This window comes from Acidovorax sp. GW101-11A03 (assembly GCF_059424825.1).
In genome coordinates this window covers 1-57671 of the sequence record NZ_JBWKZU010000021.1, presented here as the reverse complement: position 1 = coordinate 57671, position 57671 = coordinate 1, and the positions used below count along the sequence as shown (strand labels likewise).

45 protein-coding genes and 2 tRNA genes (1 of these 47 running past the window's edge) are annotated in these 57671 nt (G+C 65.5%); 14 read left to right on the top strand and 33 right to left on the bottom strand.

Annotation, left to right across the window (positions count from 1 at the left end):
- The 5 genes from AC07Z7_RS11100 to AC07Z7_RS11080 all read right to left on the bottom strand — a co-directional run.
- Positions 1-3363: the 5' portion of a nitrate reductase subunit alpha gene (locus tag AC07Z7_RS11100; protein ID WP_494766257.1), read on the bottom strand. It extends 510 nt beyond the left edge of the window; only the first 3363 of its 3873 coding nucleotides appear in the window; it begins with the start codon at positions 3361-3363; its stop codon lies off the left edge, out of view.
- Positions 3364-3397: 34 nt separating this feature from the next.
- Complete coding sequence (locus tag AC07Z7_RS11095) at positions 3398-4807, bottom strand: NarK family nitrate/nitrite MFS transporter (protein WP_494766256.1); 1410 nt, start codon at positions 4805-4807, stop codon at positions 3398-3400.
- Positions 4808-4828: 21 nt separating this feature from the next.
- Positions 4829-6127, bottom strand: coding sequence for an MFS transporter (locus AC07Z7_RS11090; RefSeq protein ID WP_094289282.1), 1299 nt, complete (start codon positions 6125-6127; stop codon positions 4829-4831).
- Between the two features lie 326 nt (positions 6128-6453).
- Positions 6454-7203, bottom strand: coding sequence for a response regulator (locus tag AC07Z7_RS11085; protein WP_205734122.1), 750 nt, complete (start codon positions 7201-7203; stop codon positions 6454-6456).
- A 21-nt stretch (positions 7204-7224) separates the two neighbouring features.
- Complete coding sequence (locus AC07Z7_RS11080; protein ID WP_494766255.1) at positions 7225-9150, bottom strand: type IV pili methyl-accepting chemotaxis transducer N-terminal domain-containing protein; 1926 nt, start codon at positions 9148-9150, stop codon at positions 7225-7227.
- Between the two features lie 72 nt (positions 9151-9222).
- Here AC07Z7_RS11080 and AC07Z7_RS11075 point away from each other — a divergent pair, with 72 nt between their 5' ends.
- Complete coding sequence (locus AC07Z7_RS11075; protein WP_494766254.1) at positions 9223-10149, top strand: ChaN family lipoprotein; 927 nt, start codon at positions 9223-9225, stop codon at positions 10147-10149.
- 15 nt (positions 10150-10164) lie between these two features.
- Here AC07Z7_RS11075 and AC07Z7_RS11070 read toward each other — a convergent pair whose 3' ends face one another.
- Positions 10165-12510, bottom strand: coding sequence for a putative bifunctional diguanylate cyclase/phosphodiesterase (locus AC07Z7_RS11070; RefSeq protein WP_494766253.1), 2346 nt, complete (start codon positions 12508-12510; stop codon positions 10165-10167).
- A 67-nt stretch (positions 12511-12577) separates the two neighbouring features.
- On the opposite strand from AC07Z7_RS11070, the gene purU reads away from it, so the two are divergent.
- From purU to AC07Z7_RS11055, 3 genes are all read left to right on the top strand, one after another.
- Positions 12578-13429, top strand: a complete 852-nt coding sequence (gene purU / locus AC07Z7_RS11065) for a formyltetrahydrofolate deformylase (protein WP_094289286.1) — start codon at positions 12578-12580, stop codon at positions 13427-13429.
- 20 nt (positions 13430-13449) lie between these two features.
- Complete coding sequence (locus AC07Z7_RS11060) at positions 13450-14355, top strand: LysR substrate-binding domain-containing protein (RefSeq protein ID WP_094289288.1); 906 nt, start codon at positions 13450-13452, stop codon at positions 14353-14355.
- Between the two features lie 270 nt (positions 14356-14625).
- Complete coding sequence (locus AC07Z7_RS11055; RefSeq protein ID WP_494766252.1) at positions 14626-16131, top strand: FAD-linked oxidase C-terminal domain-containing protein; 1506 nt, start codon at positions 14626-14628, stop codon at positions 16129-16131.
- A 111-nt stretch (positions 16132-16242) separates the two neighbouring features.
- On the opposite strand, the gene AC07Z7_RS11050 is transcribed toward AC07Z7_RS11055, so the two are convergent.
- The 4 genes from AC07Z7_RS11050 to AC07Z7_RS11035 all read right to left on the bottom strand — a co-directional run bounded on the left by AC07Z7_RS11050 (position 16243) and on the right by AC07Z7_RS11035 (position 20021).
- Positions 16243-16536 (bottom strand): hypothetical protein, encoded by a 294-nt coding sequence (locus AC07Z7_RS11050; RefSeq protein ID WP_094289292.1) that lies wholly within the window; start codon positions 16534-16536, stop codon positions 16243-16245.
- Entirely contained in the window at positions 16536-17372 is an 837-nt protein-coding gene (locus AC07Z7_RS11045) for a hypothetical protein (protein ID WP_494766251.1), read from the bottom strand. Before AC07Z7_RS11045 ends, AC07Z7_RS11050 begins: the two co-directional genes overlap by 1 nt.
- Before the next feature lie 180 nt (positions 17373-17552).
- Complete coding sequence (locus AC07Z7_RS11040; RefSeq protein WP_494766250.1) at positions 17553-18848, bottom strand: DUF445 domain-containing protein; 1296 nt, start codon at positions 18846-18848, stop codon at positions 17553-17555.
- A gap of 33 nt (positions 18849-18881) precedes the next feature.
- Positions 18882-20021, bottom strand: coding sequence for an aminotransferase class V-fold PLP-dependent enzyme (locus AC07Z7_RS11035; RefSeq protein ID WP_494766249.1), 1140 nt, complete (start codon positions 20019-20021; stop codon positions 18882-18884).
- A gap of 89 nt (positions 20022-20110) precedes the next feature.
- Between AC07Z7_RS11035 and AC07Z7_RS11030 the strand changes: the two genes are divergently transcribed.
- Both AC07Z7_RS11030 and AC07Z7_RS11025 read left to right on the top strand, forming a co-directional pair.
- Positions 20111-20917 (top strand): AraC family transcriptional regulator, encoded by an 807-nt coding sequence (locus AC07Z7_RS11030; RefSeq protein WP_494766248.1) that lies wholly within the window; start codon positions 20111-20113, stop codon positions 20915-20917.
- A gap of 83 nt (positions 20918-21000) precedes the next feature.
- Positions 21001-21627: a LysE family translocator gene (locus tag AC07Z7_RS11025; RefSeq protein WP_494766247.1), complete on the top strand. Its 627-nt coding sequence runs from the start codon at positions 21001-21003 to the stop codon at positions 21625-21627.
- 28 nt (positions 21628-21655) lie between these two features.
- Here AC07Z7_RS11025 and AC07Z7_RS11020 read toward each other — a convergent pair whose 3' ends face one another.
- Both AC07Z7_RS11020 and AC07Z7_RS11015 read right to left on the bottom strand, forming a co-directional pair.
- The gene (locus AC07Z7_RS11020) at positions 21656-24928 is read right to left on the bottom strand and encodes an acetyl-CoA carboxylase family protein (RefSeq protein ID WP_494766272.1); all 3273 of its coding nucleotides are present in this window, start codon (positions 24926-24928) and stop codon (positions 21656-21658) included.
- Between the two features lie 87 nt (positions 24929-25015).
- Entirely contained in the window at positions 25016-26626 is a 1611-nt protein-coding gene (locus AC07Z7_RS11015; RefSeq protein ID WP_494766246.1) for an AMP-binding protein, read from the bottom strand.
- Between the two features lie 144 nt (positions 26627-26770).
- Here AC07Z7_RS11015 and AC07Z7_RS11010 point away from each other — a divergent pair, with 144 nt between their 5' ends.
- The 3 genes from AC07Z7_RS11010 (at position 26771) to ltaE (ending at position 29980) form a co-directional block, all read left to right on the top strand.
- Entirely contained in the window at positions 26771-27421 is a 651-nt protein-coding gene (locus AC07Z7_RS11010) for a TetR/AcrR family transcriptional regulator (RefSeq protein ID WP_494766245.1), read from the top strand.
- 51 nt (positions 27422-27472) lie between these two features.
- A complete protein-coding gene (locus tag AC07Z7_RS11005) occupies positions 27473-28720 on the top strand; it encodes a branched-chain amino acid ABC transporter substrate-binding protein (protein WP_494766244.1) in 1248 nt (415 codons plus the stop codon).
- A 189-nt stretch (positions 28721-28909) separates the two neighbouring features.
- Positions 28910-29980 (top strand): low-specificity L-threonine aldolase, encoded by a 1071-nt coding sequence (ltaE, locus tag AC07Z7_RS11000; RefSeq protein ID WP_494766243.1) that lies wholly within the window; start codon positions 28910-28912, stop codon positions 29978-29980.
- Positions 29981-29986: 6 nt separating this feature from the next.
- On the opposite strand, the gene AC07Z7_RS10995 is transcribed toward ltaE, so the two are convergent.
- Positions 29987-30706: a YggS family pyridoxal phosphate-dependent enzyme gene (locus tag AC07Z7_RS10995; protein ID WP_494766242.1), complete on the bottom strand. Its 720-nt coding sequence runs from the start codon at positions 30704-30706 to the stop codon at positions 29987-29989.
- 37 nt (positions 30707-30743) lie between these two features.
- On the opposite strand from AC07Z7_RS10995, the gene AC07Z7_RS10990 reads away from it, so the two are divergent.
- From AC07Z7_RS10990 to AC07Z7_RS10975, 4 genes are all read left to right on the top strand, one after another.
- Positions 30744-31787, top strand: coding sequence for a type IV pilus twitching motility protein PilT (locus tag AC07Z7_RS10990; protein ID WP_094289314.1), 1044 nt, complete (start codon positions 30744-30746; stop codon positions 31785-31787).
- A 57-nt stretch (positions 31788-31844) separates the two neighbouring features.
- Entirely contained in the window at positions 31845-32480 is a 636-nt protein-coding gene (locus AC07Z7_RS10985; RefSeq protein WP_063459228.1) for a cyclic nucleotide-binding domain-containing protein, read from the top strand.
- Between the two features lie 76 nt (positions 32481-32556).
- Positions 32557-33693, top strand: a complete 1137-nt coding sequence (locus tag AC07Z7_RS10980; RefSeq protein WP_094289316.1) for a PilT/PilU family type 4a pilus ATPase — start codon at positions 32557-32559, stop codon at positions 33691-33693.
- A 114-nt stretch (positions 33694-33807) separates the two neighbouring features.
- The gene (locus tag AC07Z7_RS10975; protein ID WP_494766241.1) at positions 33808-34722 is read left to right on the top strand and encodes an NAD(P)-dependent oxidoreductase; all 915 of its coding nucleotides are present in this window, start codon (positions 33808-33810) and stop codon (positions 34720-34722) included.
- Between the two features lie 206 nt (positions 34723-34928).
- Here AC07Z7_RS10975 and AC07Z7_RS10970 read toward each other — a convergent pair whose 3' ends face one another.
- From AC07Z7_RS10970 to AC07Z7_RS10960, 3 genes are all read right to left on the bottom strand, one after another.
- Entirely contained in the window at positions 34929-35594 is a 666-nt protein-coding gene (locus AC07Z7_RS10970; RefSeq protein ID WP_063459225.1) for a BON domain-containing protein, read from the bottom strand.
- Complete coding sequence (locus AC07Z7_RS10965) at positions 35594-36193, bottom strand: SIS domain-containing protein (protein ID WP_094289322.1); 600 nt, start codon at positions 36191-36193, stop codon at positions 35594-35596. Before AC07Z7_RS10965 ends, AC07Z7_RS10970 begins: the two co-directional genes overlap by 1 nt.
- 108 nt (positions 36194-36301) lie before the next feature.
- The gene (locus tag AC07Z7_RS10960) at positions 36302-36733 is read right to left on the bottom strand and encodes a YraN family protein (RefSeq protein ID WP_094289324.1); all 432 of its coding nucleotides are present in this window, start codon (positions 36731-36733) and stop codon (positions 36302-36304) included.
- Here AC07Z7_RS10960 and rsmI point away from each other — a divergent pair.
- Entirely contained in the window at positions 36733-37686 is a 954-nt protein-coding gene (gene rsmI, locus AC07Z7_RS10955; protein WP_494766240.1) for a 16S rRNA (cytidine(1402)-2'-O)-methyltransferase, read from the top strand. The two genes, AC07Z7_RS10960 and rsmI, sit on opposite strands and share 1 nt — an antisense overlap.
- A gap of 156 nt (positions 37687-37842) precedes the next feature.
- Here the strand turns inward: rsmI and AC07Z7_RS10950 are convergent, their stop codons facing one another.
- The 17 genes from AC07Z7_RS10950 to AC07Z7_RS10870 form a co-directional block, all read right to left on the bottom strand.
- Positions 37843-39096: an Hsp70 family protein gene (locus AC07Z7_RS10950; RefSeq protein ID WP_494766239.1), complete on the bottom strand. Its 1254-nt coding sequence runs from the start codon at positions 39094-39096 to the stop codon at positions 37843-37845.
- A gap of 197 nt (positions 39097-39293) precedes the next feature.
- Positions 39294-39369 (bottom strand) — tRNA-Phe (locus AC07Z7_RS10945).
- Positions 39370-39421: 52 nt separating this feature from the next.
- Complete coding sequence (locus tag AC07Z7_RS10940) at positions 39422-40105, bottom strand: response regulator (protein ID WP_094289365.1); 684 nt, start codon at positions 40103-40105, stop codon at positions 39422-39424.
- 45 nt (positions 40106-40150) lie between these two features.
- Positions 40151-42445 (bottom strand): sensor histidine kinase, encoded by a 2295-nt coding sequence (locus AC07Z7_RS10935; RefSeq protein ID WP_494766238.1) that lies wholly within the window; start codon positions 42443-42445, stop codon positions 40151-40153.
- Entirely contained in the window at positions 42442-43041 is a 600-nt protein-coding gene (locus tag AC07Z7_RS10930) for a DUF4390 domain-containing protein (protein ID WP_494766271.1), read from the bottom strand. Before AC07Z7_RS10930 ends, AC07Z7_RS10935 begins: the two co-directional genes overlap by 4 nt.
- A 25-nt stretch (positions 43042-43066) precedes the next feature.
- Positions 43067-44512, bottom strand: a complete 1446-nt coding sequence (gene rsmB, locus AC07Z7_RS10925) for a 16S rRNA (cytosine(967)-C(5))-methyltransferase RsmB (protein ID WP_494766237.1) — start codon at positions 44510-44512, stop codon at positions 43067-43069.
- Positions 44513-44544: 32 nt separating this feature from the next.
- On the bottom strand, positions 44545-45141 hold the full coding sequence (locus tag AC07Z7_RS10920) for a LemA family protein (RefSeq protein WP_494766236.1): 597 nt from the start codon (positions 45139-45141) through the stop codon (positions 44545-44547).
- Between the two features lie 154 nt (positions 45142-45295).
- Positions 45296-49531: a DNA-directed RNA polymerase subunit beta' gene (rpoC, locus tag AC07Z7_RS10915; RefSeq protein ID WP_094289373.1), complete on the bottom strand. Its 4236-nt coding sequence runs from the start codon at positions 49529-49531 to the stop codon at positions 45296-45298.
- 21 nt (positions 49532-49552) lie between these two features.
- The gene (rpoB, locus tag AC07Z7_RS10910) at positions 49553-53665 is read right to left on the bottom strand and encodes a DNA-directed RNA polymerase subunit beta (RefSeq protein ID WP_094289375.1); all 4113 of its coding nucleotides are present in this window, start codon (positions 53663-53665) and stop codon (positions 49553-49555) included.
- A 267-nt stretch (positions 53666-53932) separates the two neighbouring features.
- The gene (rplL, locus tag AC07Z7_RS10905) at positions 53933-54310 is read right to left on the bottom strand and encodes a 50S ribosomal protein L7/L12 (RefSeq protein WP_005797571.1); all 378 of its coding nucleotides are present in this window, start codon (positions 54308-54310) and stop codon (positions 53933-53935) included.
- 40 nt (positions 54311-54350) lie between these two features.
- The gene (gene rplJ / locus AC07Z7_RS10900; protein ID WP_063459214.1) at positions 54351-54875 is read right to left on the bottom strand and encodes a 50S ribosomal protein L10; all 525 of its coding nucleotides are present in this window, start codon (positions 54873-54875) and stop codon (positions 54351-54353) included.
- Between the two features lie 239 nt (positions 54876-55114).
- Positions 55115-55810 carry a 50S ribosomal protein L1 gene (gene rplA, locus AC07Z7_RS10895; RefSeq protein ID WP_094289377.1) on the bottom strand — a complete coding sequence of 232 codons (696 nt, stop codon included), beginning with the start codon at positions 55808-55810 and terminating at the stop codon, positions 55115-55117.
- A gap of 1 nt (position 55811) precedes the next feature.
- Complete coding sequence (rplK, locus tag AC07Z7_RS10890; RefSeq protein WP_094289379.1) at positions 55812-56243, bottom strand: 50S ribosomal protein L11; 432 nt, start codon at positions 56241-56243, stop codon at positions 55812-55814.
- A gap of 159 nt (positions 56244-56402) precedes the next feature.
- Positions 56403-56999, bottom strand: coding sequence for a transcription termination/antitermination protein NusG (nusG, locus tag AC07Z7_RS10885; protein WP_094289381.1), 597 nt, complete (start codon positions 56997-56999; stop codon positions 56403-56405).
- Entirely contained in the window at positions 56996-57382 is a 387-nt protein-coding gene (gene secE / locus AC07Z7_RS10880) for a preprotein translocase subunit SecE (protein WP_137748877.1), read from the bottom strand. Before secE ends, nusG begins: the two co-directional genes overlap by 4 nt.
- A 91-nt stretch (positions 57383-57473) precedes the next feature.
- Positions 57474-57549 (bottom strand) — tRNA-Trp (locus AC07Z7_RS10875).
- Positions 57550-57563: 14 nt separating this feature from the next.
- On the bottom strand, positions 57564-57671 hold a 108-nt coding region (locus tag AC07Z7_RS10870; RefSeq protein WP_494766270.1), incomplete at its 5' end, for an EF-Tu C-terminal domain-related protein.

Here is a 57671-nt window from a genome sequence, read left to right as displayed (position 1 = left end):
CTTGCCTTCGACTTCTTCCAGTGTCTTGAGGTGGACGGGGGGGCGGTAGCTCACAAAGCCTTCGCCGAAGTCGCGCATCCAGGGGTGGTCCTGGTAGAACTGCTGGCGGCCGGTGAGGGTGCGCCATGGAATCAGCTCGTGCACGTTGGTGTAGCCCGCGTTGTAGCTGACCTTCTCGCTTTCCAGGCCCGACCAGGTGGGCGAGCTGATGATCTTGCGCGGCTGTGCCTGGATGTCGCGGAAGCGAATCTTCTCGTCCTCGCGGTGCAGCGCCAGGTGCACGTGGTCGCGCCCGGTCTGCTTGCCCAGGGCTTCCCAGGCCTTGCAGGCCACATGGCCGTTGGTTTCGGGGGCCAGCATCATCACGACTTCGGTGGCGTCGATGTCGCTCACGATGCGGGGCATGCCCTGCGTCACGCCCTCTTCCTTCACGCGGCCGTTCAAATCGCCCAGCTGGCCCACTTCAGTCTGCGTGTTCCAGCCAATGCCCTTGCCGCCGTTGCCCGCCTTGTCCATCAACGGGCCCAGGGCCGTGAAGCGCTTGTACAGGTTGGGGTAGTCGCGCTCGACCACGGTGATCTGCGGCGCGGTCTTGCCGGGGATGAGTTCGCACTCGCCCTTCTTCCAGTCGCGCACGCCATAGGGCTGGGCCATTTCGCCCGCCGTGTCGTGCATGATGGGCGTGAGCACCACGTCCTTTTCCACGCCCAGGTGGCCCACGCTGACCTCGCTCACGGCCTTGGCGAAACCCTTGTAGATCTCCCAGTCGCTCTTGGCCTGCCAGGCAGGGTCTACCGCCGTGGACAGCGGGTGGATGAAGGGGTGCATGTCGCTGGTGTTGAGGTCGTTCTTCTCGTACCAGGTGGCGGTGGGCAACACGATGTCGGAGTACAGGCAGGTCGTGCTCATACGGAAGTCCAGCGTGACCAGCAGGTCCAGCTTGCCTTCGGGGGCCTTGGCGTGCCACTGCACTTCCTCGGGCTTGGCTGAGGTGCCGGCGCCGGGCCGCCCCAAGCCGGCTGCCCCCTGGGGGGAGGCGCGCAGCGCTTCGGGGGGCAACTCTTCGCCCAGGTCCTTGCCCTGCACGCCGTGGGTGGTGCCCAGCAGGTGCTTGAGGAAGTACTCATGCCCCTTGCCCGACGAGCCCAGGATGTTGGAGCGCCACACGAACATGTTGCGCGGCCAGTTGTCGGGGTGGTCCGGGTCCTCGCAGCTCATCTGCAGGCTTCCGTTCTTCAGCGACTGCACCACGTAGTCCTTGGCGTCCATGCCCTTTGCCGCTGCGTCCTTGGCCACCTGCAGCGGGCTGGTCTTGAGCTGGGGCGCTGAAGGCAGCCAGCCCATGCGCTCGGCGCGCACGTTGTAGTCAATCTGCGCGCCGTGGTAGGCCTTCTTGTCGGCCAGGGGCGAGAGGATTTCCTCCATGCCCAGCTTTTCGTAGCGCCACTGGTCGGTGTGGGCGTAGAAGAAACTCGTGCTGTTCATCTGGCGGGGTGGGCGAATCCAGTCCAGCGCAAACGCCAGGGCCGTCCAGCCAGTTTGGGGGCGCAGCTTTTCCTGGCCCACGTAGTGCGCCCAGCCGCCGCCGCTTTGTCCAATGCAGCCGCACAGCATCAGCATGTTGATGATGCCCCGGTAGTTCATGTCACTGTGATACCAGTGGTTCATGGCCGCACCGATGATGACCATGGACTTGCCATGGGTCTTGTGCGCGTTGTCGGCAAACTGGCGCGCCACGGTGATGACCTGGTCGCGCGGCACGCCGGTGATCTTCTCTTGCCATGCGGGGGTGTAGGGGCGGTCGCTGTCGTAGGTCACGCCCTGCTCTTCGCCAGGCAGGCCCCGGTCAATGCCGTAGTTGGCGGCCAGCAGGTCGAACACCGTAGCCACCATCACACGGCCCTGGGCCTCGTGGCCGGACAGCTCCAGATGGGACACCGGCACGCGGCGCACCATCACGTCACTGCCCTGCTCATTGGCCGTGAAATTCGGCGCATGTACGCCGCCGAAATACGGGAAGGCGACATCGGCCACGTCATGGGCCTGCGCGCCATCCTCGATCACCGACAGCTTGAGCTTGACGGTATTGGCGGTGCGTGCGTCCTTGTTTTCCAGGTTCCACAGGCCCTGGTCGGTGCGACCGTCTGATCCCCAGCGGAAGCCGATGGAGCCATTGGGCAGCGTGACCTGGCCCAGCTCGTCGTAGCCCACGGTCTTCCAGTCGGGGTTGTTCGACTGGTCGAGCTTGCTGGGGAAGTCGCTGGCGCGCACATAGCGGTCGGGCACCATCACCGTGCGGCCATCGGGCAGCGTCTTTTCCTTGAGCACCACCAGCAGGGGAAGGTCGGTGTAGCGGCGTGCGTAGTCATCAAAGTACGCCGAGCGGCCCTTGCCACCGTCCTTGAAGTAGAACTCCTTGAGGATCACATGGCCCATGGCCATGGCCACGGCAGCATCGGTGCCCTGCTTGGGATGCATCCACAGATCGCCCAGCTTGGCCACTTCGGAGTAGTCGGGCGTGATGGACACCACCTTGGTGCCCTTGTAGCGCACCTCGGTCAGGAAGTGCGCGTCGGGTGTGCGCGTCTGGGGCACGTTGGAACCCCAGGCAATGATGTACGAGCTGTTGTACCAGTCGGCCGACTCGGGCACGTCGGTCTGCTCGCCCCAGGTCTGCGGGCTGCTGGGGGGCAGGTCGCAGTACCAGTCGTAAAAACTCATGCACACGCCGCCGATAAGGCTCAGGTAACGCGAACCCGCTGCATACGAAATCATCGACATCGCCGGGATGGGCGAGAAGCCGATGATGCGGTCCGGGCCGTGCTTCTTGATCGTGTACACATTGGCGGCAGCGATCATCTGGTTCACCTCGTCCCAGGTGCTGCGCACAAAGCCGCCCAGGCCGCGCTGCTTCTGCCATTCGCTGCGCGAGGCATCGTTCTCGACGATGCTGGCCCAGGCATCGACCGGGCTCTTGGCCAGGGCGATGGCGGCGCGCCAGTGCTTGAGCAGGCGGCCACGCACCATGGGGTACTTCACGCGGTTGGCGCTGTACAGGTACCAGCTGTAGCTGGCACCGCGCGCGCAACCCCGGGGCTCGTGGTTGGGCAGGTCGGGCCGGGTGCGGGGGTAGTCGGTCTGCTGGGTTTCCCAGGTGACGATGCCGCCCTTGACGTAGATCTTCCAGCTGCAGCTGCCGGTGCAGTTCACGCCGTGCGTGCTGCGCACGATCTTGTCGTGCGCCCAGCGGTCGCGGTAGGCGTCTTCCCAGGTGCGGTCTTCACCGTTGGTCTGGCCATGGCCCTGGGCAAAGGTCTCGCGGGGCTGCGAGAAGTACGAAAGGCGGTCGAGGAAATGGCTCATCGGGGGCTCCTTGTTCTGTTCTGTTAAGTGGTCATCAGCAAGGCATGGCGGCGTTCTTGCGCGCGTAGTGCCACCAGGTGATGACGATGCACACGAGGTAGAAGGCAAAGAACGTCCACAGCGCGGCATGGGGGCTGCCGGTCAGCGCGATAGAGCTGCCGTAGCTCTTGGGAATGAAGAACCCGCCGTAGGCCGCCATGGCGGCCGTGAAGCCCAGCGTGGCGGCGCCCAGGGTGTTGCCTTCCTTGTTGGCCTGGGCCACAGCGGCCGTGTTGCGGGGGTCCACGCCGCGCATGGCTTCGGTCAGGAAGATCACGGGGATCATGCGGAAGGTGGAGCCGTTGCCGATGCCGGTGGTCATGAACAACACCAGGAAGCACACAAAGAAGCCGGCGAACTGGCCCTCATTGCCACCGGATGGCAGGAACACCGTGACACCCATCACGGCCACGGCCATGACGATGAAGTTCCACAGCGTGACGCGGGCACCGCCGAGCTTGTCGGCCAGCCAGCCGCCAAAGGGCCGGATCACCGCACCCACCAGCGGGCCGAGCCAGGCATAGGCCAGCGGGTTGATGCCGGGGAACTGGCTCTTGATGAGCAGCGGAAAACCTGCCGCGTACCCAATAAACGAGCCGAAGGTGCCCAGGTACAGCACACACATCAGCCAGTTGTGCTTGCGGCGGAAGATGGCGGCCTGGGCGGCAAACGAGGCCTTGGCGTCAGCAATGTCGTTCATGCCGAACCACGCAGCCAGGGCGGTGATGGCAATCCAGGGCACCCAGATGAACGCGGCGTTCTGCGTCCACACCTGCGCGGTCTGGCCGTTCTTCACGATGGTCTGGGCATCACCCCCAAAAACTCCAAAGATGCCGGCCGTGACGACCAGGGGGCTCAGGAACTGAACCACCGACACGCCCAGGTTGCCCAGGCCCGCATTCACACCCAGCGCCGAGCCCTTGCGCTCCTTCGGAAAGAAGAAGCTGATGTTGGCCATGCTGGAGCTGAAGTTGCCGCCGCCCAGGCCGCACAGCAACGCCAGGATGAGCATGGTGGGGTAGGCCGTGGTGTTGTCCTGCACCGCAAAGCCGATGCCGATGGCGGGGATCAGCAGGCTCGCGGTGGAGATCGCCGTCCAGCGGCGGCCGCCGACCAGCGGCACCATGAACGAATAAAAGATGCGCAGCGTGGCGCCCGAAAGTGCGGGCGCTGCGGCCAGCCAGAACAGCTGGTTGGTCGAGTACTTGAAGCCGAGGCCGGGCAGGCTCACGGCGACCACGCTCCAGACCTGCCAGATGGCAAAGGCCAGGAACAGCGCGGGCACCGAGATCCAGAGGTTGAGCTTGGCGACGGCTTCGCCCTCGCGCTCCCAGAAAGTCTTGTCCTCCGGCGTCCAGAGGGTGAGCAGGCGCCCCTGGCGCCCGCTGGTGGTGGTGGCAGACATGGTGAGGTCCTTGGAGAAAAATCAGCGGGCACCGGCAGCCAATGGCGCGGCGGCTTCCTGCGAGCCCATGACGGGCGTGCGGCGTACTTCGGTGAAGTACATCCAGATGAGCGAGACCCACACCACGCCATACATCAGCATGAAAGCGCTGGAGCGGATGCCGGTGAGGTCCATGAGGGCACCGAACAAGATGGGCAGGACGAAGCCGCCCATGCCACCGGCCAGGCCCACGATGCCGCTGATGGTCCCGATGTTGTGGGGGTAGTCGTCGCTGATGTACTTGAAGACGCTGGCCTTGCCGAAGGCCCAGCAGATGCCCAGCAGGAACATGAGGCCGGTGAAGACGTAGACGTTCAGGCCGATGTGGAAGGTCTGCGGGCCGTTGACGGTGAGGATGGTGAAGTCGGTCTGCGGGTAGCTCAGCAGGAACAGGCAGATCCAGCTCACCCACATCACCCACCAGGTCACGCTGTGGGCGCCGTACTTGTCACTCAACATGCCCCCGATGGCGCGCAGCACGCCGCCTGGCAGCGAGAAGCAGGCAGCCAACAATGCGGCCACACGGATGTCCAGGCCGTATTCGCCCACGTAGTACTGCACCATCCACAGCGACAGTGCCACATAGCCGCCAAACACAATGCTGTAGTACTGGCAGTACTTGAGCACCTTGGGGTCCTTGAGCGCCTTGAGCTGGTCGGTGAACTTGACGTTGCTGGGCACCAGGTGGGCCGGGTCGCTGTAGCTGAACAGCCAGAACAGCACCAGCGTGCCCAGCATGATGGCGGCGTACACCTGCGGCACCATGGTCCAGCCAAAGGCCACGAGGATCACCGGCGCCACGAACTTGTTGACGGCGGCGCCGGAGTTGCCCGCGCCGTACACGCCCATGGCCGTGCCCTGCCGATGCTTGGGAAACCAGCGCGCAACATACGGCGTGCCCACCGAGAACGAGCCGCCCGCCAGGCCCACGAACAGGCCGATGGTGAGGAAGTGCCAGTATTCGGTGGCGTAGCCCATCATCCAGATGGCGGGTACGGTGGTGGCCATCACGGCCGCCATCACGATGCGGCCGCCAAACTTGTCCGTCCAGATGCCCAGCGGCACCCGCACCAGCGAGCCGGTGAGCACGGGCATGGACATGAGCAGCCCGAACTGCGTGGAGTTCAGGTTGAGCATCTTCTTGATGGGGATGCCGATGACGCCAAACATCATCCAGACCATGAAGCAGACGGTGAAGGCGAAGGTGCTGACGATGAGCACCGACCAGGCCTGGCGGGTGCGCTGTGGGCTGTCGCCCGGGGGCAATGTGGTGTGTGCCATTGCGCGGTTCCTCTTCTTCTCTTGGGTATGGCGCTATGGTCGGTTTTCAGCCCCGCACTGAACATCCTTCACAAGCACAGCCCGGCCACGGCAGAAGGAGTAGTCCCCCGGTGCGGCAGGGGGCGGGGGCATCGTTCGAAAGGAGTAGGCGGGGACGCCGCAGCGGACCCACCCCGGGCACGAACGCGGGCCGACACACCGGCGGGCGGTGTGAAATACAAGAAAAAATGAGGCCTACCGCGCTATGGACAAGCCTCTTTAGCTATATATTTAATAGCATAAGAGCACCACAGCATGCGTTGCGCTGCGGTGCAGCGCGGCCCGCCCTACTCCGCGCGCTGGCGGTCGGAGGCGTAGACCGCCGCCTGCACGCGCGAGCTGAGGCCCAGCTTGCGCAGGATGTGCTGCACATGGATCTTCACCGTGGTCTCGGCGATGTCCAACGTGCGGGCGATTTCCTTGTTGCTGGCGCCGCGTGCAATCTCGCGCAGCACGTCTTCCTCGCGTGGGGACAGCTGCGCGACGGCGGCTGATGCATCGGGCGGCGCCACCTGCGGCGGCACAGGCATGGCAGGTGGCACCTCGGGCGCGCCCTGCGATTGGAACGCGGCCACCAGCTTGCCCATGAGCTCGGGGCTGACCACGGGCTCGCCCCGCGCTGCGCGGCGGATGGCCTCGGCCAGCAGGTCGCCTTCGATGGTCTTGAGCAGATAGCCCTGCGCGCCATTACGCAGCGCGGCGGCCAGGTCCTGCCCGTCTTCACTCACGGTGAGCATCAGCACGCGCGAGGCGGGCGCCACCTCGCGCAGGCCCCGGATCGCGTCCACGCCCATCACACCGGGCAGGTGGTTGTCGAGTAAGATCACCTGGGGCAACAGCTGCGGCGCCAGGCGCAGGGCCTCGGCGGCATCGCCCGCCTCGCCCACCACCAGCAGGCCCGGGTCCTGCCCCAGCAGGGCGATCAGGCCCCGGCGGAACAGGGTGTGGTCGTCCACCACCAGCAGCGTCACCGGGGGCTGCGGCGCAAGGGCCTGCGGGGGCGTGGCCAGGGGCGTGGGGGCGGTAGAAAAGGGCATGGGCGGCAGATTCAGAAAAAACTAGAGCGCGGGAGCAGCCACGGGGGTGGTGCCAACCGGGGTGGGGGGCGGCGAGTTGCCCGTGACCGCCCCCGTGGGCAGCTCGATGCATACGCGTGTGCCCTGGCCCGGGGCGGATTCGACCTGCAGCACGGCACCCACGCGGTGGGCGCGCTCGCGCATGATGCCCAGGCCCACGTGCAGCGAGTCGGGCGGCACGGCGGCGATGTCAAAGCCCTGGCCGTTGTCCTGCACCTCAAAGCGCCAGCGGGGGTGGCGGTGCACGAGCAGGTCCACCCGCGTGGCGGCGGCGTGCTTGCGCACGTTCGACAGCGCCTCCTGCACCATGTGCAACACCTGGATCTGCACGTCCTGCGCCAGCGGCAGGCCATGGCCCACCATGCCCAGCGTGGTGACGATGCCGGTCTGGTGCTCGAACTTGGACAGCGTGGCACGCAGCGCCGATTCGATGTCTTCCTCGCTGGTGCGGGTGCGGAAGTGCACCAGCAGCTCGCGCACATCGGCATAACACTCGCGCACGCCCACGTCCAGCTCGCTGATGCTGCGGTCGCGCTTGGCCTCGTCGCCGCGCGACACGGCGTCGCGCAGCAGCTGGGTCTGGATCTTGAGGAAGGCCAGCGACTGGGCAATGGAGTCGTGCAGCTCGCGCGCGAGCAGGCTGCGCTCCTCGGCCACCGCCGCCTCGCGCTCCAGCGCGGTGGCGCGCAGGCCCTCCATGGCGCTGGCCAGGTGGCGGGTCATGGCTTCAAGCAGGTCGCGCAGCTCGTCGGTCATTTCCACCGGCGAGCGGAAGAACAGGTTCACCTCGCCCAGCAGGCGCTGCTGCATCTGCACGGGAATGGTGACCATGGTCTCGAACCCCGCATCGCGGCAATGCGGCAAGGCCACCGCCGTGGACGGCGTGATGGGGATGACCCGCGTGCGCGCCTGCTCCTGCGGCTGGCCACACAGGCAACTGCCGGTGTGCAGGCAATGCTCGCCCTCGGCCATGGCCTGGGGCAGGCCGTCGCCTGCAAGCAGCACATAGCGCTCGTTGGCCTCGTTGGACCAGCGCACGGCGGCGGCGTCGGCACCCGCCACGCGGCGGATCTGCTGCACAAACCCCTGCGCCAGCAGCTCCAGGCTGCCCGCCGTGCTGGCCAGCGCGCTCACCTCGTACAGCGCGGCCAGGCGCTGGTTCTGCACCGCGATGCTGGCGGTCTTCTCCTGCACCTTGTGCTCCAGGTCATCGTGCGATGCCTGCAGCGCGTGGGCCATCAGGTTGAAGCCCGCCGAGAGCTGGCCGAACTCGTCGTCGGTGTCCACCGGCAGGCGTGTGCCCAGCTCGCCCTGGCGCAGCCGGGCCTGGGCCTGCTGCAGGCGCGCCACAGGGTTGATGACCAGCAGGTAGCTCACGGCCATGAAGGTGACGGCCGCCACGATGGCCAGCGCCATCATGAACAGCTGGAACAGGTGCAGCGCAGCCGTCCAGCCTGCAATCTGGATCTCGATGGCGTCCACAAAACCGTCCACCTGCTGCACAAACGCATCGGCCTGGGCCAGCGTATGCGCCCGGTCGGGCGGCTGCGGGGCCACCCAGCCGCTGCGTGCCTGGGCCCACTGGTTGCGGATGGAATCAAAGCGGGCGCGGGTCTCGTCGCTCCACGGCACAAACAGCGGGCGTGAGGGGTCTCCCGTGCGCAGCAGCTCCAGGCTGGCGTCGAACAGGCGGGCGCGCTCCTGCACGGCCTCGGCGGGTTCGGTCTGCAGCACCAGCACCATGCGCAGCATGTTCATGCGCAAGCGGCCCGCCTCGTTCACGGCGGCGGCGCCGCCTTCGAGCTTCCAGGTCACCCACAGCGTGAGGCTGATGGACGCCAGCGCCACCAGCAAGAAGCCCGCGCCCAGGGCCAGGAGCTTGGTGGTGAGCGTGGGCTGGGTCCGCATCGGCGCAGTGTAGGCAGGGGGTGCTCGGCGTTTCTTGACCTGCGTCAAGCGCGGCCCGCGTAGCATCACCGCATGCAAAGACCCCTCCCTTCTTTCTTGCGCACCCGGCTCACCCGAGGTGCACGCGCCGCCGCCCTGGGCAGCGCCCTGCTGGTGCTGGCGGGTTGTGCGGGCACCCTGCCGCCCGCCGCCACGCGGGCCACCCCCTGGCCCGAGCGCCTGCACACGCTGCTGCCCGCCGATGTGCTGCTGCTGGGCGAGCAGCATGACGCGCCCGACCACCAGCGCCTGCAGCGCGAGGCCGTGCTGTGGCTGGCGGCACGCGGCCAGTTGGCGGCCCTGGTGATGGAGATGGCCGAGAGCGGGCACAGCACCCAATCTCTGCCGCCGGGCGCCACCGAAGCCCAGGTGCAAGCCGCCCTGCAATGGAACGACGCCGCCTGGCCCTGGAAGGCCTATGGCCCGGTGGTGATGGCCGCCGTGGCGGCGGGGGTGCCCGTGCTGGGCGGCAACCTGCCCCGCGCCCAGATGCGCGCGGCCATGCAGGAGCCCGCCTGGGACCAGCACCTGCCCCCTGCCGCGCTGGCGCGCCAGATCACCGCCCTGCGCGACGGCCATTGCGGCCTGCTGCCCGAGTCACAGCTCGCGCCCATGGCGCGCATCCAGATCGCCCGCGACGCGAGCATGGCCCGCACCGCCCAGCAGGCGCTGCGCCCCGGCCAGACCGTGCTGCTGGTGGCCGGCGGCGGCCATGTGCTGCGCAGCCTGGGCGTGCCCACACACTGGCCTGAAAACTTGAGGTCAAAAGTGGCCATTGCGCGCGTCCAGAAAGCCCAATCAGCTATCAAAACAGAAGCATCAAAAGCTGCAGGCACTGTCGCCAATGCCCCGGCTGACGCCGACGCTGATGTGGTGATCGACACCCCGGCCCTGCCACCCCGCGATGCCTGCGCCGAGCTGCGCGAGCAGTGGCGCACGGCACCACGCGGCCAGCGCTGAGCGCCCGCCCCAGACCTACGGCACCGCAGGTGCAGATGTGGGCAGCGCGGGCTGCGGTGGCTGGGGCGGCTGTGCCCGCAGCAGCGCGGCAAAGCCCTCGGCGGGCAGCGGGCGGCTGCACAGATAGCCCTGGTAGGTGTCACAGCCCCGTTCGCGCAAGAAGGCCAGTTGCCCCTCGGTCTCCACCCCTTCGGCCAGCACCGACAGGCCCATGCTGTGCCCCATGGCGATGATGGCGGCGCTGATGGCCATGTCGTCCTCGCTCTGCGGGATGTCGCGGATGAAGCCCTGATCGATCTTGAGCACGTCGATGGGAAAACGCTTGAGCTGCGCCAGCGACGAGTAGCCCGTGCCGAAGTCATCCACCGCGATGCGCACCCCCAGCTCGCGCAGGCGCACCAGCATCTGGCGGGCCTCCTCGGTGCGCTCGGCCAGCGCGGTTTCGGTGATCTCCAGCTCCAGCAGCCGGGCCGGGAAGCCCGAGTCCGCCAGCGCAGCCGACGCGCAGCCCGCCAGGTCGGTGAGGTGGAACTGGCGCGGCGACACGTTCACGGCCAGCATCAGCTCGGGCAGGCCCGCATCGCGCCACGCCTGGCCCTGGCGGCAGACCTCGCGCAGCACCCATTCGCCCAGCGGGCCGATCACGCCCGAGGTCTCGGCCACGGGGATGAAACGCGCGGGCGAGATCAGCCCCTCCTGCGGGTCGTTCCAGCGCACCAGCGCCTCGGCGCCCAGGATGCGGCCGGTGGCAATGTCCACCTGCGGCTGGTAGTGCATCTGCAGATGGCCCTGCATCAGCGCCAGGCGCAGGCGCGACTCCAGCTCCAGCCGCTCGCGTGCAGCCTGGGTCATGGTCTCATGGAAGAAGCACCAGGCACCCCGCCCCCGGGCCTTGGCGCCATACACGGCCGCATGGGCGCCCTGCAGCAGCAGCTCGGTGGTGCTCGCATGGTCGGGGAACATGCAGATGCCCACACTCACCCCGGCCACCACCTCCAGCCCGTCGGGCGAACGCCAGGGCTCGGCCACGGCCTGGATCAGGTGCCGGGCCATGGCAGCCGCGCCGTCGGCATGGCGCAGGTGGCGCGCCACCACGGCCAGCTCGTCGCCCGCCATGCGGCCCAGCACATCGCCCGGGCGCAGGGCCGACTGCACCTGCCGTGCGATGTGCTTGAGCACTTCGTCGCCGATGGTGTGGCCGTAGCTGTCGTTCACGTCCTTGAAGCGGTCCAGGTTGAGCAGCAGCACGGCAATGTTCTCACCGCTGGCGCGCGCCTCCTGCACGGTCAGCTCCAGCTGGTGCCCGAACCAGGTGCGATTGGACAAGCCGGTGAGCGCGTCGTTGTGCGCCAGAAACTCCAGGCGCCGTTGCTGGGCCTTTTCTTCGGAGATGTCGGTGAACATGCACACGTAGTGCGTGATCTCTCCCGCCGGGTCGCGCACGGCCGACAGCGACATGTGCTCGGGGAAGATCTCGCCGTTCTTGCGGCGGTTCCAGATCTCCCCCTGCCAGTGGCCGGTGTCGAGCAGCGCAGCCCACATGGCCTCGTAAAAAGCCTGGTCGTGGCGGCCCGACTTGAAGACACGCGGGGTCTTACCCAGCAGCTCTTCCTCGGTGTACCCGAGCAGCCGCGTGAAGGCGGCGTTCACGGACAGGATACGGCTGTGGGCATCGGTCACCACCACGCCCTCCATGGTGTTGTCCACCACGGTGGCGGCCAGCCGCTGGCGCGCCTCGCTGCGCTGCAGCGCGGCGCGCGCGGCCTTGATCTCGTCCAGATCCTGCACCACACACACCAGGTGGGCGGGCTCGTCGCTGTCCATCGGCACCCGGGTCACGGTGCACAACACGGGCACCGTGCGGCCGGTGTCCAGGCGCTGGCACTGGCGCTCGCCCACGTAGTGGTCGATCTCGCCCGCCATCAGGCGCTCCAGCTGGCGCATGGCCCAGTCGCGGTCCTGGGCCACCATCACGTCGCGGAAATTGAGGCTGAGCACCTGCATCAGCGTGCCCCCCAGCATCTCGACCAGGCGGTGGTTGGCCCACAGAAACTGCCCGTCCGGCGCCACGCGCGCGATGCCTGCGGGCGCGTGGCGCACGATCTGCGTCAGCTCGCGCGCCATGGCCATGCGCACCTTCTCGGCGCGGCGCATGCGCCGCAGCAGCCACCAGGCCAGGCCGCTGGTCAGCGCCACATAGCCCCAGCCCTTCCAGGTCTGGAAGCGGGTCAGCAGCTCGGGGTCGGTGACCCAGTGGGCCAGCAAGGCGTCGCCCACGAACACCCAGGCCACACCCAGCACCAGGTACAGCAGCATGCCCCGCCAGGGGACCAGTGGTGGGGCATGCCCCTCTTCGCCCATCGAACTCCTTGGCTTGTGTCTACACGGTTCCACGGCGCCGGGCCCTTGCTGCGACAATTGCACAGCTATGACGACCAACGCCTACATCCTTACCCTGTCCTGCCCCGACCGCCTGGGGCTGGTGCACGCTGTCTCCGGCTTTCTGCTGGAGCACGGCGGCAACATCGAAGAAGCCGCACAGTACAACGACCACGCCACCGGCCTGTTCTTCATGCGGGTGCAGTTCGCCTGCGACCAGCACGACCACGCCACCCTCAAGTCCCGCCTGACGGCCTTTGCCGAGCCCTACCAGATGCGCTGGACGCTGCACGCCACGGCAGCCCCCATGAAAACCGTGCTCATGGTCAGCAAGGAAGGCCATTGCCTCAACGACCTGCTGTTCCGCTGGAAATCGGGCCTGCTGCCCATCGACATCCGCGCGATCATCAGCAACCACCGCGACTTTTACCAGCTCGCGGCCAGCTACAACGTGCCGTTCCACCACATCCCGCTCACCGGCGCGACCAAGGCCCAGGCCGAGGCAAAACAGTTCGAGATTATCGAGGCCGAAGGGGCCGAACTGGTGGTGTTGGCCCGTTACATGCAGATACTTTCTCTTGACCTATGTCAAAAGTTGGCCGGTCGGGCGATCAACATCCACCACAGCTTCCTGCCCAGCTTCAAGGGCGCCAAGCCCTACTACCAGGCGCATGACCGGGGCGTGAAGCTGATTGGCGCCACGGCCCACTACGTGACGGCCGACCTGGACGAAGGCCCGATCATCGAGCAGGACGTGGCCCGTGCCGACCACACCGACACGGTGGAAGACCTCACGGCCCGCGGCCGCGACACCGAAAGCCAGGTGCTGGCCCGCGCCGTGAAGTGGCACAGCGAGCACCGGGTGATCCTGAACGGCCACAAGACGGTCATCTTTCGTTAGCACTCACTCTGCGCAGCCCCATGGCCACGGCACTCCCGTCGTCCTTCCTCAGCAGTGCCGCCCGGCGCATCCCGCCCATCCAGTGCCTACTGACGTTTGAGGCGCTGGCCCGCCTGCGCAGCGTGACGCAGACGGCCGACGAGTTGTGCGTGACGCCCAGCGCCGTGAGCCACCGCGTCAAGCAGCTCGAACAGATCCTGGGCGTGCAGCTGTTTGGCCGGGCGGATTTTTCGCTCACCACCGAAGGCAGCGCCTACCTCGCCCATGTGCGCGAGGGGCTCACCGCGCTGCAGCGCTTTCCGGGCCAGGCGGCCGCACCCGGGCGGCGGCGGCTCAAGCTGGCCGTCACGCCCACGTTTGCACGCACCATCCTCATCCCGCGCCTGCGCCAGTTCACCGAGGCTTATCCGGAGATCGACCTGGCGCTGCAGGTGTCCATCCCGCTCTTGGACGTGGTGGCCGAAGACGCCGACCTGATGGTGCGCTTTGGCCCCGGCCACTATGCCGATGTGGAGCATGTGGAGCTGGCGCGCGACGTGGTCACGCCCCTGGCATCCCCCGCGTTCGTGCGCGAGCACGGCCCGTTCGACCGCCCCGAGGACCTGGAGGGTGTGCAGCTGCTGCGCAGCCCGCTGGAGCCCTGGCGCACCTGGTTTGCCCCCACGGGCCTGGACTGGGCCGAGCCCAGCGAGGGCTCGCAGTTCAACGACATCGGCCTGATGTGCGACGCCGCCGCTGCGGGCATGGGTGTGGCGCTGGTGCGCCTGAAGCTCGGCGCGCCCTGGCTGGAAAACGGCACGCTGGTGCGCCTGTTTGCCCACGACGCGCCCAGCCCCCACGCGCACTACCTGTGCTGGCGCACCGGCACCATGGACCGGTGGGAATGCGCCGCGTTCGCCGAGTGGCTGCGCAAGACCATGGCGTAACAGAAGCATCCCCCTGAGTCGCCTTTGGCGCCTTCCCCCTTCTCTCTGCTGCGCCGGGAAGGAGGACGCAGCCCTTGCTGCGGGGCGGCCCTTGCTCGGCGGCCCTCGCCCGAGCCGCGCCCTCCTCCACTAAGTTCGGGCGAAATTTGCCTCCAGCGCTTGCCCAACAAGCGCTAGCAGCTATCAATTGGTGAGCATTCAGGTGTTTTTCACAATCCCCTGCAGAAAAGCTCAAGCCCGGGCGCCCGGCCATCCCCTACAGTGGCGGCCATGAACACCGCCTCTTCCGCCCCTGCAGGCCCCACCCCCGCCGAGCGCGCCGCGCGCCAGGCCGAAGTTGTCCAGGCCCTGGGCCAGGCCGTGCCGGCACATGCCCTGCTCTGGCACAGCGAAGACACCACGCCGTATGAATGCGACGGCCTCACCGCCTACCGCCAGCGCCCGCTGGTGGTGTGCCTGCCCGAGACCTATGAAGAAGTGCAGGCCGTGCTGCGCGCCTGCCATCGGCTGCAGGTGCCCGTGGTGGCACGGGGCGCGGGCACGGGCCTGTCGGGCGGCGCCATGCCGCACGCGATGGGCGTCACGCTGTCGCTGGCCAAGTTCAACCGCATCCTGAGCCTGAGCCCCGAAAGCCGCACGGCCGTGGTGCAAAGTGGCGTGCGCAACCTCGCCATCAGCGAGGCGGCGGCCCCTTACAACCTGTACTACGCCCCCGACCCCAGCAGCCAGATCGCCTGCACCATCGGTGGCAACGTGGCCGAAAACTCGGGCGGCGTGCACTGCCTCAAATACGGCCTCACCGTGCACAACGTGCTCAAGGTCAAAGGCTTCACGGTGGAAGGCGAGCCCGTGGAGTTTGGCAGCGAGGCGCTGGACAGCCCCGGCTACGACCTGCTGGCCGCCGTGATCGGCAGCGAGGGCATGCTGGCCGTGATCACCGAAGTGACGGTGCGCCTGATCCCCAAGCCCCAGCTCGCGCGCTGCATCATGGCCAGCTTTGACGACGTGCGCAAAGCGGGCGACGCCGTGGCCGCCGTCATCGCCGCGGGCATCATCCCCGCCGGCCTGGAGATGATGGACAAGCCCATGACCGCCGCCGTGGAAGACTTTGTGCACGCAGGCTACGACCTGACCGCCGAGGCCATCTTGCTGTGCGAAAGCGACGGCACGCCCGAAGAGGTGGAAGAAGAAATCGGCCGCATGAGCGAGGTGCTGCGCGCGGCCGGTGCTACCGCCATCAGCGTGAGCCGCGACGAGGCCGAACGCCTGCGCTTCTGGAGCGGCCGCAAAAACGCCTTCCCCGCCAGCGGCCGCATCAGCCCCGACTACATGTGCATGGACTCCACCATCCCGCGCAAGCGCCTGGCCGACATCCTGCTCGCCATCCAGGAGATGGAAAAGAAATACCAGCTGCGCTGCGCCAACGTGTTCCACGCGGGCGACGGGAACCTGCACCCGCTGATCCTGTTTGATGCAAACGATGCCGACCAGCTGCACCGCTGCGAGCTGTTTGGCGCGGACATCCTGGAGACCAGCGTGGCCATGGGCGGCACGGTGACGGGCGAGCATGGCGTGGGCGTGGAGAAGCTCAACAGCATGTGCGTGCAGTTCACGGCCGAGGAGAACGCGCAGATGTTCGGGCTGAAGCACGCGTTTGACCCGGCGGGGCTCTTGAACCCGGGGAAGGTGATTCCGACGTTGAACCGGTGTGCGGAGTACGGGAAGATGCTGGTGCGGGGGGGGCAGATCAAACATCCTGATCTACCGAGATTTTGAGGGCCAACGATCTCTACTAGCCGCATTCTGGGCCCGGCTGCGGCACTTCCACAGCGCAATGTTCTTCCGAAATCCTGACCGCGCGGCGCGCTATGACCATCGGGGCCAAACTTACCCCACAGAAAATCGCGCCGGAATCAAGAACCAGAGCGACGAGACCAAAAAAGCCACCAGCAACAACCTATCAAGAAGCGAGTTTCTTCGCAGATAGAAACCCAGGCCCCAAAAAACTCCGGCCAACGCCAATGCCTGCGCCAGCAGCAGCGCTGAAAAAGCCCCAACGATGAAGCGCCCCCCAGCCCAGAGGGGCGCATGGACAGACAATAGATACATATTGACGGCAGCAAGGGTAGCTGCCGCCGCTGCGTAGAAAATCCACCGCGCGCAGTGCAGCGGGGAGGCCACTATCGGAGCCCTCTGGAATAAAGGTATGCCGCTAGCTCCCGCCGCCGACGCTTGCCCTCCTCGGTGTTGGGAGCGTAGTAAAAATGGCCTGACGCTTCGACCATCTGCTTTCCCAAACTCGGTGTAGACAGCAACAACTTTTCACGGCTCATACCTGCATACAACGGATCACCTTGAGCTGTCAGGTCCACGACGATGACGTTTTTGATTGCCGGTGTTGTTTTCACTTGCTGCAGAAACTTCCCACCAATAGGAGAGCCGATCAGGACCAGATGATTGACAACGGTACCCCCAGTTCCGTAATTAATCGCGACCTGCGCCGCCACAAGAGACCCGTAGGAGTAGCCGATGAGGTTGAACTGAGTGCCGCTTTGTGGAAATTTATCGAGCGGCACTTGAATGACAGATTTTCCGGCACGAAAAACATCCACGCCGATGGCGGCATCTGCAAGGGTGCCACCAGACCACTTCCTTGGATCCACGGAAATCAGTTGGACATTTTTCTCTGCAAACGCCCTCACCATGTCCAAGATATAGCCTCCGTCCATTCCAGCGCCCCCAAAAAAAAGATTTCCCGTAATCTTTTCGCCAGGAACGAAGAACCTCGACAGTGAGGCGGCTCCCGCCACTGGAGGGCTCAAATCACGACTTTTCAGAAGGCTTTGGTTTTCTTTGAAGTTCCAGGCATCGAATCCGGCAGCCCCCGGCTCAAGCCCCATCGGGCCAGGGGTCGAACCACGTGGCATGTAGTCTCGCAACAAACACGCGGGTTCGCCCGAGAACGACTCATCCACTAATTTGGTCCCCATCGGACCCGGCACTACGTATTGCGTCAAGGCAGCTCCTAAGTCGAATGGGTCGCTAGCCTAAATTCACCGACGAACATTGGCACGGGTTTTTTGCAACCGAAAGTAGCCTCTACGAGGGGTAACGGCTCACCCACGCTAGTGCCCCTCCTTTGTACCGGGTGAACAATGTTTGCCTTGGGCAAGCAGCGCACCATGACACGGCAACGCTCAACCACCCACCACCGCCCGCCAAATCTCCCCCGCGTGCGAAACCGCAAACAACACCAGCCCGATCAACCCACCCACCACCGTCCCATTGATCCGGATGTACTGCAGGTCCTTGCCGATGTTCAGCTCAATCAGCTGTGTCATCTCCTCGGTATCCCAGCGCCGCACCGTGTCCTCAATGTGCTGCGCAATGAACGCCGACACATCCGGCGCCAGGCCCTCTGCCCATCGCTCCAGCCGGTCATTGAAGGACTGCCGCAGCGCCGCATCCCCCGCCAGCGACTCCCCCAGCCACAACCCCAGCTTGCCCACCTGCCGCGCCAGCACCGAATCGGCATTCGCCAGATCACGCTGCAAGACGCCACGCAGGTCCAGCCACAAGGTCTGCACATAGCCGCCCACCGTGGCGTCGGTCTGCAACCAGGTGCGGATCTCCTCGCCCTTGCGCTCCCATTCCGGGTCGCTGCGCAGGCGCTCGACAAAGCGCTGCACAGCGGTATCAAACTGCGCGCGCAAGGCGTGCTGCGGGTTGGCGGCCACATCGGCCATCAGGCTCTCCAGCGCACGCGCCAGCAAGGCCGAGCCTTTGTCTCCCAGCCAGTCGCTGGGCAGCAATTTCTCGGTGCGCGGGTGGTCCTTCTTGAGCCAGGCCACGATGGACTGCGCGACCCAGGTGCGGGTCTGGTCGTTCTGCAGCAGCTCGATGAGCTTGGCCAGCACATCGTCCAGCAGCGCCTGGTGGCGGCCGTTATGCGTGAGGGTGTCGAGCACGGCCGCTAGCGCACGCGACATGTCAACCTGCCCGATCAAGGCACGCGCGGCCTTGTGGATGAAACGCTCCACCTGCGCGTCCTGCACCGTCTCCAGCGCGGCCGATGCCAGGCGCGTGGCCTGGTGCCCCAGCAGCGCGGCATTGCCGGGCGCAGTGAGCCACTGCGCCAGCCGCTCGGCCGGGTCGTGCCTGCGGATCAACGACACGAGCGAGGGCACGTCCAGGAACTTGTCGCGCACAAAGGTGGCCAGGTTGCGGCCGATGCGCGCCTGGTTGCGCGCAATGACCGCTGTGTGCGGAATGGGCAGGCCCAGCGGGCGCCGGAACAGCGCCACCACCGCAAACCAGTCCGCCAGCGCACCCACCATGGCGGCCTCGGCCATGGCTTTCACGCAGTTGAGCAGCAGGCCGCGTTCGACCACGCTGGTGGCGATGAATACCGCTGTCACCAGCAGCAACAGTCCCTGCGCCTGCCGTTTGGCACGCCGCAGGGCGACGGTTGCGCCATCAGTCTCTGGCGTCATCCGGGCCAGCCCGCCGACCAAGACCCCAATGCGTCAGGCAGCCGCCGCAATCTGTTCCAGCGCTTTCGACAGATGGCCCACGCTGCGGTCCACGTTGTGCCACTTCTCCAGGCCAAACAGGCCAATGCGGAAGGTCTTGAAGTCCGGCCCCTCATCGCACTGCAGCGGCACGCCCGCAGCGGTCTGCAAGCCCACTTCCAGAAACTTCTTGCCGTTCTGGATGCCCGGGTCAGTGGTGTAGCTCACCACCACGCCAGGCGCCTTCCAGCCCTCGGCGGCCACACTGGGGAAGCCGCGCGATTCGAGCAGCGCGCGCACCTTGGCGCCCAGTTCGATCTGCTCTTCACGCACCTTGGCAAAGCCGTAGGCGCGCGTCTCGGCCATCACCTCGGACAGACGCACCAGCGCGTCGGTGGGCATGGTGGTGTGGTAGGCGTGCTGGCCCTTTTCGTAGCCCTCGGCAATCTGCATCCACTTCTTGAGGTCGCACGAGAAGCTGCTGCTCGTGGTGCCCTCAATGGCCTCGCGCGCACGCTCGCTCAGCATCACCATGGCGCAGCAGGGCGAGCCGCTCCAGCCCTTTTGCGGCGCACTGATGAGCACGTCCACGCCGGTGGCCCGCATGTCCACCCACATCGCGCCCGAAGCGATGCAGTCAAGCACGAACAGCGCGCCCACCTCATGGGCAGCGGCCGTCAACGTGCGGATGTAGTCGTCCGACAGGATGATGCCGCTGGCCGTCTCCACATGCGGCGCGAACACCACCTTGGGTTTTTCGGCGCGGATGGTGGCCGCCACCTCGTCGGCCGGGCACGGCGTCCAGGGCGCCTGCGGGCCATCGCCCTGGCGGCGCGCCTTGCACACCACCGCACCGCCGCCCAGACCGGTGTCGGCATCAAAGATCTGGCTCCAGCGGTAGCTGAACCAGCCGTTGCGCACGATGAGCACCTTCTGCTTGTTGGCGAACTGGCGCGCCACGGCCTCCATGCCGAAGGTGCCGCTGCCGGGCACCAGCACAGCGGTGTGGGCGTGGTAAACCTCTTTGAGCGTGCCCAGAATGTCCTGCATCACGCCGGTAAAGCGCTTGGACATGTGATTGAGCGCGCGGTCGGTGTAAACCACCGAAAATTCGAGCAGGCCATCGGGGTCGATATCGGGCAAAAGGCCGGGCATAGGGGAGTCTCCGCGTGTGAAACTGAGGGGGGAAAAGGGACGATCAGGTCAGCTTATCATGGCCCCGCGCCACCCCAAGGCCGCGCGCCATGCAGCAAAAACCCTTCCGATTCCTGCCCACCGCACTGCCTGGCATCGAAGCGATGCAGGCCGACTCCCGCCTCGTCTTCGGCAGGCACATGCACTTGCAGTTCGGCCTGGGCGTGATCGAGCGGGGTGCGCAGAAATCGGCCAGCGGCCGGGGCATTGTGGAATCGGGCCCAGGCGACACCATCACGGTCAACCCCGGCGAAGTCCACGATGGCATGCCGCTGGACGAGCGTGGACGCGCCTGGCGCATGCTCTACCTGGAGCCCTCCCTGGTAGCGCCGTTGGCGGCCGATGTGCATCCGGGCCCGCTCGGCTCCGCCTTCGAATTCCATGCTCCGACGATGCGCGATGCGCGGCTGGCGGCCCAGGTACTGGCGCTGTTCGACGCGGCCACCCACCGCCCCAACCACTCGGCCGCAGCGCTGCATGTGGAGGAATGCTTATTGCAGGTGCTGGGCGGCCTGCTGCGGCCGAGGGGCCACCAACAATCCGCCGCGACCATCACCAGGGCTCGCACGATGATGGACGACGATCCCACCGCGCCCTGGAGCCTCGCGCAACTGGCCGATGCAGCAAGTTTGAGCCGCTACCAGCTCGTGCGCCAATTTGCCCAGGCCACGGGCCTCACGCCACACGCCTACCTGCTGCAGCGCCGACTGCAGCTTTCGCGCCATCTGATGGGTGCGGGTATGCCCCTCGCCGATGTCGCCGCAGCCAGTGGCTTTGCCGACCAAAGCCACCTGACGCGCCTCTTCACGCGCAGTTTTGGCATCACACCCGGGGCCTACGTTCGCGCACGCGGCTGACAGCCAGGTCCCTGCAATTTCGTTCAAGACCGTTGTGCGGGGGTTGGCGGATGCTGCGGGCATCGCCACTTCACACCGCCGCCGTGCGGCCTCTCGCCATGGGCATCGAATTTCTCATCACCTCTCTCATCGTGGTCGTCTCGCCGGGGCCAGGAGCCCTGCTGACCGTGGCGGCCGGGCTCTCGGGCGGCGCTCGGGCTGCCGCCGTGACGGCGCTGGGCTGCACGCTCGGCATCGTGCCGCACCTGCTGGCGGCGATCACCGGGCTGGCCGCACTTCTCAACGCCAGCGCCACGGCATTCGAAGTCCTGCGCTACGCGGGGGTCGCCTACCTGGTCTACATGGGCTGGGCCACGTGGCGCTCGCCCGCCACACTGGAGGTCCGCACTGACGCACCCGCACGCACAGCCGGTGGGCGTATCGCGGAAGCCATGCTGATCAACCTGCTCAACCCCAAGCTGTCGCTGTTCTTCCTCACCTTTCTGCCGCAGTTCATCGCACCGGGCGAAACGCAGCCCGCGTGGCGCATGGTCCAGCTCTCGCTGGTCTTCATGGCCATGACCTTTGTGGTGTTCTTGGGCTATGGCGTCTTTGCCGCCCGGTTTCGTGACCAGGTGCTGCAGCGCCCCGGCGCGCTGGTGTGGCTGCGCCGCGGCTTTGCGGCCGCGTTTGTCGGGCTCGGCGCAAAGCTCGCCCTGATGCACCGATAGGCACCGCCGTGCCAGGTGCCGTGCGGCTTCACCAGGTATCGATGCAACGTGGGCCCAGCGGCGCCACCTGCACCGACGCCAGCCCGCGCGCCAGCCAGGCCCGCGTGTCGGCCGGGTCGATCACCGCGTCGATCTCCAGCGTGGCGGCCATGTGCATGGCCTCGCCGTTGGCGTAGGACTTGGCCAGCAGCTTGGCAAACAGCGCGTCGCGCTCTGCGCCCTCGGGCAGCGCCTCCAGCTCCTTGCGAAAGCCCAGGCGCACGGCGCCTTCGAGCCCCATGGCGCCGAACTCGCCTGTGGGCCACGCCACGGTGAACACGGGCGCATGGAAGCCCCCGGCCGTCATGCCCATGGCGCCCAGGCCGTAACCCTTTCGCAGCACCACGCTGAAGGTGGGTACGCGCAGGCTGGCGGCGGTGACGAACAGACGGCTCACATGGCGCACCTGGGCCGTGGCTTCGACCTCGGGGCCGACCATGAAGCCGGGCGTGTCCACCAGGCTCACGATGGGCAGGCCATGCGCGTTGCACAGCTGCATGAAGCGCGCGCCCTTGTCGGCCGCATCGGCGTCGATGGCGCCACCCAGGTGTTGCGGGTTGTTGGCCAGCAGGCCCACGGGGCGGCCTTCGATGCGCGCCAGCGCCGTGTGGATGCCCACACCGAAGCCGGTGCGCAGCGGCAGCAGGCTACCCTCGTCCACCAGGCCCGCCATCGCCGAGCGGGCGTCGTACACGCGCAGGCGGTTCTCGGGCACCACGGCGCGCAACAGGCGCTGGTCGGGTGCAGACCACTGCGATGTGCGGCCCTGGAAGAACGACAGATAGTGGCGCGCGGCCTGCACCGCCCCGGCCTCGTCATCCACCAACACGTCAATCACGCCGTTGGCATGCTGCACACGGCTCGGGCCGATCTGCTCGGGCTTGAAGACGCCCAGCCCACCCCCTTCGATCATGGCCGGGCCGCCCATGCCGATGTTGCTGGCGCGCGTGGCGATGATCACGTCGCTGCAGCCCAGCAGCGCGGCGTTGCCCGCAAAGCAGCGCCCGGCGGCGATGCCGATCACCGGCACCTGGCCCGACAGCGCCGCGTAGCTGGCGAAGGTGTGCACATGCAGCCCCGCCACCACGGGCATGTCGGTGTCGCCCGGGCGCCCGCCGCCGCCCTCGGCGAACAACACCACCGGCAGCTTCTGCGCCAGCGCGATGCCGAGCATGCGGTCGGTCTTGGCGTGGTTGCGTGCGCCCTGGGTGCCCGCGAGCACGGTGGCGTCGTAGGACATGACCACGGCGCGGGATTTCTCGTCGCCAAACAGTGCGCCATTGATGCCGCCAATGCCCGTGACCATGCCGTCGGCGGGTGTGTTGGCAATCAGGTCCTCCTTGCTGCGGCGTCGGGCCTGCGCGGCGATGGCGAGGGCACCATATTCGATGAAGCTGCCGTCGTCGCACAGGTCGGCGATGTTCTCGCGCGCGGAGCGGCCGCCTTGGGCGTGGCGCTTGGCCATGGCGTCGGGGCGCGCCGCGTCGAGCGTGAAGGCGTGGCGGTCGATCACGCGTTGCAGGTCGGCGCGGATATGGTCGGGGTCGTGCGCAGCGCTGCCCTGCACTTCGACATCGGCCGCCTCATCCACCGCGTCCAGCACCAGCAGCGGCTGCCCCTGCGCGACGTAGCCACCGGCCACGGCCAGCAGCGCGCCGACGCGGCCCGCGTGTGGGGCCAGCAGCACATGCTCCATCTTCATGGCTTCAAGCACGGCCAGCTCGGCGCCGGCGGCGACCACGTCGCCCTCGGCCACGCTCAGCTGCACCAGGCGGGCGGGCATGGGGGCCAGCACGGCGCCGTCAGGGGTGTCAGAGGCGATATGCGGGTCTTTTTGCCCTGTAGCGCTAGTCGAATATGCCTTGATAGCCATATTTTTGATAGCAATCAGAAGGTCTGGCAGCACCGACTCCAGCCAGCGCGTGTGCACCTGCTGGCTCTCCATTTCGGGCCGTGTTGCCAGCGCCTGCAGCAGCGCGAGGTTGGTGGCCACACCATCGATGCGGCACACGGCCAGCGCGCGCTGCGAGCGGCGCAGCGCGTCGGCAAAGCGCGGGCTGCGCGTGTGCACGATGAGCTTGGCCAGCAGCGTGTCGTAGTGCGGCGACGGCGTGGCGCCCGCTGCGCCGTGCGTGTCCACGCGCACGCCCGGGCCTGCGGGCAGGTCAAAGCGGCTGAGCGTGCCGCTGCCGGGGGTGGCGTTGCCCAGTGTGTCCAGGGTTTCAGCGTTGATGCGCCACTGCACGGCAAAGCCCAACACGGCAGGCGGTGCGGCAGGGTCGAGGCCAATGTCCTGCAACGTGCGGCCTGCGGCCAGCGCGATCTGCGCCTGCACCAGGTCCACGCCGGTGACCTCTTCGGTGATGGTGTGCTCCACCTGCAGGCGCGGGTTGCATTCGATGAACACAAACGGCAAGTCGCTGGAGGCCAGGTCCACCAGAAACTCGAACGTGCCCAGGCCCTCGTAGGCCACGGCCCGCGCCATCGACAAGGCAGCGGTGGTGATGCGCTCGCGCAGCGGCGCGGGCAGCGAGGGGCTGGGCGCGATCTCCACCACCTTCTGAAAGCGCCTCTGCAGCGTGCACTCGCGCTCGCCCAGCGCGATCACCTCACGCCCGTCGCCCAGCACCTGCACTTCGATGTGGCGGGCGTTGCCCATCAGACGCTCGACGTACACGCCGTCCACACCAAAGGCGGCCTGCGCCTCGCTGCGGCAGCGCGCGTAGGCAGCGGGCAAGTCATCGGCCGACGCCACCGCGCGCATGCCGCGCCCACCGCCGCCGCCGATGGCCTTGATCACGATGCCGGCATGGGCGTGCTGCGCGAAGAATGCCTGGGCCTCCTCCAGAGACACGGCCGCCTGCGTGCCAGGCATGAGCGGCACGCCCTGCTGCTGCGCCAGTGCGCGGGCCTGCGCCTTGTCGCCGAACAGCGCCAGTTGCGCAGGCGTGGGGCCGATGAAGCGCAGCCCCGCTTCGTCGCACGCGCGGGCAAAGTCGGCACGCTCGCTCAGGAATCCATAGCCCGGGTGCACGGCATCGCAGCCCTGCGCCTGGGCAATGGCAATGAGGCGTGCGCCGTCCAGGTACGCCGCCGGGCCGGTGGCGCCCAGTGCCACGGCCGCACTGGCTGCGTGCACATGGGGGCTGGCGGCGTCATCGTCGGCATACACGGCCACGCTGGCAATGCCGAGGTCGTGCAGGGCGCGCACAGTGCGCAGTGCGATTTCGCCCCGATTGGCAACCAGCACTTTGGTGAACAGAACAGAAGATGGCATGGGGCAGTCGCTCTATTTTTTATAGCTGCCAGCGCATATTCAACTATCGCCAGCAGCCAATTCTTCACTCATTCAAGCAATATCACGCAGCAGGCGGCGCAACACCTTGCCCGCGCCCGTGGCGGGCAGTGCGTCGATGAAACGCACCTCGCGCGGGGCTTTGTAGGGCGCCATGTTCTCGCGGCACCAGGCCACCAGGCCGGCGGCGTCCACCTCCTGGCCGGACTTCTTGACGATGAAGGCGCGCACCACCTCACCCTTTTCCGCATCGGGCACGCCAATCACGGCGGCCTGGGCCACGGCGGGGTGCTTGATGAGCAGGGTCTCGACCTCTTCGGGGAACACGCTGTAGCCCGACACCTTGATCATTTCCTTGAAGCGGCCGATGAAGGTGACATAGCCGTCCGCATCGATCTTGCCCATGTCGCCGGTGTAGACCCAGCCATCCCGCAGCGTCTTGGCCGTGGCCTCGGGCTTGTTCCAGTAGCCCTTGAAGTTGCCGGGGCCGTGGATGGTGATCTCGCCGACCTCGCCAACAGGCAGCGCCGCGCCGGTGTCGGGGTCGACGATGCGCAGGGTGTTGCCCGGCACGGGCTTGCCCTGGGTGCCCCAGCGAATGGCGTCCACCGGCATGGCGGTGTCCACGGTGTGGGTTTCGGACAAGCCATAGGCCGCCTCGTGCGAGATGCAGTTGGGTGCGAACTGCTGCCACTGCTGGGCCAGCGCCTCGGTGAAGGTGATGCCAAAGCTGGTGACCGGGTTGCGGCGCAGCGCACTCCAGTCCATGTCGCGTGCACCGGGCACCTGCATCAGGGCGCCATTCATGGGCGCGATGCTGTACCACCAGGTCACGCGGTGGCGCTCCAGCGCCTGGGCCACGCCCAGCGGGTCAAAACGGTACAGCAGCACGGCCGTGGCGCCGGTGTAGACCGGCAGGTTCACGCCCATCACCATGCCGGCGATGTGGTACAGCGGCGCCACCGCCAGCAGCGTTTCGTGCGGTGTCATGCCATTGCAGTCCGCCGATGCAGCGGTCTTAAACGTGGCGTTGCCGTAGCTCAGCATCGCGCCCTTCGGCAACCCGGTAGTGCCCGAGGTGTAGGTCATGAGCGAGATGTCATCCATCGACAGCGCCACGGGCGCAGGCCGCGCACCGGTGCGGGTGGCGGCCAGGAAGTCTTCGCAGCCCGCAGGCACCGGCGCCATGGCGGCGCGCATGGCCAGCAGCTCGGCGGGTACGTCGATGCTGGGCGTGCCCTCGGGCAGCAGTTCGGCATAGCGCACCACAAACACCTGCTGCAGCGCGGTCTTGGCGCGCACCTTGTCCACCACGGGCAGCAGCACATCGGCCGCGACGATCACGCGCGCCTGCAGGTCGGTGAGTTGGTATTCCAGCTCATGCTCCTTGTTCAGCGGCCCGCAAGGGCAGACGATGGCGCCGATCTTCTGGATGCCGTAGTGCGCCATCACATACTGAGGGCAGTTGTTCATGTACAGGGCGACGGGTTCGCTCTTCTGCACCCCTAGCGCCTGCAGGCGCGCGGCAAATGCATCACTGGCCGCATCAAGCTGCGCCCAGGTGAGGGGCTGGCCGTACCAGAGGTAGGCGATGTGGTCGGGCGTTTCGCGCGCGTGGCGGCGCAGGTGTTCGTGCAGCGGCAGCTGCGGTGCGGCAGAAGGCATGGCGTTGTCTCCGAGGTGTCTGGAATCGCTGGTTCTTGGGGTTTTTGCTAGGTGCTCGCACTCGCCAGCGTCTTGCCAATATATACCGCTCGGTAGAACAATGCTACCCATGGGTATAACTCCAACGTCGCGCAAAGGACACTGATGAACCAGCAGCCCCCCGTGCAGGCCAGCGGCCGCCAGAAGGCCGCCACGGCCGGGTCGGACGAGAAGCGCGAGCGCATATTGCGCGCAGCCGAGGCGCTGTTTGATGCGCAGGGCTACGCCAACACCACCATCGAGCAGATCGTGCAGCAGCTGGGCGTGACCAAGCCCTTTGTGTACTACTACTTCCGCAACAAGCAGGAGATCTTCGAGACGCTCTCGTGGGCGCCTGCCGTGGCGTGTTTCACTGCGATGGACTTTGCGGCGGACGATGACCGGCCTGCGCATGTGAAGGTGACGGAGGGCATCGAGCGGCTGATCCGCGCCACGCTGGAGCACCACCCCTCGGCCTTCTTCCCCTACCGCGAGCCGCAGGTGTACCGGCCCGAGTACCTGGCGGCGCAAAAGGACCTGGCGAACCACTTCTACGACCGGCTGTGCGCGCTGCTCGAACAGGGCCGCGACGACGGCATGTTCGAGTTCAACGACACCAAGATCACCGCCCTGGCCGCCTGCAGCCTGCCCGGCTTTCTCTACAACTGGTACCGCCCTGACGGCCGCCTGTCGCAAGACGAGGTGGCGCAGGAGCTGGCGCAGCTGGCCTGGCGCGTGCTGGGGCTGCGGCGCATCCGCAAGCGCAACCCGGCCTGACGCGCATCGCAGCCCCTACACCCAGCACAACAACCACCGGAGACAAAACCCATGAAAACCGTGTTTCTCACCCCCCTGGCCGCTGCGGCGGCGTTGCTGATCGGCACGGCCGCCAGCGCGCAGGAAACCTTCAAGGTCGCCTACATCGACCCACTGTCCGGCCCGTTTGCCAATGTGGGCGAGCTGATGCTCACCCACACGCAATACGCCATCGAGGACATCAACGCCAAGGGCGGCGTGCTCAAGGGCACCAAGCTGCAGCTGCTGCAGTTCGACAGCAAGCTCTCGGCGCAGGAGAGCCAGAGCGCGCTGCAAGCCGCCATCGACCAGGGCGCCAAGGCCATCGTGACCGGCGGCTCGGGCTCTTCGGTGGTCACGGCGCTGGTGCAGGCGGCCGCGCGCCACAACCAGCGCAACCCGGGCAAGGAGATCCTGGTGCTGAACCACTCCTCCATCGACCCCGAGCTGACGGGCAAGGCCTGCAACTTCTGGCACTTCCAGTTCGAGGCCAACACGGCCATGAAGATGAAGGCCATCGCCAACTACATCAAGAAGCAGCCGGACATCAAGAAGGTGTACCTGCTGAACCAGGACTACGCGCATGGCAAGCAGTGGGCGCACTATGGCCGCGAGATGGTGGGCCTGGCGCGGCCCGACATCCAGTTTGTGGGCGAGGCACTGCACCCCATCGGCCGCGTGAAGGACTTTGCGCCCTACCTCGCCAAGGTCAGGAGCACGGAGGCCGACTCGGTCATCACCGGCAACTGGGGGCAGGACATGACACTGCTGCTGAAGGCGGCAGGCGACGCGGGCTACAACCTGCGCTACTTCAACCACAGCGCGGGCTCCATCCCCGGCACGGTGCTGGCGGTGTCGCAGGCCAAGCAGGGCCAGCTGACCTGGGTGGCCGAATGGCACCCCGGACAGGCCGACACCCCCAAGGTGGACGCGCTGGCCAAGACCTACAAGGCCAAGACGGGCAAGGACTTTCTCGCGCCGCGCATTGAGATGACGCCGCGCTTCCTCGCCGCCGCCATCAACAAGGCCCAGTCCACCGACCCGGTGAAGGTGGCCCGCGCGCTGGAAGACCTGACCATCGATTCGGTGGTGGGCCCGGTGCGCATGCGCGGCGAAGACCACCAGCTGCTGCTGCCCCAGGTGGTCAACACCATCGCGCCGGTGGACGGCAAGGCCGTGAAGGTGGGCTGGGAAGGCACGAACTATGGCTTCCGCACCGATGCCGCCTACACCGGCAATGAGCTGGCGCAGGGCACGGACTGCAAGATGATCAGACCGTAGCCCCCCTGAGTCGCCTTTGGCGCCATCCCCCTCAGGGGGACGACGCCCTCGCTGCGGGGCGGCCCTTGCTCGGCGTCCCTGACCTAGGCAGCACCCATTTCGTCGGCCGAGAGCATTGCAGCCGCAGGGTATGCCAACGCGACTAATATCGTCGGCCATTCATTGACCCGACCCACAAGGACCGCGCCCATGCCCGACTTTCGCAGCGACACCGTCACCCAGCCCACGCCCGCCATGCGCGAGGCCATGTTCAAGGCCCCGCTGGGCGACGATGTGTTTGCCGACGACCCTTCGGTGAACGCACTGCAGGACCATGCGGCCGAGCTGCTGGGTTTTGAGGCCGCGCTGTTCGCCCCCTCCGGCACGCAGACCAACCTGATCGCGCTGTGGGGCCACTGCCAGCGCGGCGACGAAGCCATCGTTGGCCAGAGCTGGCACACCTACCGCTGGGAGGCGGGCGGCATGGCCGTGCTGGGCTCCATCCAGCCTCAGCCCGTGGAAACGCAGCCCGACGGCACCTTGCGGCTGGCCGACATCGCCGCCGCCATCAAGCCCGACGACCCGCACTTTGCGCGCACCCGCCTGGTGGTGCTGGAGAACACGACCGGCGGCCAGGTGCTGCCGCCCGCCTACATCGCCGAGGTGGCGCAACTGGCGCGCAGCCGGGGGCTGTCCATGCACCTGGACGGCGCACGCATGTTCAACGCGGCCACGGCCAATGCCGCGCGCAACGGCACCGACGTGTACGACGAAGCGCGCTCGCTGTGCAGCCACTTTGATTCCGCATCGCTGTGCCTGAGCAAGGGCCTGGGCGCACCCGTGGGCTCGCTGGTGCTGGGCTCGCGCGACTTCATCCGCCAGGCTCGCCGCACCCGCAAGATTTTGGGCGGTGGCATGCGGCAGGCGGGTGTGCTGGCGGCTGCTGGCCACTACGCGCTGCAGCACCATGTTCGGCGCCTGGCGGAAGACCACGCCCGCCTGGACCGGCTGGCGCAAGGGCTGGCTGAAGCCAACCGCAGCCACCCTGTGCTGCAGGGCAAGCTCACCGTGCTGCCGTGGCAGACCAACATCCTCTTCACCGACCTGCACGCAGAGGTGGCCCCAGCCTTCACCGCCTGGCTGGCGCAGCACGGCGTGCGCGTCACCAGCAGCCTGTATGGCGGCGCCACCCGGCTGCGCTGGGTGACGCACCTGGATGTGAGCGAGGCGGACGTGACGGCAGCGCTGGATTGCGTGGCGCGCTTCACGCTGCCGGGCTGAGCCCGCTCAGGCGGCGGGGTAGGTCCGTCCACCAAACACGCCGGTGCCCACGCGCACCAGCGTGCTGCCCGCCTGGATGGCAGCCTCCAGATCGGCCGTCATGCCCAGGGACAGGGTGTCGAACTGTGCCAGGCCCGGCTCCTTCAGTGCGGAAATTGAGTCAAAAAGTGCTTTTGCGCGCATGTGGATTGCCAGTTGCGCTTCAAATTCAGGAGCATGGTCGGGAATAGCCATGAGCCCCCGAACCACCAGCCGTGGCAGTTTTGCGACAGCCCGCACCAGCTCCAGTGCATCGGCGGGCACCACGCCCGATTTGGTGGGGCCGCCGTCGATGTTGACCTGGATACATATATGTAACGGGGGCAGTGGCTCCGGGCGCTGGGCCGACAGGCGTTCGGCGATCTTGAGCCGGTCCACCGTGTGCACCCAGTCGAAGTGCTCGGCCACGGGGCGGGTCTTGTTGCTCTGGATGGGGCCGATGCAATGCCACTGCAGTGCCACATCAGGCAGGGCCGCCCGCACGGCGGCGATCTTGTCCACGCCTTCCTGGATGTAGTTTTCGCCAAAGGCGCGCTGGCCAGCGGCCACCGCCTCCAGCACCGCGTCGGCGCCAAAGGTCTTGGAAACGGCCAGCAGGCCGACGCTGCCCGGATCGCGCCCAGCGGCTGTGCACGCCTGCGCCATCCTGCCCAGAACCTGTTGGAGGTTGTTAGCAATCGTGGTCATAATGTTTGGCAAGCGTACCAAACGATAGAGGGACTCCGTGGACATCACCCAACTGCTCGCGTTCAGCGTCAAGAACAAGGCCTCCGACCTGCACCTCTCCGCTGGTCTGCCGCCCATGATCCGGGTCCACGGCGACGTACGGCGCATCAACGTCGATGCTCTGGACCACAAGACAGTGCACGCCATGGTGTACGACATCATGAGCGACTCGCAGCGCAAGACGTACGAAGAATTCCTGGAGGTGGACTTCTCGTTCGAAATCGAGGGCTTGGCCCGTTTTCGCGTCAACGCCTTCAACCAGAACCGGGGCGCGGCCGCTGTGTTCCGGACGATTCCGAGCAAGATCCTGACGCTGGAGCAGCTCAACGCCCCCAAGATCTTTGGCGACCTGGCCCTGAAGCCACGGGGCCTGGTGCTGGTGACTGGCCCCACGGGCTCAGGCAAGTCCACCACGCTGGCCGCCATGGTCAACTACCTCAACGAATCCGAATACGGCCACATCCTCACGGTGGAAGACCCGATCGAGTTCGTGCACGAGTCCAAGAAGTGCCTGATCAACCAGCGCGAAGTGGGGCCGATGACGCTGTCGTTCGCGGCGGCCCTGAAGTCTGCGTTGCGCGAAGACCCGGACGCCATTCTGGTGGGCGAAATGCGCGACCTCGAAACCATCCGCCTGGCCATGACGGCGGCGGAAACGGGCCACTTGGTGTTCGGCACGCTGCACACGTCCAGCGCCGCCAAGACCATCGACCGGATCATCGACGTGTTCCCCGCCGAGGAAAAGGAAATGGTCCGCGCGATGTTGTCCGAATCGCTGCAGGCCGTGATCTCGCAGACGCTGTGCAAGACCAAGGACGGCTCGGGCCGCGTGGCTGCGCACGAGATCATGCTGGGCACCAGCGCCATCCGCAACCTGATCCGCGAAGCCAAGGTGGCGCAGATGTATTCCACCATCCAGACCAGCAACAGCGTGGGCATGCAGACGCTGGACCAGAACCTGACGGACCTCGTCCGGCGCAACATCATCAGCCCGGCCGAGGCGCGCGCCAAGGCCAAGATCCCCGAGAATTTCCCTGGCTGATCCGCGCCCATCCATGTACCTTGCGACCCCACCAACGGCCGCATACCGGAGCACCGTATGAAAGGCATTCTGAGCCTTCTGAAAATGAAAACCCGCAGCGGCAAGACGGGGGACGACAACACGGATTCCGTGCTGTTCTCCACCGCGTTTGCGGGCCAGGGCGTGGACGATTCGATGCTGGTGCCCTGGGAGGCCCGCGCCGTCGAAGTGGGTGCCAAGCGCCTGCCCACCAGCCGCGGCGGCAAGCTGCTGCAGGGCCTGTGGGCCAAGGACAAGTACATGGCGCACCTGGACAAGGACGCCGTGGAGCGCATGGAGCGCTTCTTCGAATTTGCCGCCATCCCATCCAATCGCGACGTGATCCGCCAGGACGAGTACGGCAACTTCATGGTGGTGCTGCTCACCGGCACCATTGCAGTGGACCGGGTTCAGCCCTGGGGCGAGCAGCTGCGCCTGGCCGAGACCCGCCCCGGCGACATCCTGGGCGAGATGTCGCTGCTGGACAGCGGCATCCGCTTTTCGGCCTGCACCACACTCACCGACTGCGAGATCGCGGTGCTCTCCGCCGAGGCCATGGACGACATGATGAGCAAGGACCCGCAGCTTGCTGCCAGCCTGATTGCTCTGCTGGCCCGCAAGCTGTCGCTGCGCCTGCGCGTGGTGAGTGCCCGCCTCAGCGACAACCAGAAGTGATGCAGGTGATGCAACAACCCAAGACCCAGACCCATGAGCGTCCGACAGACGACGACCACCCCCGGGAGAAATTCTGATGGAACGCGATCAGGCCAGTAAATTCATCAACGACCTGCTCAAGCTGATGGTCAGCCGCAATGGCAGCGACTTGTTCATCACGGCAGAGTTTCCACCGGCCATCAAGGTCGATGGCAAGGTGACCAAGGTGTCGCCACAACCGCTCACACCCACCCACACGCTCACGCTGGCGCGCTCTGTGATGAGCGACAAGCAGGTGGCCGACTTTGAACGCACCAAGGAGTGCAATTTCGCCATCTCGCCCGCCGGCATCGGCCGCTTCCGCGTCAACGCCTTTGTCCAGCAGGGCCGGGTTGGCATGGTGCTGCGGACGATCCCGCTCACGCTGCCCACCATCGATGGCCTGGGTGTGCCGCAGGTGCTCAAGGAAGTGACGATGACCAAGCGCGGCCTGTGCATCCTGGTGGGTGCCACGGGCTCGGGCAAGTCCACCACGCTGGCCGCGATGGTGGACTGGCGCAACGAGAACTCGTTCGGCCACATCATCACGGTGGAAGACCCGGTGGAGTTCGTCCACCCGCACAAGAACTGCGTGGTGACGCAGCGCGAAGTGGGCCTGGACACCGACAGCTGGGAAGCGGCGCTGAAGAACACGCTGCGCCAGGCGCCCGATGTGATCCTGATGGGCGAAATCCGCGACCGCGAGACCATGGAACACGCCGTGGCCTTTGCCGAAACCGGTCACTTGTGCCTGGCCACGCTGCACGCCAACAGCGCCAACCAGGCGCTGGACCGGATCATCAACTTCTTCCCCGAAGAACGCCGCGCGCAGTTGCTGATGGACCTGTCGCTCAACCTGCGAGCCATGGTGTCGCAACGGCTGATCCCCAAGCAGGACGGCAAGGGCCGTGCGGCTGCGGTGGAGGTCATGCTCAACACGCCGCTGATCTCCGATTTGATCTTCAAGGGCGAGGTCTCCGAGATCAAGGAGATCATGAAAAAGAGCCGCAACCTGGGCATGCAGACCTTCGACCAGGCGCTGTTCGACCTGTACGAGGCCAATGTGATCAGCTACGAAGACGCTCTGCGCAACGCCGACTCGCTCAACGATCTGCGCCTGCAGATCAAGCTCAACAGCCAACGCGCCAAGTCCCCCGACCTGGCCCAGGGCACCGAGCACTTTGCGATTGTCTGACCGGGGCTGCCGCGACTCTCAGGGCCCGTCGCCCCCTGCTTCACCCCCTTTTCGCCCGCCCTCTTGGGCGGGTTTTCATTTCCACGAACCCGTTAACCCTTCTCCGCTACCGCCATGCCAAGCACCAATCCCCGCACCTACGACGCCACCCCTTCCCGCAAGGTCGCCTTCCTGGGCCTGGGGGTGATGGGCTACCCCATGGCCGGGCACCTCGCCCTGGCCGGACATGAAGTGACGGTGTACAACCGCACCGCTACTAAATCAGTAGCATGGTGTACAGAATACGCAGGCGCAAAGGCCCCAAAACATGCCGCAACGCCGCGCGAGGCGGCTGCGGGCGCCGACATCGTGTTCTGCTGCGTGGGCAACGACAACGACCTGCGCTCGGTGACCCTGGGAGCCGATGGTGCATTTGCGGGCATGCAGCCCGGCGCCATCTTTGTGGACCACACCACGGCCTCGGCCGAGGTGGCGCGCGAGCTGTACGCGGCTGCCAAGGCGCAAGGCCTGCAGTTCGTCGATGCGCCTGTCTCGGGCGGCCAGGCAGGTGCGCAAAACGGCCAGCTCACGGTGATGTGTGGTGGCGACGCCGCCGCTTTTGATGCGGCCCAGCCCGTGGCCATGGCGTTTTCGCGCGCCTTCACGCTGCTGGGCGAGAGCGGATCGGGGCAGCTGGCCAAGATGGTCAACCAGATCTGCATTGCCGGGCTGGTGCAGGGCCTGTCCGAAGCCGTGGCCTTTGGCCAGAACGCGGGGCTGGACATGAAGCAGGTGCTGGACGTGATCGGCAAGGGCGCCGCCCAGAGCTGGCAGATGGACAACCGGGGCAAGACCATGGTGGACGGCAAGTTCGACTTCGGCTTTGCCGTGGACTGGATGCGCAAGGACCTGGGCCTGGTACTCGACGAGGCCAAGCGCAACGGCTCGCGCCTGCCGGTGACGGCGCTGGTGGACCAGTTCTATGCCGATGTGCAGCAGATGGGCGGCAACCGCTGGGATACCTCCAGCCTGATCAAGCGGTTGAAGTAAGAAGCCCCCCTGAGGCGCTTCGCGCCATCCCCCCAAAAGGGGGACGCCCTCAGCGCGGCGGGGCGGCCCTTGCGCGGGGGCACGGGCACTGGTCACGCCAGTTTCATGGTGCAGCGCGCAATGCGAAGCCTCAAGAAAAAAGTCCCGAACCACGCTACGCGGTTCGGGACTTTGGCGTTGGAGTCAGATGTTGTCGCCCTCAGCCCTCAGCCTCCTGCAGGCTGGGTGTCCGTCGTCACCGGCGCGGGCTGGGGCGCGATGCGGCGCAGCTCTTCTTCCGACACGATCTCGAACACGCGCACCACCTTGCGCACATCGCTCACGCCGCGTGCGATCTCGGTGGCGCGGTTGGCTTCGCGCTGCGACACCCGGCCCATCAGGTACACGATGTTGCGCTCGGTCACCACCTTGAAGGAGTTGGCCGAGATGTCCTGCGCATCCACCAGGCTGGCGCGCACCTTGCCGGTGATGAAGGTGTCGTTGGAGCGCTGGCCCAGCGTGGTGTTTGGCATCACGGCTAGGTCGTTCACCACCGAACGGGTGTTCTCCACCTGCGAGACGATCTGCTCCACGGTCTGGCGGTCCTGGGCATTGGGCACCTCGCCGGTCAGCAGCGCCTGGCGGTTGTAGCTGGTCACGTTGACGTGGACGCGGTCGCCCAGGGTTTCGCGGATGCGGTTGGCCGCACGCAGCTCGATGCCTTCGTCTTCGATCTGGGTGCCGGTGGTGCGGCGGTCCACGGCCATCACGCCGCCCACCACAGCACCACCCACGATCAGCGGGGCGCAGGCCGACAGGCCTGCGGCCAGCGCAGCGGCGGCCAGCACCGTGCACACGGTGCGGCGGGTACGGGTCAGGGTTGGGTTGTTCATCACGGAATCTCCTGTTCACCAAGTAACTGGGCATCCACGCCGTCGCACAGGCAGTGCAGCGCCAGGGCATGGACTTCACGCACGCGCGCAGCGCGGTCGTGGGGCACGCTGATCAGTACGTCGGTCTCGCGCAGCAAGGCGGCCAACTTGCCGCCGGTGCGGCCGGTCAGCACCACCACGGTCATGTCGCGCTCATGAGCGGCTTCGGTGGCGGCCAGCAGGTTGGCGTCGTTGCCGGTGACCGACAGGGCCAACAGCACATCGCCCGCCTGGCCCAGCGCCCGCACCTGGCGGGCAAACTGCTGGGCCGCATCCTGGCTGGCCGCTGCGGCAGCCGTCAGCAAGGTGCTGTCGGCGGTCAGCGCCAGGGCGGCCAGCTCCGGCCGCTCCCGCTCAAAACCAGCTACACAGAAGGCGGCAAACTGCTGGGCTTCGGCAGCCGAGGCCCCATTGCCACAGGCCAGCACCTTGCCGCCGCTGGTCACGCAGGCGAGCACGGCCTGCACGGCGGCAGCGATGGGGTGGCTGAGGGCTTGCGCGGCCTGGTACTTCAGGTCGGCGCTGTCGATGAAATGCTGTTGGATGCGTTGCTCAAGCATGAGGGCCCGATGATACCCGCCGCGTGTTACAGCTTTTGTAGCAAACCGTAGCCACCTGCATGGCTCTGGGGCATAAAACCCTGCGCGGCGGTCAGGCCCGGATGCGCGCTACTGCGCATCAAACGCGGCCTGGAGCCACGACACCGATGCGCCTTGCACCAGCACCACATCAAACCGGCAAGGCGGCGGCGATGGCAGGCGCATCAGATACTGCCGCGCCGCAAACACGATGCGCTGCTGCTTGGTGGCGCTGATGCTGGCCCCGGCGCCGCCAAAGGCCTGGCTGCTGCGGCTGCGCACCTCCACAAACACCAGCGTGCCATCCCGCGCGCGCATCACCAGGTCAATCTCGCCCCCGCCGCGCCCGGGCGTCCGATAATTGCGCACCACCAGCTGCAGGCCCGCCGCCTGCAGGTGGGCCAGGGCCTGGTCTTCGGCCGCATTGCCCCGATCCCGAGTCGTGGCGGCTGGGGTGGTCGCAGCGGCTTGGGCAACCCGGCCTGGTGCGCTGTCCGCTTGTCTTTTTTCAAGGAATTTCATTGAGCGCCTCTTTCGCTTCAGCCCTGGGCGCCGCACGCGATGCAGCGGCTGCGCAGCATTATCCCGAGGGCGCGCTGTACGTCGTGGCCACGCCCATCGGCAACCTCGCCGACATCACGCTGCGCGCGCTGCATGTGCTGCAGCTGGCCGACACCGTGGCCTGCGAGGACACGCGCCACACCCAGGCGCTGCTGCGCGCCTACGGCATCGACAAAGGCGCAGCCCAGCTGCTGGCCGTGCACCAGCACAACGAGGCCGAGGCCGCACAAGCCGTGGTGCAGCGGCTGCAGCAAGGCCAGCGGGTGGCCTATGTGAGCGATGCAGGCACCCCGGGCGTGAGCGACCCTGGCGCCCGCCTGGTGGCGGCCGTGCACGCTGCGGGCCGGCGCGCCCTGCCCCTGCCAGGCGCCAGCAGCATCACCACGGCCCTCAGTGCGGCCGGTGCCGTGGCCCACAGTGCCGAACATGGCGGTTTTGTGTTTGCCGGTTTTCTGCCCGTGAAGAATGCGGAGCGCGCCAGCGTGATTGCGCAACAGCTGGCCGCCGAGCCCCGCTGCGTGGTGCTGCTCGAAGCCCCCCATCGCATTGGCGAACTGGCCCAGGCCCTGGCCGTGCTGGGCACGCGGCCCGTGACACTGGCGCGCGAGCTGACCAAGCAGTTTGAAGAAATCACCACCCAGCCCGCCCAGGCCCTGACGGCCTGGCTGGATGGCTCGCCCCAGCGCTCGCGCGGCGAATTCGTGGTGCTGCTGCACCCCGTGCCCGTGGCGGGCAACGACGGCGAAAGCCTGCGGGTGCTGCGCCTGCTGCTGGCCGAGTTGCCGCTGAAAAGCGCTGTGCGCCTGGCGGCCGACATCACCGGCGCGTCGCGCAATGTGCTGTATGACACGGCCCTGGCGTGGAAGCGCGACGGATCGAACGGCACCGACGCCGAATCCGACGCAGCCGACTGAACCCAACCTCCGGTGTCGGCGGTCGCGGCGGTCGCGGCGCCAAAAAATCTTGGTCAAAATGGCCGTCTCCGCGCGACCATTATGCCTTGATAGCTATCTATTTGATAGCAATTAACCCACCAACAATCCCGCAGCCAAAGCCCCGCCGCAGGGGCCTCAGCCCGACACCGCAAGGCCCGCCGCCACACCACCAAACAGATCGCCTTCGACCTGTGGCGTGCTCGGGAAGGCGGCCTTCAGCGCCTGCCGCAACGGCCGCAGCGCCGACGAGCCCCCCGTGAGGTAAATCGCTTCCAGCCCCTGCCCGGCCAGCCCGGCGCTGCGCACACAGTCCTGTGCGCAGGCCACCACCTGCGCTAGCGGCTGTTCCAGGAACTGCGCCAACCCCTGCGACGTCACCGCCGCCGCCAAGTCCGACTCGATCCAGTCCAGCGGCATGAGCGCATCGGCGTCCGACAGTGAGGCAGCAATCTTGGCCTGTTCCACCGTGTTGGCCAGGCGGTGGCCCAGGCGCTCGTTCAGCACCCACATCAGCCGCCCATGCAGGCGCGCGTCGGCATAGTCGGTGCGCAGGTTCTGCGCGTCGCGCAGGGCCCGGGGCGCATACAGCCACTGGATCAGGTGCCAGGTGGACAGGTCGAAGAACACCCGGCTCGGCACCTCGCGCCCCGTGGGCCCGGTGTGGCGAAAGCCCAGCAGCGGCATGAGCAGGTCCAGGCTCAGGCGGCGGTCAAAGTCCGTGCCGCCGATGTGCACACCCGTGGTGGCCAGCACATCCGCGCTGCGGTCTGCGCGGGCCATGCGCTCGGGGCCCAGGCGCACCACGGTGAAGTCCGACGTGCCCCCGCCAATGTCCACCACCAGCACCAGCGACTCGTGCGCAATGCGCTGCTCGTAGTCCAGCGCCGCCGCAATGGGCTCGAACTGGAACGACACGTTCTCGAAGCCCGCCCCCAGCGCCGCCTGGCGCAGTGCGTCTTCGGCCTGCTGGTCGCGCTCGGCATCGCCGTCCACAAAATGCACGGGGCGACCCATCACCACACGCGCAGGGAGGCCGCCCAGCTCTTCGCGGGCCTTCTGCGCCAGCATGCGCAGGAACAGGCTGATGATGTCCTGGTAGCTCACCATCTTGTTGTGCACGGCCGTCTTGTCCTGCAGCAGCGCGCTGCCCAGCAGGCTCTTGAGCGAGCGCATCAGGCGCCCCTCGGTACCAGCCAGGTACTGCCCCACGGCATCGCGCCCAAAGTGCGTGCTGTGGTCCTCGCCATTGAAGAACAGCGCCGTCGGCAGCGTGTGCGCCGCCCCCTCCAGCGCAATCATCCGCGCAGGGCCCGCGCCTTGTCGCACCGCCATGGCGGAATTGGAAGTGCCAAAGTCGATACCGAGGGTGGTGTCGTGCAGAAGGGGCATGGGAAACGTGCGGGAGATACTGAAGGGAGAACGCGATGCGGCGGACCAGGCCGTCCGCCATGTCTGCGCAGCGAAGGCAACACCGGCCCGATGGCAGGCGACACAAGGAAAAGAGGCCTGCGCCCACCACCGGCACCGTCATGGCGATGCGTGAAATTGAAAAAGCCCTTGATTCTTTCAAATCAAGGGCTTTTGTTTGGTGGCCTGGGGCGGAATCGAACCACCGACACAAGGATTTTCAATCCTCTGCTCTACCGACTGAGCTACCGGGCCTGAGCCTCAAATTATAGCCAGAAAATTGGAGGCTTTTGGAAGTTTGCAGAAATTAATTCCGCTTGCCCCGGCCCAGGTCCACGCCCAGCTGGCGCAGCTTGCGGTACAGGTGGGTGCGCTCCAGGCCGGTCTTCTCGGCCACGCGGGTCATGGAGCCGCCTTCGCGGGCGAGGTGAAACTCGAAGTAGGCCTTCTCGAAGCCATCGCGCGCCTCGCGCAAGGGGCGGTCCAGGTCGAAGCCCTGGTGGGCATGGGGGCCGGCGTCCACACCGGCCATGGCGGTCGCAACGGCGGGCATCTGTGCAAAGGTGGGGTCGGCCGGTGCAGCGGCGGGTGCCTGGGCCGCAGCCACGGGGGCGGCCTGGTGGGCGGCGTTGCGGGCCAGGCCCTGCTCCACGGCCTTCAGGAGCTTTTGCAGGGTGATGGGTTTTTCGAGGAACGAGAACGCCCCGATGCGGGTGGCTTCTACAGCGGTGTCGATGGTGGCGTGGCCGCTCATCATGATCACGGGCATGGTGAGCACGCCTGCGGTCGCCCACTCTTTGAGCAGCGAGACGCCGTCGGTGTCGGGCATCCAGATGTCCAGCAGCACCAGGTCGTAGCTGTTGCCAGCGCGGGCGCTTCGGGCCTGGGTCGCATTTTCTGCGAGGTCTACGCTGTGACCTTCGTCGTTCAGGATTTCCGACAACAGATCACGAATGCCGAGCTCATCATCGACCACCAGAATGTTTGCCATGTGTGTTGAAGCGCCTTGGGGAGGGACTGCGGGGCGGTGTTGTTATCACGCCACCGCTGGTACAGGGGCGAATGATAACGACACTTGGGCCCCGCGCACCACGCCGTCTTCGGTGCGGTTGGACAGGTCGATGCGCGCACCGTGCTCATCTGCGATCTTTTTCACCACGGCCAGACCCAGGCCGGTGCCCCGGGGTTTGGTGGTGACATAGGGCTCGAAGGCGCGCTGCAGGATGTGGGCCGGAAACCCCCCGCCGCTGTCCGTCACGGTGAGCCGCACACGCCGCGAGGACTCGCTCCAGCGGGTGCTGATGCGCACCGGTTGCAGCGCCGCCTCGGCGGCATCGGTACGTGCCTGCTCGGTAGCGTCCTGCGCGTTTTGCAGCAGGTTGTGCACCACCTGGCGCAGCTGCTGCGCGTCACCGGCAATCCAGGGGCAGCGCGGGTCCAGCTCAGCTTCTACAGGGACGGTGGCGTTTTCTTCGCCATACAAATGCAGCACATCGGCCACCAGGGCATTGAGGTCCAGCGCGTGCAGTTCTGCTGCGGGCAGGCGGGCGTAGTCGCGGAACTCGTTGACCAGCCGCTTCATGGCATCGACCTGGTCCACGATGGTCTTGACGGACTTGGCGAGGATGGCCTGTTCGGGCCCGGGCAGCTTGCCCGAGAGCTTCATTTCCAGCCGCTCGGCCGACAGCTGGATGGGGGTCAGGGGGTTCTTGATTTCGTGAGCCAGGCGCCGCGCGACCTCGCCCCATGCCTGCGCTCGCTGGGCAGAAACGATTTCAGAAATGTCGTCAAAAACCAACAGTCGGGTCGAGTCGGGCAGCTCCGCACCCCGCGCGACGAGGCTGGTAGCGTGTTGCCCGGCCCCGCCCGCCGAGGCGTGCAGCTCAAACGGCTGTTGCCAGTGGTCCAGGCCATGGCGTTCATGGTCGCCCAGAAAGGCGTCGAAATGCCGCTGGACCGCAGCAGCAAACTCGGCAAGGCCCGGCACCTCCGACAGCGGGCGGCCTTCGAACGCGGCCATGGGCGCACGCAAGATGCGGGTGGCGCCGGGGTTGGAAGAATGGATCAGCCCCTGGGCATCGAGCACGATGACCCCGGCCGTGAGGTTGTCCAAGATGGTCTGCAGGTTGGCGCGGGCGGCATCCACCTCACCCATGCTTTGCTCTACCGCCTGGCGCGCGTCTGCCAACTGCTGGGTCATGAGCGCAAACGAGCGCGTGAGGCCGCCCAGCTCGTCCTTGCCCTGCAACGCTGCCTTGGGGCTGAGGTTGCCAGCGGCCACCTCGCGCACGCCTTCAGCCAGCACCAGCAGGGGCCGCACCAGCTGGTTGCCCAGCAGCACGGCCAGCAGCACGGCGCCAAACACTGCGAGGAACAGGCTCAGCGTGAGCGTGCCCACATACATGCGCCGCAAGCCGCCGCGCGCCAGTGCGCGCTCCTGGTACTCACGGTTGGCCTCCTGCACCGCAATCGCGTTGGCCACCAGAGCGGGCGGCAGCGGCAGCGTGGCCTGCAGGTAACGGGGTTCCACCAGCAGCCCCACGCTGGGGCTGGCCACCAGCGCCAGCACTTTCACGCGTGCGTTCTGGGCGGCCGCCGGATCGGCGATGTCATCCAGCCCTTCGATCTGCGCCGTGGCGCGCTGCTGGCGCACGGTGCGCAGCAACGATGCGCCCGGCCGCTCGGGGTTGAGGCTGAAGCGCGACTGCCCGGCACTGGCCACGGCCTGGCCTGCTGCGTTCCAGAGCACCACGTCGGTGGCGCCTAGCTGGTCGCGGATGCGCTCCAACACCAGACCCGCTGTGGCGTCGGGCACCTGGGCCACCTGGGTGCTGGCATTGCGGGTTTTGGCCGCCATGTCGGCGGCCAGCGAATCCAGCGACACCCGGGCCAGGCTGACCCCGGCCGAGAGCGCCCCCTCCACCTTCACGTCGAACCAGCTTTCGATCGAGCGGGTGACGAACTGGTAGGACACCACATAGATCAGCAACCCCGGCATGAGCCCGACCACCGCAAAGATCGCGGCCAGCTTGACCAGCAAGCGGCTGCCGAACCGCCCTTTGCGTAGCCGCATGCCCAACCGCACGGCCACCCAGACCAGCACGCCCAGCAGCAGCAGGGCCACAAACACATTCACGCCAAACAGCCAGGCGTAGTTGCGTTCATAGAGCACCCGGTTGTTGGTGGCCAGGGTCAGCAGGAACATCAGCACCATGCCGATTGCCGACATGATGGCCGCCCCCACACCCACGGCCCAGCGCACGGCCCGGGACTGGCGCGCGGTGGTGTGCGTGGACGGCGGTGCGCCCGCCGGGGTGTCGCCTGTGCTCACCTGGCCGGCTCCGCACCCAGGCGCTGGCTGCGGGACACCAGCAGGTTCCAGCCCGATCGCCCCACGGCGCCGATCTGGAAGGGACGGGGCAGCTGGGACATGTCGAGCCGGAAACGGAAGTTGACCGTGTGCACGGCATCGGCCTCGATCACATCACGTTCTGCAATCTTCCAGCGCGAAAATCGCTGAATGGACGCCATCGCCTCATCGTAACTGTCAAAATTCTGCCCCAGAACCACCCCCAGGCCGCTGTTGGTGAAGGGCACGGCAGAGATGTTGAGGCGCCAGCGGCGGGTCAGCGGCTGGTAGCTCAACCGGAAGTAGCGCGTGGTTTCGGCCACAAGGCGGTCGGACCAGTACCAGCGGTCGCGCAGCACCTGCGCATCGGCCACAAAAAACATCGGGATGCCTTTGTAGAGCGCATCTTCGGCCAGATCTGGCAGGTCAAACTGGAGGTTGGCCCCGAGGTAGAGGCCGTCTTCGGCGCGCTCCAGGCGCAGCTCGCCCACTTCGGCATTGGCGGCCTGGGCGGCCGTGGCGGGGGGGGCCAGCAGCCCGCCCCACAGGCACAGCGACAAAACTGCGGCGCAAAACAGCAACCAATGGACCCCAGCGGGCCCATTACGGCGATTTTTGCAACAGTGCGTAAAAAAATCCGTCGTGGTCACCGATCTGATTGTCCGGGACTGCCCCGCCCTTGTCCGCGTTGCCGGGAATTAAATGGCCCGGCGAAGGCTGCAATTGCGCATCGGTGTTGTGCGCAAGAAACGTTTGCACCTGGGCGTCGCCTTCTGCGCGGAACACCGAGCAGGTGCAGTACAGCAGGCGCCCACCGGGGCGCAGCAGGGGCCACAGGGCCTTCAGCAGCTGCGCCTGCAAAGTGGCGAGTTGGGCAATGTCGCTCTCCCGGCGCAGCCAGCGCACATCGGGGTGGCGGCGCACGATGCCGGATGCGGTGCAGGGTGCGTCGAGCAAGATGGCATCGAACAGAGCACCACCACAATGCGCCTGCCACCAGTCCTGCGGGCGTGCAGCATCGGCCACCAGCACCTGGGCGCTCAGCCCCAGTCGCTGCAGCGTGTCGCCAATGCGGGCGCTGCGGGTGGCATCAACCTCCAGCGCCGTGACATGCATCGGCGCGCCGGGGGCGGCCATCTCCAGCAGGTGCGCGGTTTTGCCGCCGGGGGCGGCGCAGGCGTCCAGCACCCGCAGGGGCTGGGCCAGGTCCAACCCCTGCAGCAGCAAGGGCGCCGCCATCTGGGCGGCGGCGTCCTGCACCGACGCCCAGCCCTCGGCAAAACCGGGCAGCGATGGCACGGGTACCGGGTGCTGCAAGGCCAGGCCCATGTCACCGGCGGGGGATGCTTCTAAATTGATAGCATTCAGCGCTTGCTGATAGCGCGGCAGCGTGCATTTTTGCTGATTAATCCGCAGCGTCATGGGCGCGTGGGCGTTGTTGGCCCGCAGGATCTGCTCCCAATGCTGCGGATGGTCCTTGCGCAGCCGCTGGATCCACCACGCCGGGTGGTTGAAGCGGGCCACCGGGTCGTTGTCGGTGGCGGCCACCAGGGCGTCGCGCTCCCGCAGAAAGCGGCGCAGGCAGCCGTTGATGAACGACGCCTGGGCCCGCGTGGCGGGATGGTGCTTGGCAGCCTCCACGGCCTGGTTGACCAGGGTGAAGGCTTCGTAGGGCGCCTCGTCCGGGTTCCAGCCCAGCGCCAGGGCCGTGCACAGCAGCGCATCGGCGGCGGGTGGCGGCGTGCGGGTGGCCAGCTGCCGACGCAGGGCGTCGGCGCGGCCCAGCTGCCGCAGCACCTGGAACAGCAGGGCCTGGACCCCGGGGCGCAGTCCCGCATCGACCGCCGCGAGGGCCGTCGCGCCCGACTGGCCGCTGCGAATGGCCTGCAAGGCCCCCGCAACAGCGGTCAACTGCTGCCACAGCGCCACCGCGCCAGGCGGCGTGGCGCCCGGAGCCCCCGAAGGCCCCCCACTGGCACGCGGACGTGACGGGCGGGAGGTGTGGCGGCCGCCAGGGTGGCCCGGGCGGTGGGAAGAAGGAGGATTCATCGTGGTCCTGAAAACCGGCTGCGGCGACCGCGCTACAGCGCGCGCGCCGCCTTGAAGCCAAAGACCCAGGCCAGCAGGCTGGCCGGGAACTGCGCAATGGCTGCGTTGTAATGCAGCACCGCATCGTTGAACACCTGGATGGCCTGGGTGTTTTGCTGCTGGTGCTCGTCCCAGCGGATCTGCCAGATCGACAGGGCCGTGAGGGCGGGCTCCGCCGCTGCCTCCGTCACAGCATCCGCGTCTGGGGCCCCGGTGGCGGGTTGCACCACGCCCACGGCGCCCAGCCAGGTGGCCAGCAACACATCGCGCGCTGCAGCCAGGGCCGCCACCGCTTCTGGCTGCAGCGGGCGCGCGCGCGCCACGGCCAGCGAGGCACTCAGCTGGGTGGTAGCGCCTTGCAAGGCCGCCACCTCCTGCTCGCCCGCACCGGCCAGCAGGCGCCCCCGCTGTACGGCGATCGCAGCATCAAACTCGCCCATCAAGGCCACCAGGCGCACCATGTGGGCGTCAAAGCTGCCAAACGACTGCACCACCGCCGAACGCAGCCGCATCAGGCGGTTGTAGGCCCCAAGGGCCCAGAACAGGAGGACGGCAAAAGCGATCCAGAAAAGGGGCGATGACCACAACATGCGCAGTTGCTGGTGGCGCGGGTTGCACGCGCTCCAGCCCGGGAAAAGGGGTGAGAAAAAAAAGGAAAGAACCTGGGCGTTCCGGCGTTCCATGAAAAACGCCCCCGGCCTGCCAGGGGACAGGGCGGGAGCGTTTCAGTGACAGCCGGAAGGCTTAGTCGGCCGCTGCGTCGGTCGCGGTGACGCTGCTGCCGTCGGCCTCGGAGGCGTCAGACTGGGCAGCCATTTCAGCCGCTTCGGCTTCGGCAATGGCGCGGCGCTCGGCGTCGTCCATGGCGTCCTTGGCCTTGCGTGCCTGGTGGTAAGCCAAGCCGGTACCGGCAGGGATCAGACGGCCCACGATCACGTTTTCCTTCAGGCCACGCAGCTCGTCGCGCTTGCCCATGATGGCAGCCTCGGTGAGCACGCGGGTCGTTTCCTGGAAGGAAGCGGCCGAGATGAACGAGTCGGTGGACAGCGATGCCTTCGTGATACCCAGCAGCAGGTTGCTGTAGGTCGCGGGGATCTTGCCTTCGGACTGCAGAGCCTCGTTGGTGTTGAGGATCTCGGACCGCTCGACCTGTTCGCCAGCGATGTAGTTCGACTCGCCGACGTTCTCGACCACAACGCGGCGCAGCATCTGGCGAACGATCACCTCGATGTGCTTGTCGTTGATCTTCACGCCTTGCAAGCGGTACACGTCCTGCACTTCATCGACGATGTAGCGCGAGAGTTCCTCGATGCCCAGCAAACGCAGGATGTCTTGCGGGTCGGCGGGGCCGTCCACAATCGATTCGCCCTTGTTCACCACCTGGCCTTCGTGCACCAGGATGTTCTTTTCCTTGGGCACGAGTTCTTCGAACACGCGGCCTTCGGGATCGGTGATCTGCAGACGGACCTTGCCCTTGGTTTCCTTGCCGAACGACACCGTGCCGGTCATTTCGGCCAGCGTGCCCTTGTCCTTCGGCGTACGGGCTTCGAACAGCTCGGCCACGCGGGGCAGACCGCCGGTAATGTCGCGGGTCTTCTGGCCTTCGACCGGAATACGCGCCAGCACTTCGCCGGGGCCCACGTCCTGGCCGTCGCGCACCTGGATCAGCGCGCCGACCTGGAAGCCGATGGTCACCGAGTGGTCGGTGCCAGGGATCTTCACTTCGTTGCCCTGGGCATCGATCAGCTTCACCTGCGGACGCACGACCTTGGCTGCGCCACGGCGCTTGGGGTCGATCACCACCAGCGTGGACAGGCCGGTCACTTCATCGACCTGCTTGGCCACCGTGAGGCCTTCTTCGACGTTCTCGAACTTGGTCTGACCGGCGAACTCGGTAATGATGGGGCGCGTCAGCGGATCCCAGTTGGCGAGGATGGTGCCAGCCTTGATGGTCTGGTCGGCCTTCACCGTCAGCGTCGCGCCGTAAGGCACCTTGTGGCGTTCGCGTTCGCGGCCATGCTCGTCCTGGATGATGATTTCACCCGAACGCGCAATCACCACCAGCTCGCCCTTGGTGTTGCTCACGTAGCGCATCGTGGCATTGAAGCCGATCACGCCGTTGGACTTGGCTTCCACGCTCGATGCGATGGCAGCGCGCGAAGCGGCACCACCGATGTGGAAGGTACGCATGGTCAGCTGCGTGCCGGGCTCACCGATGGACTGGGCAGCGATCACACCCACGGCTTCGCCGAGGTTGATCAGGCCGCCGCGGCCCAGGTCGCGGCCATAGCACTTGGCACACAGGCCGTAGCGGGTTTCGCAGGTCAGCGCGGTGCGCACCTTCACCTCGTCCACACCAGCGGCTTCGAGTTCCTCGATGAGGTCTTCTTCCAGCATCACACCGGCAGACACCAGCACGGCGCGGGTTTCGGGGTGCAGCACGTCTTCGGCTGCGGTGCGGCCCAGGATACGGTCGCGCAGCGATTCGATCACTTCACCGCCTTCAACGATGGCGCGCATCAGCGAGCCATTGGCGGTGCCGCAATCTTCTTCCGTCACGACCAGATCCTGCGTCACGTCCACCAGACGGCGCGTCAGGTAACCGGAGTTGGCGGTCTTCAGCGCCGTGTCGGCCAGACCCTTACGGGCACCGTGGGTGGAGATGAAGTACTCCAGCACGTTCAGACCTTCGCGGAAGTTCGCGGTGATAGGCGTTTCGATGATCGAGCCGTCTGGCTTGGCCATCAGACCCCGCATACCGGCCACCTGGCGAATCTGCGCAGCAGAACCCCGGGCACCGGAGTCGGCCATCATGTAGATGGAGTTGAAGGACTCCTGATCCACTTCCTTGCCATGGCGGTCCACGACCTTCTGCTTGGACAGCTGGGCCATCATCACCTTGGACACTTCGTCGCCGGCCTTGCCCCAGATATCCACCACCTTGTTGTAGCGCTCGCCAGAGGTGACCAGACCGGACACGTACTGCTGCTCGATCTCCTTCACTTCCTTCTCGGAGCGCTCGATGATGCCGGCCTTTTGGGGCGGCACCAGCATGTCGTCAATGGCGATGGAAATACCGGCGCGCGTGGCCAGACGGAAGCCGTTTTGCAGCAGCTTGTCGGCAAACACCACCGTTTCCTTCAAACCGCACTTGCGGAAGGACACGTTGATCAGGCGCGAGATTTCCTTCTTCTTGAGCGCCTTGTTCATGTTGGAGAACGGCAGACCCTTGGGCAGGATCTCGGACAGCAGCGCACGGCCCACGGTGGTTTCCACCAGCGAAGTCGATGGCTCGAACTCACCGGTTTCCTTGTTCTTGCTCCACTCGGTCATGCGCACCGTGATCTTGGCGGCCAGTTCGACCTGGCCTGCGTCCAACGCGCGCTGCACTTCACCGGTGTCCGCAAACACCAGGCCTTCGCCCTTACCGTTGATGCGGTCGCGGGTGGCGTAGTACAGGCCCAGCACCACGTCCTGCGAAGGCACGATGGAGGGTTCGCCCGAAGCGGGGAACAGCACGTTGTTGGAGGCCAGCATCAGCGTGCGGGCTTCCATCTGCGCTTCCACCGACAGCGGGACGTGGACAGCCATCTGGTCACCGTCGAAGTCGGCGTTGAAGGCCGCGCAAACGAGGGGGTGCAGCTGGATGGCCTTGCCTTCGATCAGGATGGGCTCAAAGGCCTGGATGCCCAAACGGTGCAGCGTAGGCGCACGGTTCAGCATCACGGGGTGTTCCTTGATGACCTCTTCCAGGATGTCCCACACCACGGGGGTGCCGGATTCGACTTCCTTCTTGGCGGCCTTGATCGTCGTCGCGATGCCCATGGCTTCGAGGCGCGAGAAGATGAAAGGCTTGAACAGCTCCAGAGCCATCAGCTTGGGCAGACCGCACTGGTGCAGCTTGAGCGTTGGGCCCACGGTAATCACGGAACGACCAGAGTAGTCCACGCGCTTGCCCAGCAAGTTCTGGCGGAAGCGACCGCTCTTGCCCTTGATCATGTCGGCCAGGGACTTCAGCGCACGCTTGTTGGCGCCTGTCATGGCCTTGCCGCGGCGGCCGTTGTCCAGCAGCGAGTCAACGGCTTCCTGCAGCATCCGCTTTTCGTTGCGCGCGATGATTTCGGGAGCCTTCAGCTCCAGCAGGCGGCGCAGACGCGAGTTGCGGTTGATGACGCGGCGGTACAGGTCGTTCAGGTCGGAGGTCGCAAAGCGGCCACCGTCCAGTGGCACCAGCGGACGCAGGTCCGGTGGCAGAACGGGCAGCACTTCAAGCACCATCCACTCGGGCTTGATGCCGGACTTCTTGAACGCTTCCAGCACTTTCAGGCGCTTGGCGTTCTTCTTGACCTTGACTTCGGAGCCGGTCAGGTCGCCGCGCAGCTTCTCGATCGACAGGTCGATGTCGATGGATTCCAGCAGGTCCTTGATACCTTCCGCGCCCATCTTGGCGATGAACTCGTCACCGTATTCCTTGCGCTTCGCGTCGTAGTCGTCCTCGGACATGATGCTGAACTTCTTCAGCGGGGTCATGCCGGGGTCGGTCACCACATAGGCTTCGAAGTACAGCACGCGTTCGATGTCGCGCAGCGTCATGTCGAGCACCAGGCCCAGACGCGAAGGCAGCGACTTCAGGAACCAGATGTGGGCGCAAGGCGCGGCCAGGTCGATGTGGCCCATGCGCTCGCGGCGCACCTTGGTTTGCGTGACTTCAACGCCGCACTTCTCGCAGATCACACCGCGGTGCTTCAGGCGCTTGTACTTGCCACACAGGCACTCGTAGTCCTTGATGGGACCAAAAATCTTGGCGCAGAACAGGCCGTCGCGCTCGGGCTTGAACGTGCGGTAGTTGATGGTCTCGGGCTTCTTCACTTCACCGAAAGACCACGAACGGATCTTCTCGGGCGAAGCCATGCCGATGCGGATGGCATCGAAATGCTCGTCCGGCGTGAATTGCTTGAACAGGTCGAGTAGCGATTTCATAGTGACTCTTTCCTTTTCTGCTTAGGAGCGTTCCAGCTCGATGTCCAGGCCCAGCGAACGGATTTCCTTGACCAGCACGTTGAACGATTCCGGCATGCCGGCTTCGATGGCGTGTTCGCCCTTGACGATGGATTCGTACACCTTGGTACGGCCCACCACGTCGTCGGACTTCACGGTCAGCATTTCCTGCAGCACATAAGCGGCGCCGTAAGCTTCCAGCGCCCACACTTCCATTTCCCCGAAACGCTGGCCACCGAACTGGGCCTTGCCGCCCAGCGGCTGCTGCGTGACGAGCGAGTAAGGACCGGTCGAGCGGGCATGCATCTTGTCGTCCACCAAGTGGTGCAGCTTCAGGTAGTGCATGTAGCCGATGGTCGTCGGGCGCTCAAAGCGCTCGCCCGTGCGGCCGTCAAACAGGTACGCCTGGGTGCGCGTGGACGTGAGGCCCTTGCGCTCGGCGATGTCGTCCGGGTAGGCGATCTTGAGCATGTCCTTGATTTCTTCTTCCGAAGCACCATCGAACACAGGCGTTGCGTAAGGCACACCGTTGGTCAAGTTTTCCGCCATCGCCATCAGGTCGTCGTCGCTCAGTTGCGACAGATCTTCCTTGCGGCCGCGCGAGTTGTAGACCTCTTCGAGGAACTTGCGCAGCTCAGCCGCCTTGGCCTGCTCGCGCAGCATGTCGCCAATGCGCTGGCCAATGCCCTTGCCGGCCCAGCCCAGGTGGACTTCCAGCACCTGGCCAATGTTCATCCGCGAGGGCACGCCCAACGGGTTCAGAACGATGTCGGCAGGCGTGCCGTCGGCCATGTAAGGCATGTCTTCAACCGGAACGATCTTGGACACCACACCCTTGTTACCGTGGCGGCCGGCCATCTTGTCACCAGGCTGCAGGCGGCGCTTGACGGCCAGGTATACCTTGACCATCTTGAGCACGCCCGCAGGCAGCTCGTCGCCTTGCGTGAGCTTCTTGCGCTTTTCTTCAAAGGCCAGGTCGAAGCTGTGGCGCGTCTGCTCCAGCGCGTTCTTGATGGATTCGAGCTGGGTGGCCACTTCGTCTTCAGCAGGGCGGATGTCGAACCAGTGGAACTTCTCGACCGAGGCCAGATAAGCCTTGTCGATCTTCGTGCCCTTGGCCAGCTTTTGCGGGCCGCCGTTGGCGACGCGGCCGGTCAGCAGCTTTTCGATACGGTCGAACGCGTCGGCCTCGACGATGCGCAGCTGGTCGTTCAGGTCCAGGCGGAAGCGCTTGAGTTCATCATCGATGATCTGCTGGGCGCGCTTGTCGCGCTGGATGCCTTCACGGGTGAACACCTGCACGTCGATCACGGTGCCCGACGAGCCCTGGTCCACGCGCAGCGAGGTGTCCTTCACGTCGGAAGCCTTCTCGCCGAAGATGGCGCGCAGCAGCTTTTCTTCAGGCGTGAGGGTGGTCTCGCCCTTGGGCGTGACCTTGCCGACCAGCGTGTCGCCGGGTTGCACCTCGGCGCCCACGTAGATGATGCCGGACTCGTCCAGACGGTTCAGTTGCTGCTCCGACAAGTTCGGAATATCGCGCGTGATTTCTTCAGCGCCCAGCTTCGTGTCGCGGGCCATGACCACCAGTTCCTCGATGTGGATCGAGGTGTAGCGGTCTTCGGCCACCACGCGTTCGGAGATCAGGATCGAGTCTTCGAAGTTGTAGCCGTTCCAGGGCATGAAGGCGATCAGCATGTTCTGGCCGATGGCGATTTCGCCAAAGTCCGTCGATGCGCCGTCGGCCACCACGTCACCCTTGACCAGCTTGTCTCCCTTCTTGACGATGGGGCGCTGGTGGATATTCGTGTTCTGGTTGGAACGCTGGTACTTGATGAGGTTGTAGATGTCCACACCCACTTCACCGGCCACGGCTTCGTCGTCGTTCACGCGCACCACGATGCGGGTGGCGTCCACGTAGTCCACTATACCGCCACGGTTGGCAGTGACCACCGTGCCCGAGTCCACAGCAGCCACGCGCTCGATACCCGTGCCCACCAGGGGCTTTTCGGGGCGCAGCACAGGCACGGCCTGGCGCGACATGTTGGCGCCCATCAGCGCGCGGTTCGCGTCGTCGTGCTCCAGGAACGGAACCAGCGATGCGGCCACCGACACGATCTGTGCAGGCGACACGTCCATGTACTGCACGCGATCGGCGCCGCACAGGATGGATTCACCCTTTTCACGGGCAGAGACCAGCTCACCCGTCAGGCGACCATCCTTGTCCAGGGTGGCGTTGGCCTGCGCGATCACGTACTTGCCTTCTTCGATGGCCGACAGGTAGTCGATCTCGTTCGTCACCTTGCCATCGGCCACGCGGCGGTACGGCGTTTCGATGAAACCGTACTCGTTCAAGCGGGCGTACAGGGCCAGCGAGTTGATCAGGCCGATGTTCGGGCCTTCAGGCGTCTCGATAGGGCAGACGCGGCCGTAGTGGGTCACGTGCACGTCACGCACTTCGAAGCCTGCGCGCTCGCGGGTCAGACCGCCTGGGCCCAGGGCGGACACGCGGCGTTTGTGCGTGATTTCGGCCAGTGGGTTGGTCTGGTCCATGAACTGCGACAGCTGAGAGGCGCCGAAGAATTCCTTCAGCGCAGCCGAGATCGGCTTGCTGTTGATCAGGTCGTGGGGCATGAGCGGCTCTTGCTCGGCCTGGCCCAGACGTTCCTTCACTGCCTTCTCGATACGTGCCAGGCCGGTGCGGTACTGGTTCTCGGCCAGCTCGCCCACGCAGCGCACGCGGCGGTTGCCCAGGTGATCGATGTCGTCGACTTCGCCGTTGCCGTTGCGCAGGTCCACCAGGATCTTGACCACCGCCAGGATGTCCTCATTGGACAACACCATGGGGCCGGTGGATTCGTCACGGCCGATCTTGGCGTTGAACTTCATACGGCCCACGCGCGACAGATCGTACGTGTCGGGGTTGTAGAACAGGCGCTGGAACAGGGCCTGCACGGCGTCTTCCGTTGGCGGCTCGCCGGGGCGCATCATGCGGTAGATGGCCACGCGCGCAGCGAACTCGTCCACCGTTTCGTCGATGCGCAGGGTCTGCGACATGTACGCGCCCTGGTCGAGTTCGTTGGTGTAGATGCACTGCACATCTTGCACACCGGCGCTGCGCAGCTTCTTGAGCAAGGCTTCGGTCAGCTCGTCGTTGGCCTTGGCGATGATTTCACCCGTGTCAGCATCGACGATATTGCGGGCCACCACGCGGCCGATCAGGAAGTCTTCGGGCACGCTGATGTGCGTGGTACCGGACTGCTCCAGTTCGCGGGTGTGGCGGGCCGTGACGCGCTTGTCCTTGGCCACGACCACTTTGCCGGACTTGTCGGTGATGTCGAAACGGGCCACTTCGCCGCGCAGGCGCTCGGAGACGAACTCCATCTGCGCGCCGCTGTCCATCAGACGGAAGTTGTCGTTGACGAAGAAGTTCGCCAGGATGGACTCGGGGTTCAGGCCAATGGCCTTGAGCAGGATCGTGACCGGCATCTTGCGGCGACGGTCCACGCGGAAGTACAGGATGTCCTTCGGATCAAACTCGAAGTCCAGCCACGAGCCGCGGTAAGGGATGATGCGTGCCGAGAACAGCAGCTTGCCCGAACTGTGCGTCTTGCCTTTGTCGTGCTCGAAGAACACGCCCGGCGAACGGTGCAGCTGCGACACGATGACGCGCTCGGTGCCGTTGATGATGAACGAGCCCTTGTCGGTCATCAGGGGCACTTCGCCCATGTAGACCTCTTGCTCCTTCACTTCCTTGACCACTTTGGACTGGGAGGTCGAAGACTCGCGGTCATAGATGATCAGCTGGACCTTGGCGCGCACGGCCGAGGCGAAGGTCAGACCACGCGTCTGGCACTCACGCACATCGAATGCAGGCTTGGCCAGGTTGTATTCGATGAACTTCATCTCCACAAAGCCGTTGTGAGAGACGATGGGGAAGGCAGCGTCGAATGCAGCCTGAAGGCCTTCGATGGTTCTTTTCTGGGGTGCTTTATCAGCCTGCAGGAAAGCGGTGTATGCGTCCTTCTGCATCTGCAGCAGATAGGGAACTTCGAGCACGCTATCGCGGGTGCCGAAACTTTTGCGAATTCGCTTGCGTTCGGTGTAGGAATAGGCCATGAGATCTCCGGGCAAAGACATGAGTCCTGGGTCTTCGACGACTGACCCGCAAGGAGCGCTGTCTTTGCGGGCTTGGCGGTTGGCCACTACCAACCATGGCGGACGGTGATGCATTGCACATCACCCGAACCAAGGCGTCTTCTGCTGTCGGGATTGACAGAAGACACTCGCAAACCCTAACAATGGGCAGGGCTTGCGGGTGCGCTCTGAAAGCACCAAAGGCTGGAGGCCCTTTGAGGAGCACTCCAGCCCTTGAGCGGGACCGAATTACTTGAGTTCGGCCTTGGCGCCAGCTTCCACCAGCTTCTTGACGGCAGCTTCGGCGTCAGCCTTGGCAATGCCTTCCTTGACGTTCTTGGGAGCGCCGTCCACCAGATCCTTGGCTTCCTTGAGGCCCAGACCCGTGATTTCACGCACTGCCTTGATGACGGACACCTTGTTGGCGCCAGCGTCGGTCAGCACCACATTGAATTCCGTCTTTTCTTCAGCAGCAGCAGCGCCAGCGCCACCACCGGCAGCAGCAGGAGCAGCCATGGCTGCAGCGCTCACGCCAAACTTCTCTTCAATGGCCTTCACCAGGTCATTGAGTTCCAGGACCGTCATGCTGTCCAGCGCGGTCAAAAATGCGTCTTTGTCGAATGCCATTTTGATTTCCTAACAATTTTGTTGGTTAACTGCCGAGCGTTCAAGCCGCGACAGGTTCGGCGGCCGGAGCGGCTGCGCCTTCGCCTTTTTTCGCCGCCAGTGCGCCCAGCACAACGGCCGTACGCGACATGGGGGACATAAGCAAGCCACAAATCTGAGCCAGCAGCACTTCCTTGGAAGGGATGTTGGCCAGTTGCTTAACGCCGTTGACGTCCAGGGCTTTGCCACCGAAAGCGCCGCCACGAATCACCAGCTTGTCGTTGGTCTTCGAGAAATCGGCCACCACTTTCGCGGCTGCCACAGCGTCTTCGGAGAAGCCATAGATCAGAGGACCGGTCATCTGGTCTGCCACCACGTCAAACTGGCTGCCAGCCACAGCACGGCGGGCCAGGGTGTTCTTCAGAACACTCAGGCTCACGCCCTTGCTGCGAGCTTCCACGCGCAGTTTGGTCATGTCGGCGACCGTGATGCCACGGTATTCCGCGATCACAAGCGTTTGAGCTTTAGCGGCGAGGCTGGTCACTTCACTGATGACCGCTTCTTTCTCACTGCGATTAAGACTCAAGGTCTACTCCTTAAATTGCACATTTGGGTTTTCACCCTCGTGCGCGCTCTTGTTGCAGCGACCAACTGTTTCGGAACGGATTCCATCTGCAGCGGGATCGCCATCTGCGTTGGCCCCAGAGGGATTAAGTACAAACAAGTTGCACACCAACGGTCTTGGATGGCCTGAAAGCACCTTTGACAGCACCATCAGCCCACCACATCAGGCCTTTTGACAGGCCTGAAGATTTCTTATCGCAATTACGCTGCGATGGATTGCGTATCCACGCGGACGCCAACGCCCATCGTGGAGGACACAGCAACCTTGCGCAGGTACAGGCCCTTACTGGTTGCGGGCTTTGCCTTGTTCAGAGCTTCGATCAGTGCAGCCAGATTGCCTTGCAGCTTTTCGTTGTCGAACGAGCGACGACCGATCGTGCTGTGCACGATGCCGGCCTTGTCCACGCGGAACTGCACTTGACCTGCCTTGGCGTTCTTCACAGCCGTAGCAACGTCAGGCGTCACCGTGCCCACCTTGGGGTTGGGCATCAGGCCACGTGGACCCAGGATCTGGCCCAGCGTACCCACAACGCGCATTGCGTCAGGGGCTGCGATCACCACGTCGAAAGGCATGTCACCAGCCTTGACTTGGGCAGCCAGGTCGTCCATGCCAACGATGTCGGCGCCAGCGGCCTTGGCTTCTTCCGCCTTGGCACCTTGTGCGAACACGGCCACGCGCGTCGTCTTGCCAGTGCCGTTAGGCAGCACCACGGCGCCACGAACCACTTGGTCGGACTTCTTGGCATCGATGCCCAGCTGAACGGCCACATCGATGGATTCGTCGAACTTGGCCGTAGCGGCCTCCTTCACGATCGCAACTGCGTCGGCGAATGCGTACAGCTTGGTACTGTCAACCTTGCCTTGCAGGGCTTTTTGCTTCTTGGTCAGCTTGGCCATCTTACAAACCCTCCACCGTCACGCCCATCGAGCGTGCAGAGCCAGCCAGCGTGCGCACGGCGGCGTCGACGTTGGCAGCATTCATGTCTTTCATCTTGGTCTTGGCGATCTCTTCGAGCTGTTCGCGCGTGATCTTGCCGACCTTGACCTTCAATGCGTTGGAAGAACCCTTTTCGAGCTTGATGGCCTTCTTGATCAGAGTCGTCGCAGGCGGCGTCTTGATGATGAAGGTGAAGCTCTTGTCTGCAAAAGCCGTGATGACCACAGGCAGCGGCAGGCCGGGCTCGACACCCTGGGTCTGGGCATTGAATGCCTTGCAGAACTCCATGATGTTGAGGCCACGCTGGCCCAGTGCAGGGCCGATTGGTGGGGATGGATTGGCCTTACCAGCTGGAACTTGCAGCTTGATAAAACCGACGATTTTCTTCGCCATGTTTTACTCCTTACGGGTCATAACGCCTGCGCTGCACCATGCAGCCACCGGCTCCCCGGGGTTAACGACTCACCTTCGCGATGTCCGCACCGAGTCGAAAAGTGCGGCATCCATTTTTTGGACACGAAAACCTGAAAAGCCAGACTTCGGATCAACGGGTCAGGTCTTCTCGACCTGCCCAAATTCCAGCTCAACCGGCGTAGAGCGGCCAAAGATCATCACGGAGACGCGCACGCGGCTCTTTTCGTAGTTGACTTCTTCGACAGAGCCATTGAAGTCCGTGAACGGACCTTCCTTGACGCGAACCAGTTCACCAACCATGAATTCGATCTTGTGGCGGGGCTTGTCGGTACCTTCCTGCATCTGGCTGACGATCTTTTGCACTTCGTCTTCCGAGATCGGGGCGGGGCGATTCTTGGCCCCCCCCACAAAACCCGTCACCTTGTTGGTGTGCTTCACCAAGTGCCAGGTGTCGTCGTCCATGATCATTTCAACGAACACATAGCCAGGGAACAAACGACGCTCTGTCGTCTTGCGCTGGCCGTTCTTCATTTCAACGACCTCTTCGGTCGGCACCAGAATGCGGCCAAACTTGTCCTGCATCCCCGAGCGGCTGATGCGCTCCTGGATGTTGCGCTCCACCGCCTTCTCCATGCCGGAGTAGGCGTGAACAATGTACCAACGCAAATCGGGGTTTGCCGAAGCAGAAGCGCCTGCAGGAGCTTCTGCTCCAGTGATTTCCGCAGCGGTCGTCATGACTTTCTCCAGCCCAAAATCAAGTCGTACAACACCCACTCCAGGGTCTTGTCAGTGAACCACAGGAATAGCGCCATGATCACCACAAAGGCGAACACATACGCAGTCATCTGCAGGGTTTCCTTGCGCGTCGGCCAGACGACCTTCTTGACTTCACGCCATGCATCTTTCGCAAAAGCGACAAATTGACGCCCCGACTCCGACACCAGAAAAACACCCGCCGCCGCAACCAAGCCCACGATCAGCGCAGCCCACTGCACCACCGCACCTTGCTTGCCCAGCAAATAAAAGCCCGCTACCGATGCAATGACCAAGGCCACCACCGCTGCGAGCTTGGCCTTGTCTGCGCCTGTATTGACAGTTTCAACCTGTGATGTGGCCATCTTTGAGTGTTTCCTGCTTCCGATCCACGGCATCACTTAAGACACCGAAGCCCGCCAGGGTCTGGCGGGCTTGTTGTGGGCCACTTTCAAGTGGCAGGGGCAGTAGGAATCGAACCTACAACCTTCGGTTTTGGAGACCGACGCTCTGCCAATTGAGCTATACCCCTATATACCTTGCCAATTAGGCAATGATCTTGGCCACGACGCCAGCGCCCACCGTGCGGCCGCCTTCGCGGATAGCGAAGCGCAGACCTTCTTCCATGGCGATGGGGTTGATCAGCTTCACAGT

Bases quoted from the DNA above. Each gene is read 5' to 3' on its own strand.
- AC07Z7_RS11075 (WP_494766254.1), top strand. From the start codon at position 9,223: ATGCAAAGACCCCTCCCTTCTTTCTTGCGCACCCGGCTCACCCGAGGT.
- AC07Z7_RS10940 (WP_094289365.1), bottom strand. From the start codon at position 40,105: ATGGCAAACATTCTGGTGGTCGATGATGAGCTCGGCATTCGTGATCTG.
- AC07Z7_RS10950 (WP_494766239.1), bottom strand. From the start codon at position 39,096: ATGCCCCTTCTGCACGACACCACCCTCGGTATCGACTTTGGCACTTCC.
- AC07Z7_RS11015 (WP_494766246.1), bottom strand. From the start codon at position 26,626: ATGCCTTCTGCCGCACCGCAGCTGCCGCTGCACGAACACCTGCGCCGC.
- AC07Z7_RS10975 (WP_494766241.1), top strand. From the start codon at position 33,808: ATGCCAAGCACCAATCCCCGCACCTACGACGCCACCCCTTCCCGCAAG.
- AC07Z7_RS11055 (WP_494766252.1), top strand. From the start codon at position 14,626: ATGAACACCGCCTCTTCCGCCCCTGCAGGCCCCACCCCCGCCGAGCGC.
- AC07Z7_RS11080 (WP_494766255.1), bottom strand. From the start codon at position 9,150: ATGCGGACCCAGCCCACGCTCACCACCAAGCTCCTGGCCCTGGGCGCG.
- AC07Z7_RS11005 (WP_494766244.1), top strand. From the start codon at position 27,473: ATGAAAACCGTGTTTCTCACCCCCCTGGCCGCTGCGGCGGCGTTGCTG.
- AC07Z7_RS10995 (WP_494766242.1), bottom strand. From the start codon at position 30,706: ATGACCACGATTGCTAACAACCTCCAACAGGTTCTGGGCAGGATGGCG.
- AC07Z7_RS11035 (WP_494766249.1), bottom strand. From the start codon at position 20,021: ATGCCCGGCCTTTTGCCCGATATCGACCCCGATGGCCTGCTCGAATTT.
- AC07Z7_RS10920 (WP_494766236.1), bottom strand. From the start codon at position 45,141: ATGTTGTGGTCATCGCCCCTTTTCTGGATCGCTTTTGCCGTCCTCCTG.
- rplK (WP_094289379.1), bottom strand. From the start codon at position 56,243: ATGGCGAAGAAAATCGTCGGTTTTATCAAGCTGCAAGTTCCAGCTGGT.
- AC07Z7_RS10970 (WP_063459225.1), bottom strand. From the start codon at position 35,594: ATGAACAACCCAACCCTGACCCGTACCCGCCGCACCGTGTGCACGGTG.
- AC07Z7_RS11040 (WP_494766250.1), bottom strand. From the start codon at position 18,848: ATGACGCCAGAGACTGATGGCGCAACCGTCGCCCTGCGGCGTGCCAAA.
- AC07Z7_RS10985 (WP_063459228.1), top strand. From the start codon at position 31,845: ATGAAAGGCATTCTGAGCCTTCTGAAAATGAAAACCCGCAGCGGCAAG.
- purU (WP_094289286.1), top strand. From the start codon at position 12,578: ATGACGACCAACGCCTACATCCTTACCCTGTCCTGCCCCGACCGCCTG.
- rpoC (WP_094289373.1), bottom strand. From the start codon at position 49,531: ATGAAATCGCTACTCGACCTGTTCAAGCAATTCACGCCGGACGAGCAT.
- AC07Z7_RS11090 (WP_094289282.1), bottom strand. From the start codon at position 6,127: ATGGCACACACCACATTGCCCCCGGGCGACAGCCCACAGCGCACCCGC.
- AC07Z7_RS11085 (WP_205734122.1), bottom strand. From the start codon at position 7,203: ATGCCCTTTTCTACCGCCCCCACGCCCCTGGCCACGCCCCCGCAGGCC.
- rpoB (WP_094289375.1), bottom strand. From the start codon at position 53,665: ATGGCCTATTCCTACACCGAACGCAAGCGAATTCGCAAAAGTTTCGGC.
- ltaE (WP_494766243.1), top strand. From the start codon at position 28,910: ATGCCCGACTTTCGCAGCGACACCGTCACCCAGCCCACGCCCGCCATG.
- rplA (WP_094289377.1), bottom strand. From the start codon at position 55,810: ATGGCCAAGCTGACCAAGAAGCAAAAAGCCCTGCAAGGCAAGGTTGAC.
- AC07Z7_RS11030 (WP_494766248.1), top strand. From the start codon at position 20,111: ATGCAGCAAAAACCCTTCCGATTCCTGCCCACCGCACTGCCTGGCATC.
- AC07Z7_RS11010 (WP_494766245.1), top strand. From the start codon at position 26,771: ATGAACCAGCAGCCCCCCGTGCAGGCCAGCGGCCGCCAGAAGGCCGCC.
- rsmB (WP_494766237.1), bottom strand. From the start codon at position 44,512: ATGAATCCTCCTTCTTCCCACCGCCCGGGCCACCCTGGCGGCCGCCAC.
- AC07Z7_RS11095 (WP_494766256.1), bottom strand. From the start codon at position 4,807: ATGTCTGCCACCACCACCAGCGGGCGCCAGGGGCGCCTGCTCACCCTC.
- AC07Z7_RS10980 (WP_094289316.1), top strand. From the start codon at position 32,557: ATGGAACGCGATCAGGCCAGTAAATTCATCAACGACCTGCTCAAGCTG.
- rplL (WP_005797571.1), bottom strand. From the start codon at position 54,310: ATGGCATTCGACAAAGACGCATTTTTGACCGCGCTGGACAGCATGACG.
- nusG (WP_094289381.1), bottom strand. From the start codon at position 56,999: ATGACGACCGCTGCGGAAATCACTGGAGCAGAAGCTCCTGCAGGCGCT.
- secE (WP_137748877.1), bottom strand. From the start codon at position 57,382: ATGGCCACATCACAGGTTGAAACTGTCAATACAGGCGCAGACAAGGCC.
- AC07Z7_RS10965 (WP_094289322.1), bottom strand. From the start codon at position 36,193: ATGCTTGAGCAACGCATCCAACAGCATTTCATCGACAGCGCCGACCTG.
- AC07Z7_RS11070 (WP_494766253.1), bottom strand. From the start codon at position 12,510: ATGGGCGAAGAGGGGCATGCCCCACCACTGGTCCCCTGGCGGGGCATG.
- AC07Z7_RS11060 (WP_094289288.1), top strand. From the start codon at position 13,450: ATGGCCACGGCACTCCCGTCGTCCTTCCTCAGCAGTGCCGCCCGGCGC.
- AC07Z7_RS10960 (WP_094289324.1), bottom strand. From the start codon at position 36,733: ATGAAATTCCTTGAAAAAAGACAAGCGGACAGCGCACCAGGCCGGGTT.